Source organism: Thermomonas mangrovi, from assembly GCF_028201335.1.
GTDB lineage: Bacteria > Pseudomonadota > Gammaproteobacteria > Xanthomonadales > Xanthomonadaceae > Thermomonas > Thermomonas mangrovi.
The window spans coordinates 166,624-222,944 of record NZ_JAPEVV010000007.1 but is presented as its reverse complement, the minus strand read 5'-3'; the positions used below and the strand labels follow the sequence as shown (position 1 = coordinate 222,944).

Here is a 56,321-nt window from a genome sequence, read left to right as displayed (position 1 = left end):
GCCCTGCCCTGCACCGAACGCCTGCAGCCGCGCTATGAACGCGCGCTGGAGGACGTCGGCGCGCTCGCGGTGACCCTGCAGGACGCGCACCTCGATGCCGCCGACGAGCAGGCGATCTTCGAGCCGGGCGTCGGCGAGATTCCGTTGTGGGACGAGATGACCCTGACCGCGCTGTTCGATGCCGAGGCCGACGGTCTGGCGCTGCTCGCCGCGCTGGATGCCTTCGATCCCGAACTCGACTGGTCGCGCGCGCGCTTCGAGGTGGTCGAGGACCAGGACTGGGAACGCGCCTGGCTCGACCAGTTCCGGCCGATGCGCTTCGGTGCGCGCACCTGGATCGTGCCGTGGAACCACGAGGTCCCGGCCGAGGCCGGCAGCGACGCCGCGATCGTGCGACTCGACCCGGGCCTGGCGTTCGGCTCGGGGACCCACCCGACCACCGCGCTGTGCCTGCAGTGGCTGGACGCGCTGGCAAGCGCCGGCGAATTGCAGGGCCGCGCGGTGCTCGACTTCGGGTGCGGCAGCGGCATCCTCGCGCTGGCCGCGCTCAAGCTGGGCGCGGGCACCGCGACCGGCGTCGACAACGACCCGCAGGCCTTGCTGGCCACCGCCGACAACGCCGATCGCAACGGCGTCGCCATCGCCGCCTGGCTGCCAGCCGACGAACCCCCGGCGCGCTACCCGGTGGTGGTCGCGAACATCCTCGCGTCTGCGCTGGACGCGCTGGCCGAGACCCTCGCCCAGCGCACCGCGCCCGGTGGCCGGCTGGCGATGTCGGGCATCCTCGCCGGCCAGGAGGACGCGCTGCTGGCGCGCTATGCCGCGTGGTTCGACGAGCTCCGCGTCGCCCGCGAGGAGGACTGGGTGCGGATCGACGGCAGGCGCCGCGCGTGAGCAGCGACCCGAGCTTCCTGCGCAAGCCCGCGCCCGCGCGCCGTCGCGTCGGCGAGTGGATCGCGTTGGTCGTCCTCGGCCTGCTGCTGGCGGTGCAGCTGTTCCTCGCCCAACGCGCGCAACTCGCTGCGGATGCGCGCTGGCGCCCGCTGGTGCAGGCCATCTGCGACGTCGCCGGTTGCAGCGTGCCGGCATGGCGCGAGCCCGGCGCGTTCGCGATGCTCGCGCGCGACGTGATCGCGGTGCCCGGGCGCCCCGGCGTGCTGCGCGTGCAGGCCAGCATTCGCAACGACGCGCGCTGGCCGCAGCCCTGGCCCGCGCTGCGCCTTAGCCTGGCCGACGCCAGCGGGCGCGTGCTCGGTGCGCGCCGCTTCGCGCCCACCGACTACCTCGGTCGCGCGCCGGGCACGGCGACCCTGGCCCCCGGCCAGGCCGCGCAACTGGCGTTCGACATCGCCGAACCCGGCGCCGGCGTGGTCGCGTTCGACTTCCGCTTCGAATGACGTGCGCCACGTCGCAAGCGCGACAAGGTGAATGCGCCAGCGGCCTGACACGCGCCGCAGCATCGCGCTAGACTGCCGGCCCGCACCGATGACCCGGCTCGATGCGGTTCCGCGCCACAGGGGTCCTGCTTGAACATCTCCGCCGACCGCCACGACGCCCAGCGCGCGCCCTTGCGCGACCACGTCGCCAATTCCGTGCGCCGCTACCTGCACGACCTGGACGGCTGCGAGACCGACGACCTCTACGAGATCGCGCTGCGCGAACTGGAGATCCCGCTGTTCGCCGAAGTCCTGCGGCATTGCGAGGGCAACCAGAGCCGCGCCGCGGCGATGCTGGGCATCCACCGCGCCACCCTGCGCAAGAAGCTGCGCGACTACGGGATGGGCTGAGCCCGGGAGGCCGCCGGCCGCGGCCTATAATGGCGGCTTCCCCACCGCTGCATCCCTTCCCATGACCGCTGCCGCCCCCGCCAGCGGCGCATTCGCCGGCCGTCCGGTGACCGTGCGCCGCGCCCTGCTGTCCGTGTCCGACAAGACCGGCCTGCTCGACCTCGCCACCGCCCTGCACGCGCGCGGTGTCGAACTGCTCTCGACCGGCGGCACCGCGAAGGCATTGCGCGATGCCGGCCTTGCGGTGAAGGACGTCAGCGAGGTCACCGGCTTCCCGGAAATGATGGATGGCCGAGTCAAGACCCTGCATCCGCTGGTGCACGGCGGCTTGCTGGGCCGCGCCGGCATCGACGACTCGGTGATGGCCGCGCATGGCATCGGCGCCATCGACCTGCTGGTGCTGAACCTGTATCCGTTCGAGGCCGTCACGGCGCGCGCCGACTGCACGCTGGCCGACGCGGTGGAGAACATCGACATCGGCGGCCCGGCGATGCTGCGCAGCGCGGCGAAGAACTTCGCCCGCGTCGCGGTGGCCACCGATCCGTCGCAGTACGCGGGCCTGCTGGCCGAGCTCGATGCGCACGACGGCGCGCTGTCCGCGCAGACCCGCTTCGCCCTGTCGGTCGCGGCGTTCAATCGCGTCGCGCAGTACGACGCCGCGATCAGCCACTACCTCTCGGCGATCACCGATGCGTCCACCGCAGTGCCGGTGCGCGCGATGTTCCCGGCACAGGCGAACGGCAACTTCGTCAAGGTGATGGACCTGCGCTACGGCGAAAACCCGCACCAGCAGGCCGCGTTCTACCGCGACCTCTGGCCCGCGCCCGGCTCGCTGGCGACGCTGGAACAGCTGCAGGGCAAGGAGCTCAGCTACAACAACATCGCCGACAGCGACGCCGCGTGGGAATGCGTGCGCCAGTTCGACGCGCCGGCCTGCGTGATCGTCAAGCACGCCAATCCCTGCGGCGTGGCGGTGGGCAGCGGCTGCCTTGATGCCTACGAGCGCGCCTACGCCACCGATCCGACCAGCGCATTCGGCGGGATCCTGGCGTTCAACACGCCGCTCGACGGCGCGACCTGCAAGGCGATCCTCGATCGCCAGTTCGTCGAAGTGCTGATCGCGCCGGATTATGATGACGCCGCGCTGGCCTATGCGAAGAGGAAGGCCAACGTGCGCGTGCTGCGCATCCCGCTGGCGCCGCCGTCGCCCGGTTTCATCGACACCAAGCGCATCAACTCCGGGATGTTGATGCAGACCGCCGACGACCGCGTGGTCTCGCGCGACGAACTGAAGGTGGTGACGCAGCGCGCGCCGACCGAGGCGCAATTCGCCGACCTGCTGTTCGCGTGGAAGGTGGCGAAGTTCGTGAAGTCCAACGCCATCGTGTATGCGAAGGACCAGCAGACCATCGGCGTCGGCGCCGGGCAGATGAGCCGCGTGTATTCGGCGCGCATCGCCGGCATCAAGGCGACCGACGCGGGGCTGGTGGTGCCGGGTTCGGTGATGGCCAGCGACGCATTCTTCCCGTTCCGCGACGGCATCGACGCCGCGGCCGACGCCGGCATCCAGGCGGTGATCCAGCCGGGCGGCTCGATGCGCGATGCCGAGGTGATCGCCGCCGCGGACGAGCACGGCATCGCGATGGTATTCACCGGCGTGCGGCATTTCAGGCATTGAGCAATTCCTCCCTCTCCCCTCGCGGGAGAGGGAAGCGCGCGCAGCGCGCAGGGAGAGGGGTCGCTTGAACGGAACATTCCCTCTCCCGCCCTTCGGGCACCCTCTCCCACAAGGGGAGAGGGAATGACAGGCAATCATTCGGCAGGTGGATGCATCATGAAACTCCTCGTCATCGGTTCCGGCGGTCGCGAGCACGCGCTGGCGTGGAAGCTGGCGCAGTCGCCGCGCGTCTCCGAAGTCCTGGTGGCACCGGGCAACGCCGGCACCGCGACCGAGCCGAAGTGCCGCAACGTCGCGGTCAAGGCCACCGACATCGACGGCCTGCTGCGGCTGGCGCAGGACGAAGGCGTGGCGCTGACCGTGGTCGGCCCCGAGCAGCCGCTGGTGGCCGGCGTGGTGGATGCGTTCCGCGCGCAGGGCCGTCGCATCTTCGGGCCCACCGCCGCGGCCGCGCAGCTGGAAGGCAGCAAGGCCTACGCCAAGGACTTCCTGCAACGACACGGCATCCCCACCGCGTTCTACGCCGTGCACACCGACGTCGACGCCGCGCTGACCTACGTCCGCGACAAGGGCGCGCCGATCGTGGTCAAGGCCGATGGCCTGGCCGCGGGCAAGGGCGTGATCGTGGCGATGAGCCTGCAGGAGGCCGAGGACGCCGTGCGCGACATGCTCTCGGGCAACGCGTTCGGCGACGCCGGCGCGCGCGTGGTGATCGAGGAATTCCTGGACGGCGAGGAAGCCAGCTTCATCTCGATGGTCGACGGCCGGACCGCGCTGCCGATGGCCACCAGCCAGGACCACAAGCGCGTGGGCGATGGCGACACCGGCCCCAACACCGGCGGCATGGGCGCGTACTCGCCTGCGCCTGTGGTGACGCCCGAGGTACACGCGCGCGTCATGCGCGAGGTGGTGAACCCGACCGTGCAGGGCATGATCGCCGACGGCGTACCGTTCACCGGCTTCCTCTACGCCGGGCTGATGATCGACGCCAGCGGCGCGCCGAAGGTGATCGAGTTCAACGTGCGCTTCGGCGACCCGGAGACCCAGCCGGTGATGCTGCGCCTGCAGTCCGACCTGGTCGACCTCGTGGACGCCGCGATCGACGGCAAGCTCGACCGGATCGACGCGCACTGGGATCCGCGGCCTTCTCTCGGCGTGGTGATGGCCTCGGCGCCGTATCCGGACACGCCGGTGACCGGCGACGTGATCTCCGGCCTCGACGCGGTACCGGCCGATGCCAAGGTCTTCCACGCCGGCACCGCGCTGGATGCGCATGGCCAGGTCATCGCCACCGGCGGGCGCGTGCTGTGCGCCTGCGCGCTCGGCGACAGCGTGGCCGATGCGCAACAGCGGGCCTACGCGGGCGTCGCCGCGATCCACTGGACGCACGAGTTCCACCGCCGCGACATCGGCTGGCGGGCGATCGCGCGGGAACGCGCGGCGGGCTGAGCCTCAGCCCGCGCTGCCCGTCGCCGGCACCAGCACGCGCGACGCCCCATGCGGGGCGCCGCGCAGGTACTGCGGCGAAGCCGCGGCCTGCGCACCGAGCACGGCCGCGGCATGCCAGGGCCAGCGCGGATCCCACAGCAGCGCGCGGGCCAGCGCCACCGCGTCGGCCCGGCCGTCGGCCAGCACCGCCTCGGCCTGTGCGGGTTCGGTAATCAGGCCCACCGCGACCACCGGCATCGCGACCTCGCGCTTGATCGCCTCGGCGAAATGCAGCTGGTAACCGGGACCGATCGCGATCTGTTGCGCCGGGTGCAGTCCGCCGCTGGACACGTGGATGAAATGGCAGCCGCGCGCGTCCAGGGCGCGCGCCAGCACGAGGCTCTGCGCCAAGTCCCAGCCGCCCTCCACCCAGTCGCTGGCGGAGATGCGGATGCCCACCGACATGCTGGGGGGCACCGCGGCCTTGACCGCGTCGAACACCGCCAGCACCAGCCGCATGCGGTTCTCCAGCGAACCGCCGTAATCGTCGTCGCGCTGGTTGCTGAGCGGCGACAGGAACTGGTGCAGCAGGTAGCCATGCGCCGCATGCACCTCGATCAGGTCCAGGCCAAGGCGCGCCGCGCGACGGGCGGCCTCGGCGAAGGCGGCGACGACGGCATCGATGCCAGCCTGGTCGAGCGCGCGCGGCAACGGGCTGGCCGCGTTGTAGGGAATCGCCGACGGCGCGACCACCTCCCAGCCGCGCGGATCGCCATCCTGGATTGCGCCACCGCCGGCTTCCCACGGCTTGAGCGTGGACGCCTTGCGCCCCGCATGCGCCAGCTGCACGCCGACCGGCATCGGCGACCAGCGCCGCACCGAGGCCAGCGCCCGCGCGAACGCGGCTTCGGTGGCGTCGTCGTACAGACCAAGGTCGGCCCAGCTGATCCGGCCGGCGGGATCGACGGCGGTGGCTTCGGTGATCAGCAGGCCGGCGCCGGATTGCGACAGCGTGCCCCAGTGCTGCACATGCCAGTCGTTGGCCTCGCCGTCGACCGACGAGTACTGGCACATCGGCGCGACCACGATGCGGTTCGACAGCTGCAATGGGCCCAGCGCCAGCGGGGCGAACAGGTGGCTCATGCGGATCCTCCAGGCAAGGCCGGCATCATCGGTGCCGGGGGCACGCGCGATCAACGCCACCGGCGCAACGCTGTCGCCCGCCGGGTTCAGCGCGGCGGCAGCGCGTCCAGCGCCTTGAGCACCTGCTCCGCGAGCAGAGGCTGCGCGGCTGCGACCGGGTGCAGGTTGTCGGCCTGGAACCAGCGCCGCTCGGTGCCCAGCGGGGCCAGGAAATGCGGCACCAGGCCGGTGCCCAGGCGCTGGCTGATCAGCACGTAGCTGCGCTGGAAGTCGGTGGCGTAGCGGCCGAAGTTGGGCGGCAGCTGCAGCCCGACCAGCAGCACCCGCGCGCCGGCCGCCTGCGCGGTGCCGATCATCCAGCCCAGGTTCGCGCCCAGTTGCGCCAGCGGCAGGCCGCGCAGGCCGTCGTTGGCGCCCAGTTCGATGACCACGATGTCCGGCCGCACCCGCCGCACTTCCGCGGCGATCCGGCTGCGCCCGCCGGCGGAGGTCTCGCCGGAGAGGCTGGCGTTGTGGAAGGCGTAGCGCGCCGATTTCGCGTCGGCCAGCGGCACCCAGCCCTGGTCCGCGCGCAGGCCGTAGGCGGCCGACAATGAATCGCCCATCACCAGGACCTTCAGCTCACGCGCATGCGCCGCCGGTGCCGCTAGCATCGCCAGCATGACGCCCAGCCACAGCCCCCACGACCGCACCCTCGATCCCATCGCGTCCGTCCTTCCCGGTCAGCAGGCCGACGACGCTAGCACGCCTGCGCGCGGCAGCCTGCGAACGCGCGACGTCGGCAAGACCGTGCCGTTGCCGGACGGCGCGCTGACCATCCTCGACGGGATCAGCCTGGACATCGCCGCCGGCGAACGGGTGGCGATCGTCGGCGAGTCCGGCTCCGGCAAGACCACCCTGCTCTCGCTGCTGGCCGGCCTGGACGTGCCCAGCCATGGCGAGGCCTGGCTCGATGGCCGCCCGATCCACGCCGCCGACGAGGACGCGCGCGCGGCCCTGCGCGCGCAGGCGGTCGGCTTCGTGTTCCAGAACTTCCAGCTGATGCCGGCAATGAGCGCGCTCGACAACGTGGCGCTACCGCTGGAACTGCGCGGCGAGGCCGGCGGCGCGATCGCACGCAGCCTGCTGGAACGGGTCGGGCTGGGCCAGCGCCTGCACCACCTGCCGCGCCAGCTGTCCGGCGGCGAGCAACAGCGCGTGGCCATCGCCCGCGCGTTCGCGACCCGGCCACGGATCCTGTTCGCCGACGAACCGACCGGCAACCTGGACCGCAAGACCGGGCTCGCCATCGAGGATCTGCTGTTCGGCATGGACGATGCGCGCCAGACCACGGTGGTGGTGGTGACCCACGACGAGCGCCTGGCCGCGCGCTGCGACCGCCAGTTGCGGCTCGACGCCGGGCGCCTGCTCCCGTGACCGCGCGCGGGATGTGGCGGATGGCCGGGCGCCAGGCCTGGGCCGGCTGGCGCAATGGCGAATTCGGCGTGCTGATGGCGGCGCTGTTCGTCGCCGTGCTGGCGCTGGCCGGGGTCGGCAGCATCGCCCAGCGCACCACCGACGCCTTGGCCGAACAGAGCCGGCGCCTGGTCGGCGGCGATGCCGCGTTCACCAGCGACGACCGCGCGATCGACGCCGCGCTGGCCGACGCCCGCACGCTGGGCCTGCGCGCGTACCGCAGCGTGGAGCTGTCGAGCATGGTCGGCAGCGGCAACGCCGCGCCGCAACTGGGCACGCTGAAGGCGCTGGCCGACGACGCCCCGCTGCTGGGCGCGTACCGCGTGCGCACCGCCAGCGGCGTGCAGACGCTGCCGCGCCCCGCCGCCGGCACCCTGTGGCTGAGCGCCAGCGGCGCCGAACGCATGCGTACCCCGCTCGGCGGCATCGTCGAAGTCGGCGGCCGCCCGCTGCGGCTGGCCGGCATCGTGGTCGAGGAACCCGATCGCCCGCTCAACGGCGTGGAACTCGGGCCGCGGGTGATCCTGCCGCTGGCCGAGGTCGAGGCCGGCGGCCTGCTCGGTCCCGGCGCGCGCGCGTCGTGGCGGGTCGCAGTGGCCGGCGCGCCGGCGGCGATCGCGCGCTGGGTGAAGGCGCGCGAGGCCGACCGCAGCCCGGGCGCGCGGGTGGAAACCGGCGACGACCTGAGCCCGCAGTTGCGGGCCGCGCTGGACCGCGCGCAACGCTTCCTGTCGGTGTCGCTGGTGCTGACCGCCGCGCTGGCCGCGGTGGCGATCGGCATGGCCGCGCGCCAGCACGCCGAACGCCATCGCCAGGTCGCCGCCACCCTGCGCGCGCTGGGCGCCGGGCAACGCGCGATCGTCGGCCTGTACGTCGGCCAGCTCGCGCTGCTCGGCGGCATCGCGATCCTGCTCGCGCTGGCCGCGGCCGGCGTGCTGCAACACCTCGCCGGCGGTTGGATCGCGCGCCAACTCGGCACCACCCTGCCCGCGGCGACCGCGTGGCCGCTGCTGAAGGGCGCGCTGGTCGGGCTGTGGATCCTGCTCACGTTCGCGCTGCCGCCGCTGCTCGCACTGCGCCGGGTCAGCGCGCTGGCGGTGTTGCGCAGCGACCTGCGCACGCCCTCGCCGCCGGCGCTGGCGTTGTTCGCGCTGGCGATGGTCGGCCTGCTCGCGCTGTTCTGGCAGGCCGCGGGCAATGCGCAGGCCGCGGGCATCCTGCTCGGCGGCCTGCTGGCCACCACCCTGGTGCTCGGCATCGCCGGCTGGGCGCTGGCCGCGCTGGTCGCGCGCGCCGGGCGCGGCGGCAGCGGCATCGTCCGCTATGCGCTGCTCAACCTGTCGCGACGCCGGCGCCTGACCATCGCGCAGGTGGTCGCGCTGGGCACCAGCCTGATGGCGCTGCTGCTGTTGCTGCTGGTGCGCACCGACGTGTGGGAACAGTGGCAGGCCACCGTGCGCGGCGATGCGCCGAACCGCTTCGTGATCAACGTGCAGCCGGACCAGCGCACGAGCTTCGACGCGGTGCTGCGCCAGCTGTCGCTGTCGCCGGCCGGGTTCTCGCCGCTGATCCGCGCGCGCTACATCGGCCCCAGCGCGCAGCAGCGCGGACGCCCGGCGCCGCAGGGCCGCGGCGAGCGCCTCGCCGACCGCGAGTTCAACCTGTCCACCGCCGACGCCCTGCCCGCCGGCAACACGCTGAAGGCCGGCGCGTTCTGGAACCCGCGCTCCGCGCGCAACGAGTTCTCGGTGGAGACCAAGTTCGCCGAACAGCTGCGCTGGCGGCTCGGCGACACCATCGCGTTCGACGTCGCCGGCCAGCGCATCGAGGGCCGCATCACCAGCCTGCGCGACGTGCGCTGGGAGAGCTTCACCCCCAACTTCTTCGTGCTGGCCTCGCCCGACCTCGCGCGCGACCTGCCTGCCACCTACATCACCGCGGTCAAGGTGCCGGTCGGCGACACCCGCCTCGCCAGCGCGCTGGCGCAGGCGGTGCCGAACGCCAACGTGATCGACATCGACGCGATCACCGGCGAGATCCGGCGCATCGGCGACCAGGCGGCGATGGTGATCCAGGTGGTGTTCTGGTTCGCCTTCCTGTCCGGCTGCCTGGTGTTCGTGGCGGCGGTGGCGGCGACCCGCCGCGAGCGCATCACCGAGCTCGGCGTGCTGCGCACGCTGGGCGCCAGCAGCGCGCAACTGCGCAATGCGCAGCTGGTCGAGTTCGGGGCGATCGGCGCGATCGCCGGCGGCATCGCGGCGGTGGCGGCGGCCGGCATCGGCACCCTGTTCGCGCAACGCGTGCTGGACCTGCCGCCGACCTGGAGCGGGACCACGCTGGCGACCGGCGCGCTGGTCGGCACCGCGGCGGCGATGCTGGCCGGCTGGCTGAGCATGCGCCGGCACCTGCACGCGACCGTGCGCGAGACCCTCGGCGCAGCCGGCTGAGCCGGCTCAGCGGTCCAGGCGCGCGAACCCGAACAACCCCGCGAGCGGATGGCGCCTGCCCTGCAGGCCCATCCGCAGCAGGCGCGCGCCGATCGCCGAGTAGGTGATGCCGTTGCCGCCGTAGGCCATCGCGAACAGCACGCGCGGGCCCCATTGCGGGGTCGCGCCGAAGAACGGCAGGCCGTCCTCGGTCTCGGCAAAGGTGCCGGCCCAGCTGAAAGTGGGCTCGGCATCCAGCTGCGGCAACAACTTCGCGATGCGCTTGCGCAGGCGCTTGACCTTGGCCGGCACGCGGCGGTCGCGGCGCGCGGGGATGTCGTGCGCATCGTCTTCGCCGCCGACCACCAGCCGGCCGTCGCCAGTGCCGCGCAGGTAGAGGTAGGGCCGCGCGCTTTCCCACAGCAGGGTGTGGGCCCACGGGCCGAGCGCGCCGCCAGGCAGCGGATCGGTGACGTAGGCGTAACTGCTCGCGTTGCGCGCCACCTTGCGCGCCAGCCAATGCTGGTTGGCATAGCCGGCGGCCAGCACCACGTGCCCGGCGCGCAGCGTCGCGCCATCGCCGGTGCGCAGCCGCACGCCGCGAGTGCCGGCCTCCATCGTCTCGACGGTGCTGCGGTCGAAGATGCGCACGTCCTGCCGCGACAGCCGTTCCAGCAGGCGATGCGCGAAGCGGTACGGATCCACCCGCGCGCCGGTGCGGCTGAGGATCGCGCCCGGCGCGTCGATGCCGTAGCCCGCCTGCAACGCCTCGCGCGGCAGCCATTCGACCGGCAGTCCGTGCCGCGCCCGCAGCGCGCATTCGTCCTCCAGCGTGCCGCGATGCCACGGCCGGCTGGCGTAGTACAGGCTGTCGCAGCGCGAGAAATCGACGTCGCCCAGCGCGCGCGCCAGGCCGTCCAGCGCATCGATCGCCTGCGCGCAGGCACGGTAGGCCAGCGCGGCATCGGCCTCGCCATAGCGCTTGGCGAGATCGCCGAGGTGCGTGTCGATTTCGTATTGCAGCATCGCGGTGCTCGCGGCGGTGCTGCCCCAGCCGATGTCGCGCTGCTCGACCACCACCACGTCGATGCCGTGCGCCGCCAGTTCGCAGGCGATCAGCGCGCCGGTGATGCCGCCGCCGACCACCGCGACCTCGCAGGCGGCATCCGCCTCCAGCCGCGGAAAGGCCTGCATCAGTCCGTTCTTCACGGCCCAGTACGGATACCCGCTCTTAAGATCCATCGCCGCATCGCCGCCATCGAGGATGCGCAGGGTTCCACCCGGCGCGTGCAGGCGGCATCAACAACGAGGACCCCATGGCCACCGACACCATCTACGACGCCCTACGCGAGAGCCACGAACGCCAGCGCAGCCTGTGCCGCAAGCTGGTCCGCGCCAAGCCCGGCACCCAGGACCGCATTTCGATCTTCAAGCAGTTGCACGTCGAGCTGGAGGCGCACGCCGCCGCCGAGGAGCGCTTCCTCTACGCGCCGGCGCTGATGGACGACGCCGGCCTGAAGTCCTCGCGGCACGCGCTGCACGAGCACCACGAGATCGAGGAGCTGGTGGAAGACCTGCACAAGGCCGATGCCGAGGGCGGACAGTGGCTGGCGGTGGCGCGCAAGCTCTCGGAGAAGGTGCACCACCACCTGCGCGAGGAAGAGAAGAAGTTCTTCCAGGTCACCGGCAAGATCCTCAGCGACACCGCCAAGCAGCAGGCCGCGCGCAAGTACCGCCGCGACTACGCGCGCATGCTGGAGAAGCTGTCGGCCTGAGCCGGCTCAGACGTTGGCGGCCTCGGCCGGCAGGTCGGTCGCCAGCGGCGCCGCGCCCGCGCCGGGGATCGGCTGCACCGGCGGCATGCCGAGGGTGAACGCGGTCATCGACAGCGAGCCCAGCGCGTAGCCATCGACCAGCACGTCGGTCGCAGTCCCGGCCTCGGCGGCCAGTCCGGCGAGGTAGAGCAGCGGCAGGAAATGCTCGTCGGTCGGCACCGCCAAGCGGTAGTCGCGATGCCCCGCCAGCGACGAGATGTCCTGCGGGCGTTCGCGCATCAGCGCACGCGCGTCCTCGTCGAAGCGCCGCGCCCAGTCGAAGCCGGCATCCGGCTGCCGCCAGTCGATCGCGCGCAGGTTGTGCACCACGTTGCCGCTGCCGACCACCAGCACGCCGCGCGCGCGCAGCGCGGCCAGCTTCGCGCCCAGTCGCAGGTGCCAGTCCAGCGGCTTGCGCGCATCCAGCGACAGCTGCACCACCGGGATGTCGGCGTCGGGGAAGGCATGCACCAGCACGCCCCAGGTGCCGTGGTCCAGGCCCCAGCCATCGCGGTCGGCGCCGACCGCGTCCGGCGACACCGCATCCGCCACTTCCTCGGCCAGCGCCGGCAACCCGGGCGCGGGGTACTGCACCTCGAACAGCGCCGGCGGGAAGCCGTAGAAATCGTGGATGGTGCGCGGCCGCGGCATCGCGGTGACCGCCAAGCCATCGACATGCCAGTGCGCCGACACCGCCAGGATCGCGCGCGGGCGCGGCACCGCCGCCCCGAACGCGCGCCAGGCCCCGGTGTAGCGGTTGCGGTCCAGCGCGTTCATCGGGCTGCCATGGCCGAGGAAGGCGGCGGGCATCAGCGGCGTGGCGGTCATGGCCGGTCCTCGCGGGGGTGAGCCTGCACTGTAGGGATGCCCCGGCGCCGGCACGAGGGCGGCGGGTGGAACGATGCATCCCCGTCGCGCGGGGCGCGTCAGCCCAGCAACCAGCGCGTCCAGGTCGCGGCGATGCCCGCGCGCCACAGGATCGCGACCGCCACCAGGTTCAGCACCACGGTCAGCCAGAACGCCTGCTGGAAGGACTGCTTCGACGTCTTGTGCTTCACCACCTGCTGCGCAATCAGGCCGCCCGGCCAACCGCCCAGCAGGTCCAAGGTGTGCAGGGTGCTTTCCGGCGTGCGCCGCCAGCGCGGCCTGCCCGCCACTTCCTTATCGATGCTGTACGCCAGGTACGACGCCGCGCTCAGCAGCAGGTAGCCCAGGCCGATCACCGCAGGCAAGGTGCCGACCACCATCAGCCCGACCACAGCCGCCAGGAACAACGTGCCGATCGCGACCCGGGGGATGCGCCTCGGCGGCCTGCGCGGGCGCATGTCGCGCTCGGGTGCCGGCGCCGGGGTCAGGATGCGCTGCCCGGCGAACCGGACCTCGGTGGCGTTCAAGCGCCCGCGCGCGTCGGGCACCGCGGCATAGGAAATGAGATCGCCCTCCGCGGGCCGACGCCCGGACACCTGGAACGCCTTGATGTGCACGAAGGCGCGCGTGCCGCCATCGTGCGGGGTGACGAAGCCGAAGCCCTTCTCGTCATTCCACTGGCTGATCCGTCCCGCGTATCGCATCGCGCCCCCGTCCGTCGCCGCGTTCATGCGCGCAGGATCTTCCCCAGCGCCCGGCCCTTCCCCAATTCGTCCAACAGCTTGTCCAGCTGGCGGATCTGGCGCATCAGCGGGTCGGCCACGTCCTCCACCCGCACCCCGCAGACCGTGCCGGTGACCAGGTGCGCGTTGGGGTTGAACGCCGGCGCTTGCGCGAAGAATGCCCGCAGGTCCACATCGCCCTGCTCCAGCGCGCGCAGGTCCGCGGCGGTGTAGCCGGTCAGCCACTGGATGACGGCATCCAGCTCGTCCTGGCTGCGGCCCTTGGCGACGACCTTCTTCAGGTAGACCGGGTAGAGCTTGGCCCAGTGGAGGGCGAAGACTTTTTCGAGCTGCATGGGGTGCCTGCGGGCGTGGCGGGGTCTTGTGTTGTGAGTCGCGACATTGACGAACTAGGGCTGCGGTCGCGGTAGATCACTTGAATTTTGGCTGCGGCCGCGCAGTGACTCGTACAGCTGACCTGGTCCGAGCAGGATGTCGCGCAGCCCATCTTGAATTCGGGGCGAGTTGAGCGCCTGGCTGCTCATCGTCGTATGCGCGTCCAGCGCATCGATGATGGCATCGAGCAATGCCTGCCTCAGATCTGGGGAATTGGCGAACTGTTCCTTGCTGTTGCTGGCAGCCTGCTCGACCAGCATCGCGTTCTCCAACAGCTTGCCTTTCAAAACACCATTCACGTAAACAAGCTGGTCGTCGTCCGTGAGCTGGCCCTCGAACAATCCGTTCACCCTCTCGATGATTTCCGAGAGGTAGGCCTGTTGCTTCTCCTGCACATGCCCGCTGCCGGCTGCATCAATCGGTGGAAGTTTCAGGGCTTCACCTGCGCCCAGGTACAACGCCTGGTTACCGCCAGTACGCAACGTGTGGTGAGTCAACACGATCGCGGACAGATCCACCTGTTCGCGCTCTCGTCCGAACTCCAGCAACGGCAACAGGCGCTTGTAGAAGATGAAGCGCTTCTCGATGTCGGTATTCCCGTAATCGAACATTTGCGAAAGAAATGCGTAAAGACGCACATAGGCGCCGAGATCACTCTTGAATAGCACCAGTGCGTCAATGGCCTCCTTCGCCGCCTTGATCGCACCGTCGTCATTCGCAGCCTCTGCGGACGCCTTGGCCTGCTGGGACGCGCGATAGCGCTTCAGCAAGCGATCGGCAACGGGTGCGATGGCGGCACTGAGTTGGGCTTGCGTACCGGTCGGATCCGTCTCCACCTTGGCGACGCGATCCACTTCGAAACTGTCGTAATGACCGCTGGCATCGAGCTTGGCGCGCAAGTCATAGATCAGATGCGGATCGGTGGTGGCTTCCAGTGCAGCGGTTTCGTAATACGTCTGGAACGCCTTCAGGACCTCTGCCGGATCATTGGCGAAGTCCAGGATGTAGGTAGTGTCCTTGCCGGGGTACGCACGGTTGAGTCGGGACAGCGTCTGGACCGCTTGGATGCCACCGAGCAGCTTGTCCACGTACATGCCGCACAGCAGCGGCTGGTCGAAGCCGGTCTGGAACTTGTTGGCCACCAGCAACAGGTGGAATTCCGGCTTGGCGAACGCCTCCCGGATGTCACCCTTGAGCGTCGGGTTGAGCAACTTGCTGGTCTCGGTGACTCCCTCCGGGTAGCTCTCGGGATCATTGACCTCGCCTGAGAACGCCACCAGCACACCGAGGGGATAGCCCTGGCGCTCGATGTAGCCTCGGATCGCCTTTTGCCAGCGCACCGCTTCCTTGCGCGACCCCACCACCACCATGGCCTTGGCCTTGCCATCCAGCAGCGGCTGCACGTTCTCGCGATAGTGCTCCACCACGATCTGCACCTTGGCTGCGATGTTGTAGGCGTGCAAGCGCACCCACTGCATGATGCCTTTCATCGCTGCGGATCGCTCCACAGCCGTTTGGTCGAACTCCTGTCCTTGATGCGCCAAGCGAAACGCTAGGTCATATGGCGTGTAGTTGCGCAGCACATCGAGAATGAAACCTTCCTCGATGGCCTGACGCATCGAATACACATGAAATGGCTGTGGCAAGCCATCCGCGCCGGGCCGGCCGAACAGCTCCAGGGTCTTGGCCTTGGGCGTGGCGGTAAAGGCCAGGTAAGTCAGTCCTTCGTTCGCGCCCGCGCGTGCCGCCATGCCAGCCGCCAACAGCGCCTCAGTATCGAGCTCGCCGCCATCCTGCAGCTCTGCCCATTCCTGCGCGCTCAGCAACTGCTTGAGCTTGGCGGCGGACTCGCCGGTCTGCGAACTATGCGCCTCGTCGGCGATGACCGCAAAGCGCTTGCCCTCCGTCGCTGCCAGTTCCTGCACGGCTTGCAATGCGAACGGGAAGGTCTGGATGGTGCAGACGATGATCTTCTTGCCATCCTTCAACGCTTGCCCCAATTCCGCGCTCTTGCTGCCGGAGCCCCCGGTGATGGATGCCACCACGCCAGTAGTGCGTTCGAAATCGAAGATCGCCTCCTGCAACTGCGCATCCAGCACGTTGCGATCGGATACCACCAACACGCTGTCGAACAGCTTGCGGTTACCGGCATCGTGCAGATCGGCCAGGAAATGCGCGCTCCAGGCGATGGAGTTGGTCTTGCCGGAGCCGGCGGAGTGCTGGATCAGGTAGCGCTGCCCTGCCCCATTCGCAAGGACGTCCGCCACCAGCATGCGGGTGGCATCGAGCTGGTGGTAGCGCGGGAAGATCACGCTGGTCAGTTGCTTGCGGTCGTCGCGCTTGCCGATCAGATAACGGCCCAGGATTTCCAGCCAGCTGTCACGCGCCCAGACCTGTTCCCATAGGTAGCTGGTCGCGAAGCCGTCGGGATTCGGCGCATTGCCCGCGCCACCCGCGTTGCCGCGATTGAACGGCAGGAAACGCGTCGCTGCGCCTTGCAAGCGCGTGGTCATCATCACTTCGGCCTGGCTCACCGCAAAGTGCACCAGCGCCCCGCCCGGGAATCCCAGCAACGGCTCCGCACGCCCGCCCTTCGGCTGTGGAGGACGGTCGAAGCGGTACTGGTCCACCGCATCGCCCACGGATTGGGTGAAATCGGATTTGAGCTCGGCCGTGGCCACGGCAATGCCGTTGACGAACAGCACCAGGTCAACGCTGTCCTGCGTGTTGTTCAGCGAATGGTGGACCTGCCGCACCACCCGAAGTCGGTTGGCCGCGTAGTGCTGCTCGATCACCGGATTCATTGCCAGCGCAGGCTTGAACTGCACCACCGAAAGTGGCGCCTTCAGCCCCACCATTTCGACGCCACGGCGCAGCACATCCAGAGTGCCGCGCTCGTCCAGACTCTTGCGCATCCGCGAGGCCACGCGCTCGCCGAGCTGCGAGCCATGCGTCTTGATCAGCGCCTGCCAGCTGGCCGGTTGCGTCTGTTCGATCCATGCCAGCAGGTCCGGCAAGAACAGCGAATGTTCGCGGTCGTAGCGCGCGGCATCATCCTCTGCGTAAAGCCAGCCGTTGGCGGCAAGGTGCTCGCAGATCTCACGTTCGAAGTGGTGTTCGCGGTGCAGATTCATGCGAGTGCTGCCCCCGCAGCGGGAATATCGTCCGTGAACAGTCGCACGTAGGGTTCGTAGCGGAACCTGCGATTGCGTGCGAAACCCGTCATCTCCACCAGGATGCCCAGTTCCACCAGGCGGGCAACCAGCACGTTGGCAGCGGCATATGTCGTCCCAATCAGCGCCTGGACTTCGGCCACGGTCACGATGGGTCGGTTGAACAGGCTCTCCAGCACGCGATGCCCATTGCCGGCCGCGCGACCCAGCCCATCGGTAATCGCCGTCCGATGCTGCTCCCGCAGCAACTGGATGCGTCGCGCGGTATCCGAGGCCTCGCCTGCGACCTCGATGACGCCACGCAGGAAGAACGCCAGCCACGCCTCCCAATCGCCATGGTCGCGCACCGCCTGCAAGTGATCGTAGTAGGACTGGCGATGCTGGCGGAAGTAGTGCGAGAGGTAGAGCACCGGCTTGTGCAACACGCCGCACTCGGTCAGGAGGAACGTGATCAGGAGCCGTCCCACTCGCCCATTGCCATCCAGGAACGGGTGGATCGTTTCGAACTGCACGTGCGCCAAGGCGATTTTCACCAAGGGCGGCAAGCCGTCATCGCAATGGAGGAACGTCTCCAGATCGCCCAACGCTTGCGGCACCTCTTCGTGCGGCGGTGGAACGAAGCTGGCAGTCGCCAGCGTGCAGCCGCCCGGACCGATCCAATTCTGGCTGCGGCGCAGCTCGCCCGGTTGCAAGCGACCGCCGCGCACGCCCTGCATCAGTTGTTCGTGGATTTCCCGAATCAGGCGCACCGAGACCGGCAGCTCCGCCAACCGGGCCAGGCCGTGCTTCATCGCACGCACGTAATTGACCACCTCATCCACGTCACGCGGCATGGTCTCGTCGAAGAGGTTGGCCTCGGCGGCCAGCAAGTCCTGCAGGGAGCTCTGGGTGCCCTCGATCTGGCTGGAGAGCACCGCCTCCTTGCGCACGTACATGAAGACGAACAGATCCGGATTGGGCAGGGTCAATACGGACCCATCCAGCCTGCCCAGCGCGCGGTCCGCCTGCGAGAGCAAGCCCGGCAGGTCGCCGGACAGGGCGACCGGAGGATCCGGTGGCAATGGCGCCGGGATGAACGCCCGGTAGCCGGTCGGTTGGCGTAGGTAGCGACCGGCACGGATGGAGGCGATCTGCTGGGTCATGCGCAATCCCCGGTTGCGCATGGCTCCGAAGGATGTCCATGCGATAGGCTGCGTTGACTATAGGCGGGGTTCTGGCCTGTATTCAAGCCAGCGCAGCGCAAGGAGCGTGCGATTGCCTTCCTTACAGCCGAGGGGTGATCAGGTTGGTCAGGATGCCTTGCCCCATCTCCAGCGCCTTGCGCCCGGCCTTGGCCAACCGGCTTGGCGGCTCCGGCAGCAACGGCAAATTGGCATGGCAGCCGGTCTTGAACGTGAAATGCCGGTCCATGAACCATAACTCGGCCGCGATGGCCTCCTCGCTGGCGCCCACGCCATGCAGGCGCACGTAGCGCTCCAGGGCCAGCGCTGCAAGGTCCTCGCCGTTGATCTCGCTCTGGCGGGCGCTATCGCCCTGCCAGTGCACCATCACCCGACCGATCTCTTCACCCCACTCGGTTTCATCCACGGGCAGGATCAGCGTGCCATCGGACAGGCTGCGGGCGCACCACAGGCCGTCATGCCGCTCATGCGCGTATAGCGGCGACAAGTTCGCGAGGAAGGCAACCACTGATCCGCTCTTGCTGTCCCGGGCCGATGCCAGGCTGAGCAGGAAGGCCTGCAGGCGCGGCGACAGGGTGACGCGCTCGGTCTTGTTGAAGGAGATCGTGGTCTGTCGCCCGTTGGCCCGATAGCCGGTCACGGCCAGGTTGGGTTCGCGCCGCGCCAGCCGGTGCAGGAAGTCCGCGACGGGGACGAAGCCCTTGTGCGGCGCGCTGCGTTCGCCGTGCATGTACACGACAGGCACGCCCTCGCGGGTGGTGATGCGGGGCGAAACGATTTCTTCAGGCGCGACGGTGCGGTACTCGATGTCGGGCAGGTGGCCTGACTGGATGAAGTCGGCGATGAAGCTCATGCGGCTAGCGCATCGACTTGGCCGCGCACGTCGATCTTGCCGGTGACGGCGGCGGCGATCAGGGCGCTGCGACGCTCGCGCAAAAGCGTCACAGCCGTTTCAGCTGCTTCCCGCATCGTAGGGAAAACTCCCAACTGAGAGTCCAGATGCCGAGCAATCTCGCGCTGCTCTTCCAGTGGCGGCAACACCACTGCGAGATCTCCTAGAACTCCCATACCGATATTTTGCTGGGTCCCGAAACTCCAGTTGAGCGCAACTGCCTCCTGAAAATTCTTGGACCGCAAATAGTTGAGGACGTAGTACGGGTCGGCCATTTGAGTATTGCAGCGAATTGCCGCCAATGGAGACCAGATATTGAAGTCTGTTCGTCCCTCAACAATCGCCGTTACACCCGTTGTGGCGCCCGACTTGACCATATAGATGTCATGGAGCTGCGGCTTGTACTTTTGCGAGTACCGCACATCATCTTCATGGGAGATGTAGGCCCGCACTTTTTCAAAGTTGATAGCGCCACCACTAACAGCCTCAGCAGACACAAATGGAACGCCTTCCTCAAGGAATTGCGGCGTCTCGTGGGGTCCGTCCGTGATCGGCGTCGAAACAATCGCCTTAAGCGGACGGACCTCCCAATGCGCCGGCACCTCCCCCAGCCACGCAATGCCGGAGCCCTTCATCGGCACGTCGGGATCAAGGCCGCGGGTGACGGCGTGCGAGATGGTGGCCTGGCGCTTCTCGGCCAGCAGGGCCAGCAGGGTTTCCTGTTCGGCGATCAGGGCGTCGATCTTTGCGGTTTCGCGGTCGAGGAAACCCGCAATTGACACTTGCTCGTCGTCCGGCGGCAAAGGAATCAGGAAGCTCTTGAACTGGTCCTGCCCCAAATTTTGCATGCTTGAACTAGCACCAGAGCATGCGATCTCGACTTGGCATCGATAGGCCTGACTCAAGGTCCAGTAGTGCACAAATGCTGGTGAACATGACTGAAAATGCACCTGCCAGAGACGGTCAGGAAGATAGATGTTGGGCTTGCTTTCCTTGACCAAGCCCGCCGCTCCGACTAGCGACGGCGTGTTCATGCGGCTGACAATCATCGCGTCCTTCTTCACAGGACAAGCGACGCGGTTCAGGTCTTCCTCCACTACCGCTTTGTTTTCCTCAGGGCGAAACGTCCCGTCATAGACGCAACTTGTCTTCAGCACGCCAATGGACTGATCTTCAGCCGGGGTATCGGCGGCGTTGACGCTCACCCCGGAATCGATGGACCTAATCACTGTCTTGACCTTGTTGACATTCCAGTGACCCGGCACCTCCCCTAGCCAGTCCACCCGGCTGTCCTTGTACTCCGCATACCCCGGCAAACTCATTCCGCCAACTCCCCCAGCATCCGCATGATCCGCGCCGACACCTCCTTCAGCTCCGCATCGATCACCTCCAGCGGCCGCGGCGGCACGAACACATAAAAGTGCCGGTTGAACGGAATCTCGTAGCCCACCTTCGACTTCGCCTCGTCGATCCACGCATCCGGCGCATGCGGCAGCACTTCGCGCTTGAAGTAATCGTCGATGTCCTGCCCCAGCGGCACGTTCTCGGTATCGCGCAGGCTGCTGTCCGGCTGCGGCTGGCCCTTCTGCTTGCCCTTCTGGCCCAGCACGATGTTGCCGGCGTCATCGCGCAGCGGGCGCTCCACGGTGATCGTGGTGTAGCCGAAGGCCTCGTTCTTGAAACGCCGCGACAGCGGGACGCGCCTGGCCTTGCCGCCAGCGGGCGCGTCCGGCGCCACTTGGCCTTCGCGCACGATGTGACGGGCGATTTCCTTGCCGTCGGCATCGAACAGGGTGATCAGGTCGGCCTCGGCGAAGTCGCCGAACAGCCGCGTCACCTCGGCGATATGCGCCTCGCCCATTTCCTTGCGCTTGCTGCCCAGCGACTTGCGCATCTTCTGCCAGAAACTGCTGGCGTCGATCAGCTGCACGCTGCCGCGCCGCCACTGCGGCTTCTTGTTGCTGACGATCCAGACATACGTGCTGATGCCGGTGTTGTAGAACATGTCGGTGGGCAGGCCGATGATGGCCTCCACCAGGTCGTTCTCCAGCAGGTAGCGGCGGATCTCGCTCTCGCCGCTGCCCGCGCCGCCGGTGAACAGTGGCGACCCGTTGAGGACGATGCCGAAGCGGCTGCCGCCCTTGCCATCCACCACCGGCGCCATCTTCGACACCAGGTGCAGCAGGAACAGCATGGAACCGTCCGATACGCGGGGCAGGCCCGGCCCGAAACGGCCATCGAAGCCTTTCTGTTCGTGTTCGGCGCGCACCTGCTTTTCGACTTTCTTCCACTCCACCCCGAACGGCGGATTGGACAGCATGTAGTCGAACTTGCGCTGGGCGTGGCCGTCCTCGCTCAGGGTATTGCCGGGCACGATGTTCTCCACCGGCTGGCCACGGATCAGCATGTCCGCCTTGCAGATGGCGTAGGACTCGTTGTTGAGCTCCTGCCCCGACAGGGTGAGGCGCGCGGCGGGGTTGTGCGCCAGCAGGTGTTCGGCCGCGACAGAGAGCATGCCGCCGGTGCCTGCCGTGGGGTCGTACACGGTGCGGACCACGGCGTTGCCGGGGGTCAGCACGTCGTCGTCCTCGATGAAAATGAGGTTGACCATGAGGCGGATCACCTCACGCGGGGTGAAGTGCTCGCCGGCGGTTTCGTTCGACAGTTCCGCGAACTTGCGGATCAGCTCCTCGAACACATGGCCCATCTGCGCGTTGTCCACGCGATCCGGGTGCAGGTCGATGTTGGCGAACTTCTCGGCGACCAGGTACAGCAGACCGTCCTTGGCCAGCCGCTCGACCTGGGTGTGGAAGTCGAAACGCTCGAAGATGTCCCGCGCCTCCGGCGAGAAGCCGTCCAGGTAGGCATAGAGGTTTTGCTTGACGTGATCCTGGTCGCCCAGCACCGCCCGCAGGTCCATCGGACAGGTGTTGTAGAAGCCGACTTTCGTGATGCGTAGCAGGAACGGTGCGGGGTTGACGCCCGCCGCCTGCTTCTTGCCGACCTCCGCCAGGACCTTCTGCTTGGTCGGGGCCAGCACGCTGTCCATGCGGCGCAGCACGGTGAACGGCAGGATTACCTTGCCGTAGTCGGATTGCTTGAAGTTGCCCCGCAACAGGTCGGCCACGGACCAGATGAAGGAGGACAAGGCAGCCTGGTTCATGCGGGGGCGCGATCCGGATAGCAGGTTGGGGCCACCATCATAGTCACGCGGGTCGCGCAGGCCGAGACCGCCGCGCCATCGCCGTCCGCTATCCTCCCCGCATCCAGACGGGGGACCGCATGTCCGGCCACAGCCAGTTCAACCTGCTCCGGCAGCGCCGCTTCCTGCCCTATTTCGTGGTGCAGGCGCTGGGGTCCTTCAACGACAACGTGTACCGGCAGGCGATCATCGGGCTGCTGGCGTTCATGGCGGTGTCCAGCGACGAGAAGGCGCTGTACGCGAACCTGGCGCCGGCGATCTTCATCCTGCCCTACTTCCTGTTCTCGGCCACCGCGGGGCAGGTGGCGGAGCGGCTGGAGAAGCAGAAGCTCATCGTGGTCACCACCACGATGGAGATCGCGATCATGTCGGTGGCGGCGCTGGGCTTCGTGCTGCAGAGCATGCCGATCCTGCTGGTCGCGCTGTTCGGCACCGGGTTGCAATCCACGCTGTTCGGGCCGGTGAAGTATTCGATCCTGCCCTCGGTGCTGAAGCCCGAGGAGCTGACCGGCGGCAACGGCCTGGTGGAGATGGGCACGTCGATCGCGATCCTGGTGGGGATGATCTTCGGCGGGCTGATCTTCCAGCTGGCAGGCGAGCGCGGGCCGTACGTCGCGGCGGCGTCGATCATCCTGCTGGCGATCGCCGGCAACACGGTGGCGCGACGCATCCCGAAGGTGGACGCAGGCGATCCCGCGCTGAAGGTGGACTGGAACATCGCGCGCGAGTCGTGGCGGATCTGGCAGCTGACCCGCAAGCAGCTGGCGGTGCGCAACGCGGTGCTGGGGGTGAGCTGGTTCTGGTTCGTCGGCACGGTGCTGACCGCGCAGTTGCCGGTCTACGCCGAGGCCAACCTGGGCGGCACGCAGAGCCTGTACATCCTGGCGCTGGCGCTGTTCTCGGTGGGCGTGGGCGTGGGTTCGGTGTCCTGCGAGAAGCTGTCCGGGCGGGTGGTGGAGATCGGCCTGGTGCCGCTGGGCGCGTTCGGCGTCAGCGCGTTCCTGCTCGACCTGTACTTCGCGCGGCCGGGGCATGCGCTGGCGCACGGGCACACGGTGATGGAATTCGTGGCGATGCCGGGCAGCTGGCGGATCATGCTGGACCTCACCGGCATCGGCCTGTTCACCGGCTTCTTCGTGGTGCCGCTGTTCGCGCTGATCCAGAGCCGCACGGCGCGCAACGAGCTGGCGCGGGTGATCGCCGGCATGAACATCCAGAACGCCATGTTCATCGTGGCCGCGGCGCTGATCGGGATCGCGCTGCAGCGGGTGTTCGGCTGGAGCATCCCGCAGGTGTTCCTGGCGCTGGCGGTGGCGAACACGCTGGTGGCGATCTACATCTTCACCATCGTCCCCGAATTCCTGATGCGCTTCCTCAGCTGGCTGCTGGTGCGCACGCTGTACCGGCTGAAGCTGCACGGCATCGAGCGGCACGTCCCCGACGAGGGCGCGGCGCTGCTGGTGTGCAACCACGTCAGCTACATGGACGCGCTGATCCTGTCGGCCAGCATCCCGCGGCCTGCGCGCTTCGTCATGTACTACCGGATCTTCAACATCCCGGTGATGCGCTGGATCTTCCGCACCGCGAAAGCGATCCCGATCGCCGGCGCGCGCGAGGACCCGGCGGTGATGCAGGCGGCGTTCGACGCGGTGGATGCCGCGCTGGCCGAGGGCGAGCTGGTCTGCATCTTCCCCGAGGGCGCGCTGACCAAGGATGGCGACATCGCGCCGTTCAAGTCCGGGGTGGAGAAGATCCTGGAACGCGCGGCCGCGCGCGGCCAGGTGGTGCCGGTGGTGCCGATGGCCCTGCGCAACATGTGGGGCAGCATGTGGAGCCGGCGGGTCAACGCCCGCGCCGGCGGCCTGCTGGACCGGATGCGGGTACCGCACCGCCTGCGCGCGCGCATCGAGGTGATGGCCGGCGAGCCGGTGGACGGCCGCGTCGCCACCGCCGAGCTGCTGGAAGCCCGCGTCCGCGCCCTGCGCGGCGAGGCGGCGTAGTCGCTCGCTTGCTCGCAATGCCCTTCCCTCTCCCCTTTTGGGAGAGGGTGGCGCGTAGCGCCGGGAGAGGGGTCATGGCTGGCCGGCGTACAGTGAAGACCTGATCGTGTCGAGCACGGCCGGCAGATCCCTGAGGACCTCATCATTCCAGAATCGGCGCACCCGGAACCCTTGCGCCTGGAGCCATGCAGTGCGCGTCGCATCCTCCGCTTGCCTCTGCGCGTGCTGCCTGCCATCCACTTCGATGACCAGTTGCCGATCGAAGCAGATGAAATCGACGATGTAGGCGCCCATCGGCTGTTGTCGCTTGAACTTGAAGCCACAGAGCCGGCGGGCCCGCAGGTGGTGCCAGAGCCTGCGCTCGGCGTCAGTGGGGGCGGAACGCATGGCTTTCGCGTATCGAAGCGGCATTCCCCTCTCCCGGCGCTGCGCGCCACCCTCTCCCACAAGGGGAGAGGGAGAACATCGCGATGCGCACGCATATCAACTTCCCGGCGCTGCGCGCCACCCTCTCCCACAAGGGGAGAGGGAGAACATCGCGATGCGCACGCACATCCATTCCCCGGCGCTGCGCGCCACCCTCTCCCACAAAGGGAGAGGGAGAACATCGCGATGCGCACGCACATCAACTTCCCGGCGCTCCGCGCCACCCTCTCCCACAAGGGGAGAGCGAGAACATCGCGATGCGCACGCACATCAACTTCCCGGCGCTGCGCGCCACCCTCCCCCGCAAGGGGAGAGGGAGAGCATCGCGGTGCACGCGTACATCAATCTCCCGGCGCTGCGCGCCACCTGCTCCAACAAGGGCATCGCGTTGCGGGAACAGGATCGATCCGTGCGGGTCGCGCTGCGATCGGGGAAACACCCACCATCGCCGGCGGTATCGCCGTACATCCCCAGGGGCTGCGAAGCGTGGGCATGCATGCGCGCGCGTCGAGGTGTTGGACGGCCGCGTCGCCACCGCCGAATTGCTGGAAGCCCGCGTCCGCGCCCTGCGCGGCGAGGCGGCGTAGTCGCTAGCGCACCCAGCCGGCGATCACGAACAGCGCGATCGCCGCGAGCCACAGCACCAGGATGCGCCAGGCCAGGGCCATGGCGTCGCGCAGTTCCGGCATCTCGCCGAACACTTCGGCGATGGCGGTGGTCGGGGTGAGGCCGGACTCCGCGTAGTCGGCGACTTCCTCGGCGATGTCGCAGCGCACGCTGGCGCGCGCGGCGTGGCCCAGCACGCGGGTGTGCAGGCCGAGCGCGCCGGGTTCGCGCCAGGCGCCGACCACGCTGTCGAAGTTGCCGACCAGCGCCAGCGCCAGGGTCACCAGCTGCGCCACCGGCCATTCCAGCACCGCCAGCCAGGCGCGTGCGCCGCTCGCGGTGTCGGGCGGCAGGTCGGCCACGGCCTCGTCCACCGCCAGCGCGGACAGGCGGTACAGCAGCGCCCCGAACGGGCCCAGCAGCAGGAACCAGAACAGCACCGCGAACCAGCGGCGCAGGGCGCTGCGGAACACCGCCTCGACCAGCGACGGCCCGTCCATCCGCACTGGTTCGCCGACCGGCCACAGCCGCGTCGCGGCCTCGCGGCGGGCGTGGGCATCGGGCGCGTCGATGATCGCGGCGACGTCGCGGTCGAGGTCGCGAGGACCCCAGCACCAGGCCAAGACGGCGATGTCGAACAGCAGGCCGACGAAGCCGAGCAACGGCCGGTCCAGCGCGACCTGCAACAGGCCCGCCGCGAGCAGCGGCACCGCCAGCGCCAGCGCGATGCCGACGCGCCCGCGCCACAGGCTGCCCTCCGGGAACTGCGCGTTGAGCCAGCGCAGCCAGTTGCGGAACCAGCCGAACTGGCGCAGGCCGGCCGCCAGCGACGGCGCGAGGTGGCCGATGGCCAGCGCGGCGAGGACGGCGATCAGGGAAGCGGCCATGGCCGCAGTCTAGCCGCCGGCGCGCAGGGCGTCGCGCGCGTCCAGCCACGCGCGGATGACGTGGCGGGCAATCGAGATCGGCGACGACAGGACGATACCCTCGCCCTCCGGCGCGGCGTCGCCCCAGTCGTTGGCGAGGCCTGCGCGGACCGCCTCGATGTCGAACCAGCGCGCGTCCTCCAGCTCGTCGCCGGCGGCGACCGCGGGGTCTTCCGCGTCGGCCAGGAAGCCGAGCATCAGCGAGCCCGGGAACGGCCACGGCTGCGAGGCGAGGTAGCGCGCGCTGCCGGGGCGCACGCGCACGCCGGTTTCCTCGCGCACCTCGCGGGCCACGGTCTGCTCCAGGGTTTCGCCGGGTTCGACGAAGCCGGCGATGATCGACCAGCGGCGCGCGGGCCAGCTGGCCTGGCGGCCGAGCAGCAGGCGGTCGCCATCGCCCACCGCGACGATCACCGCCTGGTCGGTGCGCGGGTAGTGCTCGCTGCCGCAGGCCGTGCAACGGCCCAACCAGCCGGCGCGTTCGAAGCGCAGTGCGCCGCCGCAGGCGCCGCAGTGGCGATGCCGCTGGTGCCAGTGCTGCAGCGCGCGGGCCTGCGCGAATGCGGTGGCCTCCGACGCCGGCCAGCTCGCGGCAGCGCGGCGCAGGTCGATCCGGCGCGGCGTGTCGAGCGCGAGGGTGGCGGCCTCGGCGTAGCACCAGGCATGGCCGCTTGGGTCCAGCCCGAGGAAGGTCGCGACGCCGGGCCCGCCGCCGACATCGGCCCCGGTCACCCGCAGCGGTTGCAGGTCGTCGTCGGCCAGCGCCTTGCCGTCGGCATCCAGCACCACCAGCCGGGCGCCGGGCCACAGCGTGGCCAGCGCATCCGGGTCGTCGCGCAGGTGGTCGGCGCGGTCGAGCGCGCCATCGACGAAGGTGAACGGCGAGGCGGCGCTCACGCGGCCCCGCGCGTCATCGGCCACGCCCTGCCGCGCCGGCATCGCTCAGACCGTGAAGCTGCTGCCGCAGCCGCAGGTGGTCTTGGCGTTCGGGTTGCGGATCACGAACTGCGCGCCGGTCAGCGACTCGGTGTAATCGACGGTCGCGTCCATCAGGTACTGCAGGCTGAGCGGATCGACCAGCAGGGTCACGCCGTCGGTGACGATGGCGAGGTCGTCCTCGTTCTGGCCCTCGTCGAACTCGAAGCCGTACTGGAAGCCGGAGCATCCGCCGCCCTGGATGTACACGCGCAGCTTGAGCGCGGCATTGCCCTCTTCGGCGATCAGCTCGCGGACCTTGGCAGCGGCGGCGGCGGTGAATTGCAGGGGCGCGGCAGGCGGCATCGGGGCGCCTGCGGACGGCGCGGAAGTCTGGATGTCCATGCGCACAGGATGGGGCGCGCGGCCCGGGCATTCAACCGCGCGGGGTCAGGGCGCGGGTCCGGCGGCGGTGGCCTCGCCCCAGGTGAAGCCCTGCTCCAGCGGCGCGCCGGCGGCCGGCACCAGCCGCGCGATCACCCGCACCGGCTTCACCCCGGGCGGCAGGACGATGTCGCCCTCGACCTGCTGGAAGTACTTGAACGAGTACTCCACCCCGGGCGCGGCCTGATGCTGGCGCAGGGTGCCCCAGTCCAGCCGGCGCATGCGCCCGCCGTCGCTGGCCTCCACCGACAGGGTCAGGCGGCCACGGTTGACCGCGCCGCGGTTCAGGTTCTGGGTGAGGGTGGCGACGAAATGCCAGAGCTGCGGGTCGCGTTGCGCGGACAGCTTGAGCGCGTGCACGCCCAGGCCGTGGCGCTGCCCGGTCGCGCCGACGAAGCGCTCGTAGAAGGCGATGTCGGCGCGCAGGCCGGCGATTTCCTCGTCGCGCTCGGCGAGCGTGCCCTGCAGGTCGGCGTTGGCCTGCCGGCTGATCTGGTCGGAGCGCGACAGCGTGGCCACTTCCTGCTCCAGCGCCTCGATCCGCGCCTGCTGCTCGGCGATGCGCTCGCGCGCGTTGCCCGGCTGCGGCGCGAAGGTGCGCCACGCGCCCCAGCCGCCCAGCAGCACCGCGCCCAGCACCAGCAGCCACAAGGCCATCCGCGGATGGCCGCTGTCGCGCATCTTGGCGGGCGGGTGCTCGATCGACATCGCCCGGATAAGGCCGCGCTTTTCAGCCTGCGTCAAGCCGCACCGCCGTATAGACTCGGGCCGCATGCGCCGCTGCCGGCGCGGGGAGCGTCGCCGCGATGGACCAAGCCCACCTGTTCGCCATCGGCGTGCTGCTGGCGTGGCTCGCCGGCATCCGCGTGTACCTCACCGTGTTCGGGGTCGGCATCGCCGGGTTCTTCGGCTGGCTGCCGCTGCCGGAGGCGCTGCAGGCCACGCAGTCGCCGTGGGTGCTCGGGGTGTCCGGCGCGCTGGCCGCGGCGGAGTTCTTCGCCGACAAGATCCCGGGCGTGGACTCGGTCTGGGACCTGCTGCACACCCTGCTGCGGATCCCTGCCGGCGCGTTCCTGGCCGCCGCCGCGATGTCGCCCGACGGCCAGCTCGGGGCCGGGATGCTGGCGACCGGCGCCGGGGTCGCGCTGACCTCGCACCTGGTGAAGGCCGGCTCGCGCGCCCTGCTCAACACCTCGCCGGAGCCGGTCAGCAACTGGACCGCCTCGGTCACCGAGGACGTCGCCGTGGTCGGCGGCCTGGCCCTGGCGTTCAGCCATCCGTGGATCGCGCTGGCGCTGGTGGTGGCGATCAGCGTCGCCTTCGCGCTGGGTGTGTGGTGGCTGTGGCGCAAGCTGTTCCGGCGCGCGCCGAGGCCCGGGGCCGGTTGAACCTGCGCCCGGTGACCGCACCCGGCCGGTTTTTCCGTCAGAATCATGGTGATGGATGCCCTCAGCGGAAGGCGTCCACGGGGGGATCGATGGGCATGTCCGCCATCCATGCCGGCAGCGCCGGGCAGACGACGCGCTTGCGCTTGCGCAGCGCCGGCGTCGATGGCCGTCTCCGCGGCCTTCGCGCATTCCCGTCGCGCCCGGCGGCCGGGGGATCGCCGGGCCCGCGCGCCATGCCGCACGGAAAGGAACCGACGCGCATCCATGCGGTCGCAACCCCGGCCGGTGTGCTGCAGGCGACGCGCCGGTTCCCGTGCCGCCGACGCCGGTGGCAACCTGCCGACGGGCCGCACCGCCCACCGGCACGCACGCCGCGACATCCCGCCTCCAGGAGCCACCGTCCATGCAGTCCGCCACCAGCCCCGTCGACACCGCCGATCCCTACCGGGTCCTGATCGTCGAGGACGACCGCAGCCAGGCGCTGTTCGCCGAGGCCATCCTGCGCGGCGCGGGCATGCGCCCGGAAGTCATCGCGCAGCCGGAACAGGTGATGGCGGCGATGGAGCGCTTCGACCCGGACCTGGTCCTGATGGACCTGCACCTGCCGGGCATCAGCGGGACCGTGCTCACCACCCGCATCCGCGAGCATCCCCGCTTCGAACAGGTGCCGGTGGTGTTCCTGACCGGCGACCAGGACCCGGAACGCCAGCTCGAGGTGCTCGAACTCGGCGCCGACGACTACATCCTCAAGCCGGTCCGCCCGCGCCACCTCATCGCGGCCGTGCAGAGCCGGGTCCGCCGCGCGCGCGCGGCGGCGAGCCGGACGGTGGTGGCCGCCGAACCCGAGCGGCATCCGGTGACCGGGCTGTTCACCCGCCCGGCGCTGATGCAGAAGCTGGCCGCATCGCTCCCGGACGGGCGCGGCGGCGTGCTGCTGGTCGAGATCGGCAATGCCGCGGCCCTGCGCAACCGCTTCGGCTACGCAGGCTTCGAGTCGCTGATGAACGAAGCGGGCAGGCACCTGGGCAGCGTGGCTGATCCGCATCCCGCCGCGCGCCTCAGCGACAACGCCTTCCTGGTCCTGGCCCCGGATGGCGAAGCCCGGACGCTCGCCGCGCTCGCGCGCGGGGTGCGCGACGGGATCGGCTACCGCGACTTCCGCGCCGACGACGAGACCCTGCGCCTGCGGGCCACGGTGGGGCATGCGTCGCTCGCGCATGCCTTCGCCGACACCGGCGCGGTCCTCGCCGCGGCGGAGGATGCCGCCCGCGATGCGCGCACCGACCCGGTCGGCGTCGCCGCCTACGTGCCTCCGGCCACCCCCGAGGAGGGAGGCGGCGTGCTCGCCGACCTGCGCGCGGCGCTGGCCGGCGACGGCCTGCAACTGGCCTTCCAGCCCGTGGTGGCGGTGGCCGGCGGCGACCAGGCCCAGTTCCAGGTCCTGCTCCGGCTGCGCGACCGCACCGGCCAGGAACGCCTGGCCGGCGAATTCCTGCCGGTGGCGGAAGGCGCGGGCCTGTTGCCGAAGATCGATCGCTGGGTGCTGGAGCAGGCGCTGGGCCTGCTGCAGCGGCGGCGTGCGGAGAGCCGGCCGGTGCGCCTGTTCATCTCGCAGGCGCCGCGGACCCTTGCCCAGGATGGGTACACCGCGGAGCTCACGCGCCTGCTGCAGGCCAGCAGCATCGACGGCACCTCGCTGGTGATCGACATCCGCCTGGAGGATGCGCTGGTCCATGGCCTGCTGCTGCGCCAGGTCTGCGAGGAGCTGGTGCCGGCCGGCGTGCAGTTCTGCCTCAGCCAGTACCGGCATGGCGCCGATGCCGAGTTGCTGCTGCAGCAACTGCCGCTGGGCTATGTCCGCCTGTCGGCCGATTTCGCGCGGCTGTCCGGGCAGCAGGCGCTGCGCGACGAGATGCGTGAAGCGATCGACCGCGCCCATCGGCTTGGGCTGCAGGTGATCGGGCAGGCGGTCGAGGACCCGCAGGCCGCGGCCGCGCTGTGGATGGGCGGTATCGATTTCATCCAGGGCAATCTGGTACAACGGGCCGAACAGGGGCTCGAATTCGACTTCCAGCACGCCACCTTGTGACCCCCGACGAAGACCGCGGATTCACCCTGCTGACCGCCCGCTGGCTGGCGCTCGGCGCGGCTGCGGGCGCGACCCTGGCCCTGGTCGTCGACCTCACCGGGATCGAAGGCCCCTGGCAACTGCTGGCGCTCATCCTTGCCCTGCTCGCGCTGTTCGCCACCACCGCCCTCGCGTTCGCCGTCCACCAGCGCGAGGCGGTGCTGCGCGAGCAGAGCGACCGCAGCAAGCGCGGCGAGGCCGAGGTCAGCGCCTTGCAGCAGGAGATCAGCCGGCACACCCGGCTCGAGGAAGAACTGACCCGCGCCAAGCAGGCGGCCGAATCCGCGGTGATGGCCAAGGGCGAGTTCCTGGCGACCATGAGCCACGAGATCCGCACGCCGTTGAACGGCATCGTGCCGATGCTCGACCTGCTGCTGCACTCGCGGATGGCCCCCGACCAGCAGGAACTGGTCAAGACCGCGTCGGCCTCCGCGCAGCAGTTGTTGCGCATCGTCGACGACATCCTGGACTACTCCAAGCTGGAGGCCGATCGCCTCGACCTGGAGACCACCACCTTCAACCTGCGCGAGGTGGCGGAGAGCGTCATCACGCTGATGGAGCGCCCGGCGGAGGCCAAGGGCCTGCGCTTGCAGCTGCACATCGACCAGGGCGTGCGCCTGCCGGTGCGCGGCGACCCGGTCAGGCTGCGCCAGGTGCTCAGCAACCTGATCAGCAACGCGGTGAAGTTCACCGAGCGCGGGGGCGTCTCGCTGGCGATCCGCCGGCTTGGCGAGAGCGCGGCGCAGCACCAGCTGCGGTTCGAGGTGAAGGACACCGGGATCGGCATCGATGCGCGTGCGCAGGACCGGCTGTTCCAGGCCTTCAGCCAAGCCGATGCCTCGACCACGCGGCTGTACGGCGGCACCGGCCTCGGGCTGGCGATCTGCAGGCGGATCGTGACCCTGATGGGCGGGCGCATCGGCGTCGACTCCGAACCCGGCCGCGGCTCCACCTTCTGGTTCGAGGTGCCGCTGCTCAAGGTGCAGGGCGACATGCCCTCGCAACCCACCGAACTGCATGGCGGCCGCGTGCTGCTGATCACCACCGACCAGCGCCTGCGCATGCGCCTCACCCTGCTTCTGCCCAACTGGGGCCTGCGGGTGACCACGGTCGAGAACACCCACGATGCGCTGGAGCGGCTGCGCCAGGCGCATGCGCAGGGCGACCCGTGGTCTTACTCAGTGGTGCTGGCGGACCTGTCCAGCCTGCGCAACACCGCGCTGGCCCTGGCCCGCAACCTCGAGCGCAAGAACCAGTATGGCGAAGCCCGCCTGGTTTACCTGCGCGGGGAGGACACCACCTCGCAGGACCTGCCGCAGGGCGCACAGGTGATCCCGCGCAACGCCCCCGATGCCGACCTGCGCTCGGTGCTGGCCGCATCCGGCGTGTCCTGGGCAAGCCATGCGCCGGAGTCGGTGGCCCCGCCGCGTCGCGAAGCGCCGGACCCAACGCGGAAGGCGCGGATCCTGCTGGTCGAGGACAACCCGGTGAACCTGATGGTCGCCCAGCGCCTGCTGCAGGTGCTCGGCGCCGAGTGCGACACCGCCGGCAATGGCGAGGTGGCGCTGCAGAAGATCGAGGCGGCGCAGTACGACCTGGTGCTGATGGATTGCCAGATGCCGGTGCTGGACGGGTATGGCGCCACCCGCCGCTGGCGCGAGATCGAACAGGCCCGGCGCGCGACCCACCGACTGCCGATCGTGGCGATGACCGCCAATGCGATGGCCGGCGATCGCCAGAAGTGCCTGGACGCCGGCATGGACGACTACCTGCCCAAGCCGGTCACCAAGGGCGAGCTGGAACGCTGCATCGAACGCTGGCGCGGCGCCAGCCTCGCGGTGCCGGAAACCCTGCCGCCGCTCGAGGAGACCGCGGTGCGCAGCCCCCCCGTACTGGACGACAGCGTGCTGGACGAATTGCGTGAAGTCCTAGGCGACGAGGTCGACAAGATCGTGCAGGTCTACCTCGAGGACGCACCGCGGCTGATCGCGCAGCTCGAGCGCGCCGCCGTCGGCAACGATCCGATCGCCCTGCGCGTGGCGGCGCACACCCTGAAGTCGTCCAGCGCCAACGTGGGTGCGCGCACGTTGTCGGATGCCGCGCGCGACCTGGAGCATGGCGCCCGCGACGGCACGTTGGGGCAGCCGGAAGCCCTGGTGGCGCGGATCGTGACCGAATTCGCGCAGGTCCGCCGCGCGTTGCAGGACAAGGCCCCGCTCGCGCGCTGAGCGGGCGCGCCGGCTCAGTCGTCCAGTTGCTGGGCGAGGTAGTTCGCCTCACCGATGCGCTGGATCAGCGACAGCTGGGTCTCCAGCCAGTCGATGTGCTCTTCCTCGGAGTCGAGGATGTCGGCGAACAGCTTGCGGCTGACGTAATCGCCGACGGTTTCGCAATGCGCGATGGCCTCGCGCAGCAGCGGGACGGCCTCCAGTTCCAGCGCCAGATCGCATTCCAGCAATTCGCGCGGGTCCTCGCCGATGCGCAGCTTGCCCAGCGCCTGGAAGTTCGGCAAGCCGTCGAGGAACAGGATGCGCTCGGCCAGCGCATCGGCATGCTTCATCTCGTCGATCGACTCGTGGTACTCGTGGTCGGCGAGCTCCTTGAGCCCCCAGTTCTTCAGCATCTTGGCGTGCAGGAAGTACTGGTTGATGGCGGTCAGTTCGTTGTAGAGCGCCTTGTTGAGGAATTCGATGACCTTGGCGTCGCCCTTCATGGCGGCCTCTCGCGATGGACAGGCGGGCACTGTAGCGCGTGATGCGCCACGCCTCAGCGAACGGGAATCGTCCTCATCGGCCGCGATGGCTCACGCCGCGCGCGGGAGCACCGGCAGGGGCAGCGCGATGCGCTGGCGGGTTTCCTCGAGGAGCTCGCCGGCCAACGCCAGGCAACTCCCGCAGTTCGCGCCGGCACCCGTGCGCATGGTCAGCTCGGCCACGCTGGCGCAACCGGCTTCGGCGGCTTCGCGGATCTGGCGGTCGGTCACGCCATTGCAGATGCAGACGTACATGGGCGGTCGGTCCGTGGACTGGACGCCATCACATCGCAAACGAGAATGATTGTCAATCGTGCAAACGCGGGCCGTTGCCGGCGGGTCAGCCCCGGTAGCGGCAGCCCGAGGTGCAGGTCTCGTGCACCACCACTTCCGACAGCAGCGGCAGCGCCGGCTTGAGGCGGGTCCAGATCCACTTCGCCAGGCGTTCGCTGGTCGGGTTCTCCAGCCCTTCGACCTCGTTGAGGTAATGGTGGTCCAGCTGCTCGTAGAGCGGCTTGAACGCGGCCTTGAGGTCGGCGAAGTCCATGATCCAGCCGGTTTCGACGCCCGGTTCGCCGGAGACGTGGATCTCGACCCGGAACGAATGCCCGTGCAGCCGCGCGCACTTGTGCCCGGCCGGCACGTTCGGCAGCCGATGCGCGGCCTCGAGAGTGAAGACCTTGAAGATGTCCATGCGGGCGACCCTGCGGCGCAAACGAAAAACCCGCCGTGCGGCGGGTTCGCGGGTATGGGTGGACTCGAATTCCATCCAGAACACCCTGATTCAAAAGGATTTTCTGCAATTAGAATTTTGAGTTACCGTCAGACCTACCGTCACACCGACAACCCTTCGGCGCGCCTGCCCGCGAATACGACCATTGTCCCACGCTTTCCGACCACTGCAAACGGCTAGAAAAGCGAGCACCTCCTCTCCTCGCACAGGTGCAGTCGAGATTTGGGATGGCGTGGAAGGCGAATATGGAAAAAATTTAGTCAGCAAAGGGGGGCTTTACGCCCGCCCCCCATCCTAGGTTCGTCGCACGAGGGGCTGACAGTTAGACCAGCCCTCTCGCCACCATGCTCTGGCTATTGCGACCACCGACGATGACATGGTCGAGCAGCCGCACTTCGACCAGCGCCAGCGCCTGCTTCAGCCGGACAGTGAGAGCCCGATCCGCGGCCGACGCCTCCAGTTCCCCGGACGGGTGGTTGTGCGCCACCAAGACAGCCGCCGCGTTGAACCTAAGTGCTGCTCGTACGACTTCGCGCGGGTGGACTTCCGCCCCATCGATCGTGCCCTGAAAGAGCTCGACGTACTCGATCAGGCGATGTCGGGTATCCAGCATTACCGCAGCGAACACCTCCCGTTCCAGGTGGCCGAGCTTGTCCCGGAAGAACGCGCAGGCCACAGACGGGTCCTTGAACGAGGTGCCCCGCACCATCCGCGCATCCACGATCTGTTGTGCCGCCGCCAGCACCTGCTCGGGTTCGGCAGGTGCATAGCGGGTTTTCTCGCGGACGAAAAGTCTGGTCGCTAGGGTCATGGCCTTGTCTGCTCACCGCCATTTGGTGCTTGGACTACGCCGTCGGCGGCGGTCGTCGTTTCCGTCCCGTTGTCGTCCTGAGCCGCCGGCAGGCTCGCCGTGCCATGTGTGTCGGATGCGCCGGACACGCTGTCTATGTCAGTGCCCGAGGGGGCTTGCAGCCCTGAGAGGAGAAGGTCGAGAAACTGGCCTGGCCCCGATGGGACAACAACCAGGTTGCCATTGAGGTAGCGAGCGAGCCCGTACAGCGCGATGCCGCACGTAGCGGCAATGCCAAGTCTCTTCAGCATGGTGATGCTCCTTGGGTTGAGTGATATGCGTCGCCTCACCTCCCGCCCTTCGTATCTGGGGATGGGTACGCTCGGCAGATCGCGGGTGTGGATCGAGTCGTTGTGTGCGACCAATCCCGGGAACGGACCGTCGCGTATGTCGAATGGGCGCTACGGGGCGCCGTTAATTACAGCGCCCTCCAGAAGTCGCTCCCCGGCACTAGGCCGGGCGTATAGCGCAGACGAGAATCGGCGTCAGGCGACCAGCTTGACCAACTCGTCCCACGCGCGCTGCTTGAAACGCGCGCCATGGCCGAACCAGGCGGCTTCCCGGCGATGGTCATCGCTGCGGGCACGCCGGTGGTGGTCGACGTACTCGGTGACCCCGTTGAGCAAGCCCCAAGCCGTGCCGCGGCTGGAGGCCAGCCGGGAACCGAGGCCGCTGCCGTCATACAGCGCGCGCACCGAGCGCACGGCCTGCTCGTTGACCACCGGTGCCTTGCCAGGCTGGCCTGCATACACGAGCACCCGGCGCAGCAGCCCATCCACCGAATCCGGATCCACCGGACAGGCCACCAGGTCCTTCATCTTGGCAACGAAGCTCGCCCAGGGTGCGACGGTGACGCCGAGCTGCTGCTTGACCGCCTCGGCGTTGAACGCGGACCGGTGCGGCACCTTGAACGCGCCACGGTTGTCGCCCACGGCGATCTGCAGGGTGTTGTTGCACACGACTCTGACCGAGGTGAACTGGGCCGTCGTGGCCAAGGTCCCATCGCAGGATGTGGCCAGCAGCAGGTATCCATTGACCTCGTCCCTGCCCTTGAGCGTTGCGCCCTGACCGGTACGAGCCAGCGCCCAGAATTTCTTGCCCTCCCGGAGCACACCGGCCGTCTCCAGCTCAAAGCCGGCGTGCTCGGTCAGGTCACGATAGAACTCGAGGATCTCGCCCGGTTGGACGACCTGGAACCGTTTGGACACCACTGCCAGCGGACGCTTGGTGTCCGAGCGGTAGAGGACCTTTTGTTCCGGGAAGGAATGGATCGCGCCAACCGTCGGTCCGCCGGTGACGAAGCGGACATCGGACTGCTCGATGGTCCAGTCCATGCCCGCGCTCTGACGCCACTGTTCGATCGACTGGCCAGCGGCCAGCTTGTTGCCCAGGCCATGCCAGGGGCGTTCCCCGACATAGGCCATCGACTCAACGAGATGCATATGCGTGCTCCGATTGGATGGGGTCAAAAAGCGAAGGGCCCGGTTTGCACCGGGCCCTTCTGGGGGGAATTCGTGTTGCGTGGCGTTACCGCCGCGCTGCAGGTGCGTCGGTGGTTGCATACCTTCTCGGGCGCACGTCAGTCCTGCTCGTATGCTTCTTCGCAGCTTGGGCAGACCAGGACACGCGTGTCGAATTCGCCGAAGTACCGAAGGCCGATGAGGATTCCCCCAATCACCAGCCCGGCGCCCATGAAGATCGCGCCGACGATGGTGATAAGCGCGATGCACCACCAGCTCAGCCACCAGGGGTGAAGCTCTTCTTCGATGCCCATGATCCCCACATACCCACATTCCAGGCAGGTTTCCTTGCGGCGGGTGTGAACGTCGAACTGGTTGAGCTTGTCGAGGATCGGCTGTGCGATTGTTTGGACACCCCCACCCTGCGGGGCATCGGTCTCTTCCTGCATGCCTGACACCTGCACCTCCTGATCGTGTTGATTGACGCCACCTCGGTCCGTTGACGGCCACTGCCACCTCGGCCCGTTCTGCATGGCATGACTTCAAGCCGGCTTGCTTACATGCAATTGCGATCAAAGGCTGGGTCGGGTGATTGGGCACAGGCCTCCCGCCTGGCTTGCTCCTCTTCGTCCTTGAGGCGCTGCTGCTCCTCGAACGCAGCCTGCTGGCGCGCTTGGGCTGCCTGGAGGATGTCCTGGGGCACGTTCCGGTACACGCTTCCCGGATCCTCCAGCTGACCCATCGCCTCCAGTGCCAGTTGCTGGTGCGCTTGGGTGGCGGCAGGTGCCTCGATGCCGCGTGCCTTGAGCGACTCAAGGAGCGCGCCCTCGCGGTAGCTGCCCGCACCGCCCTGGTCCCGAACCTCCTGCAGGGACTGCAGGATCCGCGGGCCGTTGACCTCGTTGTCCGCCTCGAGGTTGAGTTGGTTCAACAGGCCCAGTGCACCGAACGCCAGCGGTCCCAGCCCACTGCGGTCGTACCGGACCTCGTAGTTCGCATTGGCGTCCTCGACGGGAGACACCTCGTACTCGAAGTCATGGGTCCAGTTGCGGTTGATGCCCTTGACCGTGACCACCAGGTTCGACTCGCAGGTGTAGGTATCGAGTGACTCGTTGCGTCCGGTGGTCCGGATCGAGGTGAAGTCGTAGGTCAGCCGCGCCGCGATAGCGGATCCCAGCAGGGCATGCGTCTCCGGGGAGAGCGACATCTCCTGCGTCATCGCCTGGGCGATGCGCTGCTCGGCGATCTTCTTCAGGTCGGACTGGACGGCATCGGAGCCACATTCGGGCGTGCCGCTGGCGCAGGCGGCTACTTTCGGCCAAAACCGGACCTGTGATCTAGAACGCCAGCCGTGCGTTCAGGGTCTGGCTCATGCTCCCGAAAATGCCTTGCGGAATGTTTCGGAGGCGTAGACACGCCCAACCGGCCGACATATCCAGCAGACGCGAAGGAAAGTTGCGGGCGGTCGTTTGCTCTTCGTCACCTCACCGTCCGGCGCCAAGTAAGCCGCAGTTGCATGCCAGCTGCCGCAGGACTAACGTGCGGGCGTACCCGTTCCATGCCACAACCGAGGGAGGTCTCCATGCTGCAGGCATACTTCGACGATCGCGTCCCGGGGCACCAGCGGCTCTGGCGGGTGTTCTGGCTGGAGGGCGTGCTGGCGAGCCACGTACTGTTCCTCGCCCTGCTGGCGGCCTACCAGTACGGCACGTCCATGCTGCTGGTGGCCGCGGTGGCGGCATTCCTCGGCTACACCGCGTGGATCATGCGCCGGATCTGGTTGAACGCACCCAACGTGGAGCGCCCGGAACTGGGCACCATGGCGCGCGTGCTGACGATCGGCTGGACCATCAACGCGGTGACCGTGTGCACGTTCCTGGCCCTGGCCAAGCTTGGCGGGCAGCCGCTGCAATTCCTGCAGTGAGGCGATGGCAGCGGGCGATGCAGCCCGCTTGACCTGAGACAAGGCGACAGGCGGTCCGGCTGCGGACAATTTTCGGCAGTTCACCAATGCCGGAGATGTCATGCGCACCCCCATTTCCCTGGCCCTTGCCATGGCGCTTGCAGGCCTGACCGCAGCGCCGCCTGCGCTTGCCGCCGAAACGCCGCAGGCAAAGACAGCCAAGCCCGCCAAGCCATGGGCACTAAACCTGCGATATCGCCACGAACGCGTCGATGACGACGCTTTCGCCCGTCAGGCGGAGGCCGATACCCTGCGCCTGCGAGCCACCTTCAACCATCGCTTCTCGCCACGCCTGACCGCGCAGGTGGAGGCCGAGGGCGTGGCCGAGCTCGGTGATCGCTTCAACTCGACCGCCAATGGCCAAACGATGTATCCGGTGGTGCCCGATGCGCGAGCGCTGGAACTCAACCAGGCCTGGCTGGATTGGTCCGGCGACACCGCCGGGGTCCGCGTGGGCCGGCAGGCGCTGGTCCTCGACAACGCACGTTTCATCGGCAATGTGGCGTGGCGGCAGAACATGCAGACCTTCGACGCGGCACAGCTGCGCTGGAAGCCGAACAAGGCCATCGAGGTCCAGGCGATCTACCTGGATCGGGTGCACCGGGTGAATGGCGACGGGGCCCGCGACCCGCTGGCGCGCGAGCGCCGCCTGAAGGCACCGCTGCTTCGCGTCTCTCACACGGTGCCGGGTGGCAACCTGGTGGGCTACGGCTACTGGGTCGAGGATCGCGACGTAGCCAGCGCGTCCACCCGTACGTTGGGCCTGCGTTGGAATGCCAGCCGTGCCTTGTCGAAGGACTGGAAAGGCGGACTGGCGCTCGAACGTGCGCAGCAGGTGCCTTGGGCGAATGCCACCGGCGGCTCCACCGCGTACATGCTGGTGGAGCCACGGCTCGAGCGTGGCCCGCTCATCCTGAAAGCCGGCTGGGAGCGCTTGGGCGCGGGACGCGGCCGCGCCTTCCAGACGCCGCTGGCGACCCTGCACGCCTTCAACGGCTGGGCCGACAAGTTCCTGGTCACGCCCGTCAACGGACTGCGCGACACGTATGTGTCGGCGCAACGCGGGATCGAACTCGGCGGCCGCAAGGGAAAGTGGGAAGTGGCCTACCACGACTTCCGCGCCGACCGCGGCGGCAGCGGCTACGGACGCGAGCTGGATGCCTCCCTCGGCGTGACCCTGCTGCCGGGATTAGACGTGCTGGCCAAGCTGGCCGACTACGACAGCGACGGCTTCGCCCGCGATACCCGCAAGCTATGGCTGCAGGTGGAATGGTCGCTCTGACGGAACCGCGCCACGGCCTGGCCGGCCTGCATCCGGGCAACTTCGCGCTGGTCATGGCCACCGCGATCCTGGCCCAGAACCTGCGAGTGCAGGGCTTGCCGCGCCTGGCCATCGCCCTGGCTGCGTTCGCGGCGATTGCCTACGTGTTGTTGCTGGTGCTCAGCCTGCTGCGGGTTTTCCTGGCACCGCGCGCGGTCGGCCAGGACCTGCTGGATCCAGCGCTGGTGTTCGGCTTCTTCACCCTGGTCGCGGCCACCGACCTGCTCGGCGTGCTGGCGATGCAGGCCGGGCTACCACTGCTGGCGAAGGCACTGTGGGCGTTCGCCTTCCTGGCCTGGTGCCTGCTGCTCTACCTGGCGTTCGCCGTCCTCACCTTCCTGACCCACGAACGCAACGTCAACATCGTCCATGGCGGCTGGCTGATCGCGATCGTCGGCACCCAGTCGCTGGTCGTGCTGGGCGCGTTGCTGGTACCGGAACTGGGCGAAGCCGGTCGCTACATGCAGGTGGAAATCCACATGCTGTGGGGGTTGGGGCTGTGCCTGTACGCGATCTTCGTGACCTTGTTCTGCCATCGCATCTTCTTCCTGCAACTGACCCCGGACGATATCGGTCCATTGCTGTGGGTGGTGATGGGTGCCGCCGCGATCTCCGCCAACGCCGGGACCGCGCTCGCCTCGATCGAGGCCCCGCTGTCGTTCCTGGCAACGCAGCGGCCGTTCGTGGACGGCATCACCCTGATGCTGTGGGCATGGGCGACCTGGTGGATCCCGCTGCTGGTGCTGTTCGGGGTGTGGAAGCACGTGGTGAACCGGCGCCCGCTGCGCTACCAGCCGGTGATGTGGAGCCTGGTGTTCCCGCTGGGGATGTACGCGCTGGCAAGCGCCAGGCTGGGGCTGGCCACCGACATGCCGGCGCTGGGCTGGATCTCGACCGGGATGACCGCGGCGGCGGCGCTGGCATGGTCGCTGACCCTGCTGGGCCTGGCCCGGCATCTCGCCGGGCAATGGCAGGCGCGAGGCGCACGCGGGTGAGCCGACATGGCAACGGCCACGCTTGACCCGCGTCAATGCCGGATCCGCCGGCCGCGGATTACACTGCCCCTGCAGCTCGCGCTGCACTCCGAGTCGCATGGCCTTCGCCACCCCGGCATGGCCCGCGACCGTGGCGGCTCCGCCGCCACCCGGTGCCACTGGAAACGGTGTCGCCGCCCGCGCTTGGACAGGAGCACAACATGATGACCCTGGAGGACCGGTTCGGCCGGCGCTTCCCGTACTTGCGGCTCTCTATCATCGAGGCCTGCAACTTCCGTTGCACGTACTGCCTGCCGGATGGCTTCCATGCGCAAGCCGGGCGCCCGCAACCGCTGTCGCGCGAGGAAATCGCGCGGCTGCTGCGCGGTTTCGCGGCGGTCGGCCTGCGCAAGCTGCGGCTGACCGGCGGAGAGCCCAGCCTGCGCCGCGACCTGCCGGAGATCATCGCCTCTGCGGCGGCGGTCGGCGGCATCGACAGCATTGCCCTGACCACCAACGGCACCCTGCTCGACCGCCGGGTGGCGCGCTGGCGCGAGGCCGGGCTGACCCACCTCAACGTCAGCGTGGATGCGCTGGACCGCGCACGCTTCCGCGCCATCACCGGCCACGACCGCCTCGACGAGATCCTGCGCGGCGTCGAACTGGCGCAAGGCCTCGGCTTCAAGGCGGTCAAGCTCAACGCGGTGCTGCTGAAGGGCCTCAACGACGACCAGTTGCCCGCGTGGCTGGATTTCCTGCGCGAGCGCGACGTCAGCGTGCGTTTCATCGAACTGATGCGCACCGGCGACAACGCGGCGTATTTCCAGCATCACCACCTGCGCGCCGAATCGCTGGAAACGCAGCTGCAGGACGCCGGCTGGGCCCTGTTGCCGCGCGCGGCCGATGCCGGGCCGGCGCGCGAATACGCGCATCCCGGCTATGCAGGGCGGATCGGGGTCATCGCGCCGTATTCGAAGGACTTCTGCGCCGGCTGCAACCGCCTGCGGGTGACCCACACCGGCGACCTGCGCCTGTGCCTGTTCGGCGAGGCCGGCATCCCGCTGCGCGCGTGGCTGCAGGACGACGCCGACCGCGACCGCCTGGTCGCCGCACTGCGCGCGCAGCTCGGCCTGAAGGCGATCGGGCATCGCCTGGTCGAAGGCGAAACCGGGCTGACCTCCAACCTCTCCACCATCGGCGGCTGAATGGACGCAACCTCCCCTGCTGCTGGCTTCCACATGGCCGACGTCCGCCGCAAGCGCCCTACCCTGCGGCGCGCGGTGGCGGTCGGCGAACTGCATGCTGGGCCGGTCGGCTTCGCCGCGCTGGCCGGCAAGACCCTACCCAAGGGAGATGCACTGGCGATGGCCGAAGTGGCCGGCCTGCAGGGCGCCAAGAACGCCGCGCAGCTCATGCCGCTGTGCCATCCGCTGTCGCTGGAATACGTGGACGTGCGCTGCGTGCCGGTGCCCGAACGCCACGCGATCCGCGTGTACTGCGAAACCTCGCTGACCGCCAAGACCGGCGTCGAGATGGAGGCGCTGGCCGGCGCCAGCGCGGCGCTGCTGACCCTGTACGACCTGACCAAGCCGGTGGAACCGGCGCTGGCCATCGAGGCGGTGCGCCTGCTGTTCAAGGAAGGCGGCAAGAAGGGCCTGTGGATCCACCCGTCCGGCATGGACGAGGCCGAGCGCGCGTATTACCGCCCGCGCGGCGATGCGCGGCTGGACGGCGAAACCGTCGCCGTGGTCACCCTCAGCGACCGCGCCGCCGCCGGCGTGTACGAAGACCGGAGCGGCGCGCTGCTGGAGCAACGCCTGCAGTCGATGGGGGCGAACGTGCGCCGGCGCCTGCTGGCCGACGGCATCGAACCGCTGGCGGATGCCCTGCGCGAGGAAGCCGCGCTCGGTACCCCGCTGGTGCTGTGCACCGGCGGCACCGGCTTCGGCCCGCGCGACCTCGCGCCCGAGGCCCTCGCCAGCGTCGCCACCCGCGATGCGCCGGGCCTGGCCGAACTGTTCCGCAACGCCAGCAGCGCGCACACCCCGCTGGCGTGGCTGAGCCGCAACCGCTGCGCGCTGGTCGGCGACGGCACCCTGGTGGTCCTGCTGCCGGGCAGCCCGAAGGCGGTGGCGCAGGGCCTGGACATCCTCGGCCCACTGCTGCCGCATGCGCTGGCGATGATGCGCGGGCTGCCGCACGCATGAGCACGATGCTGTCGATGGACGACGCGCTGGCGCGGGTCCGCGCCTGCTGCGCGCCCCTGCCGGCCGAGCGCGTGGCGCTGGCCGATGCCGGCGGCCGGGTGCTGGCGACCGCGGTGGACGCACCGCGCGACCTGCCCCCGTTCGCGAATTCGGCGATGGACGGGTTCGCCCTGCGCTGGCGCGAGGGCCTCGCTGCCGGAACGGCGTTGCCGGTACTGGCCGAACAGGCCGCCGGCGACGGCATCGCCGGGCAGTCCGAGGGCGCCTGCAGCATCATGACCGGCGCGCGCGTCCCGGACGGGCTGGACACGGTGCTGCCGGTCGAGGACTGCACGGTGGTGTCGCGCGACGACGACGGACGCCCGACCGCCATCGTGTTGAACACGCTCCCGCGCCACGGCCAGCACTTGCGCCATGCCGGCGAAGACGTGGCCGCCGGCCAGCGCGTGCTGGAGGCCGGCGCGCGGCTGGACGAGGAAGCGCTGCTGGTGCTGCGCGGGATCGGGATCGGCCAGGTCGAGGTGCGCCGCCGGCCGCGGCTGGCGCTGGCCTGCACCGGCCGCGAACTGGTCGATGCCGATGGCGCCGAACTCGCGCCCGGGCAGATCACCAATACCAACGGACCGTACCTGGAACGCCTGTTCGCCGAGGCCGGCGCCGAGGTGGTCGAACGGGTCACCCTGCCCGACGAACCCGCGGCCTTCGCGACGTGGCTGGGGCGCTGGCTGGAGGCCGGGATCGAGATCATCGCCACCACCGGCGCGGTGTCGATGGGCCGCTACGATTTCGTGCCCGAGGTGCTGGCCGCGGCCGGCGCCGAACAGCATTTCCACAAGCTGAAGATGCGCCCCGGCAAGCCGCTGCTGTTCGCCACTGCGGGCCGCGGCACCCTGGTGTTCGGCCTCCCGGGCAACCCGGTCTCGTGCACGGTGGGCGCGCGTTTCTTCGTCGATGCGGCGCTGCGCGCAATGGCTGGCCGTGCGCCGGAAACGCCGCTTCTGCTGCCGCTGGCCGCCGGCGCGCGCAAGAAGCCGGGCTTCCGCATGGTCCAGAAGGCAGCGCTGGCGCTGGACGCCGATGGCCGCCTGCAGGTGCGCCTGCTGCCCGGCCAGGAAAGCTTCAAGACCGCGCCGCTGCTGGAAGCGCGCGCCTGGGCGCTGCTGCCCGAGGAGGCCCACAACCTGCCCGCCGGCACGCCGGTGCCGGTGTATCCGCTGCGCCCCGGCGGCACCCCGTTCGATGGACTGCGCCAATGAAACTCACCGTGCAACTGTTCGGCCGCTTCCGCGAGTTCAGCGCGGCCCCCGAGATCGCGCTGGAACTGCCCGGCGTCGCCACCGTGGCCGAGTTCCGTGCCGCCTTCGATGCGTGGGCGGGTGCGCACTGGCCGGGCTACACGCCGGGCCTGCTGAAGGCTTCGGCGATCGCCACCGAATCCACCCTGCTGCGCGCCGACAGCGCGCTGCCCGCGGATGGCCGGCTGGCGCTGCTGCCGCCGGTGAGCGGGGGCTGAGCATGGACGCGAACCTGCAACGGCACGCGCACGACGATGCGCGCATCGCCTGCCACGTGGTGGACATCGCGGACGGCCGGCTGGATCCGGCGGCGGCGATCGACTTCGTGTCCGACCATGCCCACGGCGGCATCGACGTGTTCATTGGCCGCGTGCGCGCGTCCAGCCACGGGCGCGCGTGCGTCGCCATCCACTACGACATGTTCGCGCCGCTGGCGCTGACCGTGTTCCGCGACACCGCCGCGGCGGCGATCGCCCGCTTCGGCCCGAAGGCGAAGTGCTACGTCGCCCATGCCCGCGGCAAACTGGCGGTCGGCGACCTGGCGGTGGTCATCGCGTTCGGCACCCCGCACCGCGACGAGGCCTTCCGCGGCTGCCGCGAGGTGATCGAGGCGGTCAAGCACCAGGCCCCGATCTGGAAGCAGGAACACTTCATCGACGGCCACAGCGAATGGAGCGAGGGTTGCTCCCTGTGCGGCCACGAAGCCTCCGCCGCCGGTGCGGATGCCGGAATGCACCAGAAGGCACATCATGGACACGCGCACGGCTGATGCTTGCATCGGTGTAGTCCTGGCCGGCGGCCGCAGCCGGCGCATGGGGCGTGACAAGGCGCTGCTTGAATGGCGGGGCAAAACCTTTATGGACCATGCGATTGCGCGTTTCCATGACGCCGGCATCGCCTCCGTGGTGGTCAGCGGGGTGCGTCCTGGACACGCCGGAATCGCCGACGTTCGACTCGACACCGGCCCGCTGGCGGGGCTGCTAGCGGTTGCCGAAGCCCACCCAGGTGCATGGCTGGTGGTGGTGCCGGTGGACATGCCACTGCTGCCGGCGACTTGGCTGTCGCGACTGGCGGAACAGCGCGCGGCTGCGCCTGCATTGCACTACCCGGGGGCACCTCTCCCGCTGGCCTTCGTGGCCGATCCTGCGACGATCGCCAGCCTGCGCGCGCGCCTGCTGGACCCGGCTGCACCACGTTCGCTGCATGCTTGGTTGGCGCACATCGGAGCATCCACGCCTTCGCCACCCCCGGGGCCGGCCGATGCGCTGCACAACCTGAATACCCCGGCCGACTGGGAGGCACTGCACCCGTGAAACTGCAACTGGATGGCCACCATCTGCGCCTGCGGCTTGACGAGGCCGAGTTGACCCAGCTCGCCACGGATGGCCAGCTGGCGGAGTGCTGGCCCGGCATCGATGGTGACGAGGCTCATTGCCGGTTGCGCCTCGATGCCGGCGCGACCGAACCGGCCTGCGCCGGCAACTTCACGGACCTGGAAGTGGTGCTGCCGCGAGCCGGGTTCCTGGCATTTGCCGCCGAACGCCCCCGCCGCGACGGATTCAACTTCCAGGCGGGCACAGTCGTGGTGTCCGTGGAAATCGATGTCCGAGACAGTCGCCGCGCCAAGGCGCACACTCTTGGCCAGGGCGACCATGGGCGTGGTTGATTCACGTCAAGGACAGCCCCTCGGCGTCCTACCAAACTGCCGCTGCCACCGGACCGGACCCATCACATGAGCTACTTCCTCGATCGGCTGAACTTCCTCAAGCCCGCCCCCGAGTCCTTCTCCGATGGCCATGGCGCCACCCGGGACGATGACCGCAGCTGGGAAGACAGCTACCGCCAGCGTTGGCAGTACGACAAGATCGTGCGCTCCACCCACGGCGTGAACTGCACCGGCTCCTGCAGCTGGAAGGTCTACGTCAAGAACGGGCTGGTCACCTGGGAAACCCAGCAGACCGATTACCCGCGTACCCGCCCCGACCTGCCCAACCACGAACCGCGTGGCTGCCCGCGTGGCGCCAGCTATTCCTGGTACCTGTACAGCGCGAACCGGGTGAAGTACCCGCTGATCCGCAGCGCGCTGCTCAAGCTGTGGCGCGAGGCGCGCAAGGACAAGGCACCGGTCGACGCCTGGGCCAGCATCGTCAGCGACGACGCCAAGGCGAAGAGCTACAAGACCAAGCGCGGCATGGGCGGCTTCGTGCGCTCCAGCTGGGACGAAGTCAACGAAATCATCGCCGCCTCCAACCTGCACACGGTCAAGCGCTGGGGCCCGGACCGGGTGGTCGGCTTCTCGCCGATCCCCGCGATGTCGATGGTCAGCTACGCCGCCGGCGCGCGCTACCTGTCGCTGCTTGGGGGCGCCTGCCTCAGCTTCTACGACTGGTACTGCGACCTGCCGCCGTCCTCGCCGCAGGTGTGGGGCGAGCAGACCGACGTGCCCGAATCGGCCGACTGGTACAACAGCCGCTACATCATCGCGTGGGGCTCCAACGTCCCGCAGACGCGCACGCCGGACGCGCACTTCTTCACCGAAGCCCGTTACAACGGCACCAAGACGGTGGCGATCACCCCGGACTACTCCGAGGTCGCCAAGCTCACCGACCACTGGCTGCATCCCAAGCAGGGCACCGACGCGGCGCTGGCCTTCGCCTTCGGCCACGTGATCCTGAAGCAGTTCCACGTCGACAATCCCTCGCAGTACTTCACCGACTACTGCCGCCAGTACAGCGACATGCCGCTGCTGGTGCGCCTGCAGAAGCGCGACGACGGCCGACTGGTGCCGGAGCGTTACCTGCGCGCCGCCGACCTCGGCGGCCTCGGCGAAACCAACAACCCCGAGTGGAAGACCCTGGCCTACGACGACGCCACCGGCGCGATCACCGTGCCGAACGGATCGGTCGGCTTCCGCTGGGGCGAGAAGGGCAAGTGGAACATCGAGGAGAAGGACAGCGCCGGCCGCGACACCCGCCTGCGGCTGAGCCTGAAGGACCACGCGGACGCCATCGAGGCGGTCAGCTTCCCTTACTTCGGCGGCATCGAGAACGATTACTGGACCGAGTCCAAGTTCGACGAGGTGCTGGAGCGCAACATCCCCATCAAGCGCCTGCAGCTGGCCGATGGGCAGGAGTGGGCAGTGGCCAGCGTGTACGACCTGCTGCTGGCGCAGTACGGCGTGGATCGCGGCTTCGGCGGCGGCAACGTTGCCAGCAGCTTCGACGACAACGTGCCCGGCACCCCGGCCTGGCAGGAGCGCATCACGGGCGTGCCGCGCGCGGAGGTGATCCGCATCGCCCACGAATTCGCGCGCACCGCCGACAAGACCCGTGGCCGCAGCATGATCATCGTCGGCGCGGCGATGAACCACTGGTTCCACAACGACATGAACTACCGCGGGTTGATCAACATGCTCGTGATGTGCGGCTGCGTCGGCCAGAGCGGCGGCGGCTGGGCGCACTACGTGGGCCAGGAGAAGTTGCGCCCGCAGTCCGGCTGGGCGCCGCTGGCGTTCGCCACCGACTGGAGCAAGCCGCCGCGGCAGATGAACGGCACCTCGTTCTTCTACTTCAACTCGAGCCAGTACCGCTACGAGAAACTGGGCGTCGACGAAATCCTGTCGCCGCTGGCCGACAAGTCCAAACACACCGGCTCGCTGGCCGACTACAACCTGCGCGCGGTGCGGATGGGCTGGCTGCCGTCGATCCCGCAGCTCAACAGCAATCCGATGCAGGTGGTGCGCGAGGCCGAACAGGCCGGCGTGGCGCCGGTGGATTACGCGGTCGGCAAGCTCAAGGACGGTAGCCTGGATTTCGCCTTCGCCGATCCCGACGCGCCGGAGAACTATCCGCGCAACCTGTTCATCTGGCGCTCGAACCTGCTGGGCAGTTCCGGCAAGGGCCACGAGTACATGCTCAAGCACCTGCTGGGTACCCGCCACGGCCTGCAGGGCAAGGACCTGGGCGAACGCGGCGCGGCCAGGCCCGAGGAAGTGAAGTGGCGCGACGAGGCGCCGGAGGGCAAGCTCGACCTGCTGGTGACGCTGGACTTCCGCATGTGCACCACCGCGCTGTACAGCGACATCGTGCTGCCCACCGCGACCTGGTACGAGAAGAACGACCTCAACACCTCGGACATGCACCCGTTCATCCACCCGCTTTCGAAGGCGGTGGACCCGGCGTGGGAAGCGCGCAGCGACTGGGACATCTTCAAGGGCATCGCACGCACCGTGAGCCGGCTTGCCCCTGGCGTGCTGGGTGTGGAGAAGGACCTGGTGCTGGTCCCCACCCTGCACGACACCCCGGGCGAGATCGCCATGCCCTACGGCGTGACCGACTGGAAGAAGGGCGAGTGCGAACTGATCCCCGGCAAGACCGCACCGAGCATGGTGGTGGTCGAGCGCGACTATCCGAACCTGTACAAGAAGTTCACCTCGCTCGGCCCGCTGCTCGATTCCCAGGGCAACGGCGGCAAGGGCATGAACTGGGATACCAAGCACGAGATCGAGTTCCTCGGCAGGCTCAACCATGAAGTGACCGAGGCCGGCGTCAGCCACGGCCGCCCGCAGCTGGACACCGCGATCGACTGCGCCGAGGCGATCATGCACCTCGCCCCGGAGACCAACGGCCATGTCGCGGTGAAGGCGTGGAAGTCGCTGGAAGGCTTCACCGGCCGCAACCACACCCACCTGGCCGAGGGCAAGGAGCACGAGGCGATCCGCTTCCGCGACATCCAGGCGCAGCCGCGCAAGATCATCAGCTCGCCGATCTGGTCGGGCCTGGAGGACGAGAACGTCAGCTACAACGCCGGCTACACCAACGTCCACGAACTGATCCCGTGGCGCACCCTGACCGGCCGCCAGCAGTTCTACCAGGACCACGAGTGGATGCGCGATTTCGGCGAGGGCTTCATGGGCTACCGCCCGCCGGTGGACACCAAGACGATCAAGCCGATCCACGGCAAGAAGCCGAACGGCAACAAGGAGATCGTGCTGAACTGGATCACCCCGCACCAGAAATGGGGGATCCACAGCACCTACAGCGACAACCTGATCATGCAGACGCTGTCGCGCGGCGGGCCGATCGTGTGGCTCTCGGAGGACGACGCGAAGAGCGCCGGCATCGAGGACAACGACTGGATCGAACTGTTCAACGTCAACGGTGCGATCGCTGCCCGCGCGGTGGTCAGCCAGCGCATGATGAACGGCATTGCGATGATGTACCACGCACAGGAACGCATCCTCAACACGCCGGGCTCGGAGATCACCGGCACCCGCGGTGGCATCCACAACTCGGTGACCCGCGTGGTGGTCAAGCCCACCCACATGATCGGCGGCTACGCGCAACTCGCCTACGGCTTCAACTACTACGGCACCGTCGGCACCAACCGCGACGAGCTGGTGATCGTGCGCAAGATGGACAAGGTCGACTGGCTCGACGGTGAACCCGTGCCGGCCAATGCCAAGGAGGTGGTGTGATGAAAGTCCGTGCCCAGATCGCGATGGTCCTCAACCTGGACAAGTGCATCGGCTGCCACACCTGCTCGATCACCTGCAAGAACGTGTGGACCAGCCGCGAAGGCGTCGAGTACGCCTGGTTCAACAACGTCGAGACCAAGCCCGGCATCGGCTATCCCAAGGAATGGGAGAACCAGCGCAAGTGGAACGGTGGCTGGGTGCGCGACCGCAGCGGCAAGGTCACCCTGAAGGCTGGTGGCCGCCTGCGCCTGCTCGCCAAGATCTTCGCCAACCCCGACCTGCCGCAGATCGACGACTACTACGAGCCGTTCGAGTTCGACTACCAGCACCTGCACCAGGCGCCGGAAGGCAAGCACCAGCCGACTGCGCGTCCGCGCTCGCTGCTTACCGGCGAGCGCATGCAGAAGATCCACTGGGGCCCGAACTGGGAGGAAATCCTCGGCACCGAGTTCGCCAAGCGCAGCAAGGACAGCAACTTCGACGGCGTGCAGCGCGAGATCTACGGCGCGTTCGAGAAGACCTTCATGATGTACCTGCCGCGGCTGTGCGAGCACTGCCTGAACCCGGCGTGCGTCGCTTCCTGCCCGTCCGGCGCGATCTACAAGCGCGAGGAGGACGGCATCGTCCTGATCGACCAGGACAAGTGCCGCGGCTGGCGCATGTGCGTCTCCGCCTGCCCGTACAAGAAGATCTACTACAACTGGAAGTCGGGCAAATCCGAGAAGTGCATCTTCTGCTACCCGCGCATCGAGATGGGCGAGCCGACGGTGTGCTCGGAAACCTGCGTGGGCCGCATCCGCTACCTCGGGGTGATGCTGTACGACGCCGACCGCATCCAGGAAGCCGCTTCGGTGCCGTCCGAGAAGGACCTGTACCAGGCCCACCTCGACATCTTCCTGGACCCCAACGACCCGAAGGTGATCGCGGCCGCGCGCGCGGAAGGCATCCCCGATAGCTGGCTGGACGCCGCCGTGGCATCGCCGGTGTACAAGCTGGCGATCGACTGGAAGCTGGCGCTGCCGCTGCACCCCGAATACCGCACGTTGCCGATGGTCTGGTACGTGCCGCCGCTGTCGCCGATCCAGTCGGCCGCGGATGCCGGGCGCATCGGCAAGAACGGCGAGATCCCCGACGTGAAATCGCTGCGGATCCCGGTGCGCTACCTGGCCAACCTGCTGACCGCCGGCGATGAGGCCCCGGTGGTGCGCGCGATGGAACGCATGCTCGCCATGCGTGCCTGGCGCCGCGCGATGCACGTGGACGGCGTGGAAGACCTGGACGTGCTGCACCAGGCCGGACTGACCCTGCACCAGGCCGAGGAGATGTACCGCTACCTCGCCATCGCCAACTACGAGGACCGCTTCGTGATCCCGACGGCGCACCGCGAATACGCCAACGATGCGTTCGGCGAACGCGGCGGCTGCGGCTTCACCTTCGGCGACGGTTGCTCGCCGTCGAGCCCCGCGGAAGCGCTGTTCGGCGGGCGCTCGACCCAGACCTACCACGTGCCGCCGGCGCGCCAGTTGCCGGTCCGGGAAAAAGCATGAAGCTGCTCAAGCTGATCGCGGTGTTGCTGGACTATCCGCAGGACGACCTGTGGGCGCACGCCGATGAATTGCGCGAGGCCTGCGCCGACCCGGCGTTGTCGCCGGCGCGGCGGGTCGCGCTGCGCGGTTTCGTCGACGACCTCGTCGCGCAGGAGCCGATGGCGGCACAGGAGCGCTGGCTGGGCCTGTTCGACCGCGGCCGGGCGATGAGCCTGCTGCTGTTCGAGCATATCCATGGCGAATCGCGCGACCGCGGGCAGGCGATGGTGGACCTGCTGGCGACCTACCGCGGCCACGGCTTCGAGCTGGGCGTGAAGCAGTTGCCCGACTACCTGCCGGTGGTGCTGGAGTACCTGTCGCTGCGGCCGGTGGAGGAAGTGCGCGACTGGCTGTCGCATGTCGCGCACATCCTGGAACTGCTGGCGGCGCGCGCGCAGGAACGTGGCAGCCCTTACGCCGTCCTGCTCGAAACCCTGGTCGAAACCGCCGCCGGCAAGCTCGACCTCGCCGCCCTGCGGACGCGGGTGGCGAGCGAGGAACGCGACGACACGCCCGAGGCCATCGACCGGGTCTGGGAAGAAGAAGCGGTGCGCTTCGGGGCCGAAGCCCCGGGCGAAGAGTGCAACCCCCCGACCCGACTGCCGTCGGGCGCGAAGCGGATCGAACCCACGGTGACGCCATGAACTACGTCGATACCCTCCTGTTCCAGTTCTATCCCTACCTCGCGCTGGCGGTGTTCGCGATCGGTTGCTGGGCCCGTTTCGACCATGCCGCCTACACCTGGCGCAGCGGCTCCAGCCAGCTGCTCTCCGGCAAGTGGATGCGGCTGGGCAGCAACTGGTTCCACATCGGCATCCTGGCCATCCTCGGTGGCCACCTGGTCGGCCTGCTGACCCCGCACGCCCTGTACGAGCACTTCATCACCGCGCCGCAGAAACAGCTGGTGGCGATGGTAGTGGGCGGCATCTTCGGGGTGATCTGCTTCATCGGCCTGACCATCCTGCTTGCGCGCCGGCTGTTCAACCCGCGCATCCGCGCCACCTCCAGCGGCCGCGACATCCTGATCCTGGTGCTGCTTTACATCCAGCTGATCCTCGGGCTGTTCTCGATCTCCGTCTCCGCCGGGCACATGGACGGCGGCCAGATGATCAGGCTCGGCGAGTGGGCGCAGCACATCGTCACCTTCCGTGGCGGCGCCGCCGAGTACATCGCCGACGCGCACTGGATCTTCAAGACCCATGTGGTCCTGGGCATGACCCTGATCCTGCTGACCCCGTTCACCCGCCTGGTGCACGTCTGGTCGATCCCGGTCGGTTACCTGACCCGCCCGTACCAGGTGGTGCGCAAGCGCCAGCGTCCGCTGCAGTACCCGGCGCGCTGAGCCATGTCCAGTCGCGCAATCCCGATCGTGATGGATGCCGGGCCGCTGTCGGACGCAGCGGCCAAGGCCAACGCCGAGGCGCACGGGCATGCCCACGACGACGACCCCAGCCAGCCGCTGGCCGGGCCGGCGCCGGTGTTCGTGCGGGTCGGCGACACCCCGATCGACGAAGCCGAGATCGCCCGCGAGATGCAGTTCCACCGCGCCGACGATCCGCACGAGGCGCGCCAGGCCGCGGCGACCACCCTGGTCGTCCGCGAACTGGTGCGGCTCGAATGCGAACGCCTGCAGCTGGCGGTCGAGCCGCTCGATGGCGAGACCGAAGACGAAGCCCGGGTGCGTGCGCTGATCGATGCCGAAGTGCCCTTGCCGGCCACCGACGACGCCGCGCTGCGCCAGTACTTCGAGGCCAACCGCACGCGCCTGCACCACCCCGACGCGATCCGCGTGCGCCATATCCTGCTGGCGGCGGCGCCCGCCGACATCGCCGCGCGGCAGCGTGCGCAACAGCTGGGCGAGGAACTGATCGGCGCGTTGCGCGCGGAGCCGGACCGCTTCATCGAGTTCGCGATGCGTCATTCCGCCTGCCCGTCGCGCGACCAGGGCGGCGAGCTGGGCTGGATCGAACGTGGCGACACCGTGCCCGAATTCGATCGCCAGCTGTTCATGCTCAAACCCGGGTTCGCTGGCCTGACCGTGGAGACCCGCTACGGCCACCACGTGGTCGAGGTGCTGGAGCGCGTCGACGGCGAGCCGCTGTCGTTCGAGGACGCACGCGCGCGCATCGCCGCGTACATGGAGACGCAGGCGCAGCAGAACGCGCTGCACCAGTACCTGCACATCCTGGCGCAACGCTACGGCGTGGAAGGCATCGCGCTCGGCGACTGAGCGATGGGCGCGGCCTTCCTGCAGGCACTGCGTGCCTGCCTCGGCGATGCCAACGTGCTGGTCGATGGCGACCTCGACGCCTACGCAGTGGACTGGCGGAGGCGTTACCGCGGCCGCCCGCTGGCAGTGGCGCGTCCTGCCGGCACGGCAGAAGTCGCCGCGGTGGTGCGGTTGTGCGCCGCGCATGCGGTGCCGATCGTGCCCCAGGGCGGCAATACCGGTCTGGTCGGCGGTGGCGTGCCGGACGCGAGCGGCACCCAACTGCTGCTGAGCCTGGCGCGCATGCATCGGGTGCGCGCGATCGATGCCGACAACCTCACCGCCACCGTCGAGGCCGGCTGCGTGCTGCAGTCGCTGCACGACGCGGCGGAGGCGCATGGCCTGCTGTTCCCGCTGCGGCTGGGCTCGCAGGGCAGCTGCACACTCGGCGGCAACCTGTCCAGCAATGCCGGCGGCACCCAGGTGCTGCGCTACGGCAACGCGCGCGACCTGTGCCTCGGCCTGGAAGTGGTGACCGCGGCCGGCGAGGTCTGGGACGGCCTGTCCGGGCTGCGCAAGGACAACAGCGGCTACGACCTGCGCGACCTGTTCATCGGCAGCGAGGGCACGCTGGGCATCATCACCGCCGCGACCATGAAGCTGTATCCGCGCCCGGGGGCCACGCTGACCGCACTCGCCGCCTGCCCCGGGATCGACGCCGCGATCGGCCTGCTGCGCCTCGCCCGCGCGCGCCTGGACGCCGGCCTCACCGGCTTCGAAGTGATGGGCGAGTTCGCCCTGCGCTTGCAGGCGCGGCATTTCCCGCAGCTGCGCAACCCGCTGCCGGCGGCACCGTGGACGGTGCTGATGGAACTCGCCGCCAACCGCGACGATGAAGCGCAAGCGCAACTCGAGGGCCTGCTCGGCGAGGCGTCGGTGCGTTGCCTGGCGGCCGATGCGGTGGTCGCGGCCAATGCGGCGCAGGCGCGCGAACTCTGGCAGTTGCGCGAGGCGATCCCGCTGGCGCAGGCCCGCGAGGGCCTGAACATCAAGCACGACATCGCCCTGCCGGTCTCGGCGATCCCCGGCTTCCTGGGCGACATGGACGCGTCCCTGCGCGCGTTGGTGCCTGGCCTGCAACTAGTCGTGTTCGGCCACCTCGGCGACGGCAACCTGCACTACAACCTGCAGACACCCGACGGCATGCCGGCCGCCGAGTTCCTGCAACGCCATGAAACCACCCTGACCCGCCACGTGCATGACGCGGTGCTCGGGCGCGGCGGTTCGTTCGCGGCGGAGCACGGCATCGGCGCGTTGAAGGCCGCCGAACTGGCGGTGCGCAAGTCGCCAGTGGCGCTGGCGATGATGCGCGCGCTCAAGCAGGCACTCGACCCGCAGGGGCTGCTGAACCCCGGGCGCGTGCTCCCCTCGTGATCACCGGATGCCTCGACCTTGACATGGATCAAGCGCGTCCCCTACCGCAATTGATGAACGTCAATTCAGCAATGCCAGGCCACGCCCATCATGGCCGCCACGCATTCCCCATCATCCCCTTTGCCGGAGGCTCCATGTCCGCCACCACACCCGCAGCCACGAAGGCATCCGCCACCTGGCTCACCCGCTGGGAACCCGAGGACCAGGCGTTCTGGGAGGGCGGCGGCTCCGCCGTCGCGTGGCGTACCCTCGCCCTCACCACGGTCAACCTCACCCTCGCCTTCGCCGCCTGGTTCCTGGTCTCGGCGCTGGTGGTGCGGCTGCCGCAGATCGGCTACACCTTCACGCCCAGCCAGCTGTTCTGGCTGACCGCGATGCCCGGCCTGGCCGGGGGCACCCTGCGCCTGGTGCACATGTTCCTGACTCCGATGGTCGGCACCCGCCACGTGGTGAGCCTGTCCACGCTGTCCCTGCTGGTGCCGCTGGTCGGCTGGTTCTTCGCGGTGCAGGACCCGAACGTGCCGTACTGGGTGCTGCTGCTGCTCTCGTTCTTCGCCGGGCTCGGCGGCGGCAACTTCTCCTCGTTCATGCCGTCCACCAGCCTGTTCTTCCCGAAGCGGCTGCTGGGCACCGCGCTGGCCATCCAGGCCGGCATCGGCAACCTCGGCGTGTCGATCGTGCAGTTCGTGACGCCGTGGATCATCGGCGTGGCGCTGCTCGGCGGCGCCGCGTTCATGGGCGACAGCCAGACCTTGGTCAAGAACGGCGTCGAGAGCCAGGTCCACCTGCAGAATGCCGCGGCGGTGTTCATCCCGTTCGTGGTGGTGTTCGGCATCACCGCATGGCTGCTGCTGAAGTCGGTGCCGGTCAAGGCCAACTTCGCAGAGCAATTCGACATCTTCAAGTCCAGGCACAACTGGTCGATGACCTCGCTGTACATGATGACCTTCGGCGGATTCTCCGGCCTGGCCGCGACGTTCCCGTTGCTCATCAAGCAGGGCTTCGGCGGCTTCGAAGGCGCGCCGGATCCGCTCAAGTACGCGTTCTGGGGGCCGCTGGTCGGC

54 protein-coding genes and 1 riboswitch (2 of these 55 only partly in view) are annotated in these 56,321 nt (G+C 68.9%); of the genes, 30 read left to right on the top strand and 24 right to left on the bottom strand.

Features of this window, described 5'->3' with window-relative positions; all coding sequences use genetic code 11:
- From prmA to purD, 5 genes are all read left to right on the top strand, one after another.
- Positions 1-894 carry the 3' portion of a 50S ribosomal protein L11 methyltransferase gene (gene prmA, locus ON759_RS11400; protein WP_271680509.1) on the top strand. 18 nt of this gene lie to the left of the window's left edge, so only the last 894 of its 912 coding nucleotides appear in the window; its start codon lies off the left edge, out of view; its stop codon occupies positions 892-894.
- On the top strand, positions 891-1,397 hold the full coding sequence (locus ON759_RS11395; RefSeq protein WP_271680508.1) for a DUF3426 domain-containing protein: 507 nt from the start codon (positions 891-893) through the stop codon (positions 1,395-1,397). Before prmA ends, ON759_RS11395 begins: the two co-directional genes overlap by 4 nt.
- Before the next feature lie 129 nt (positions 1,398-1,526).
- Positions 1,527-1,787, top strand: coding sequence for a DNA-binding transcriptional regulator Fis (gene fis, locus ON759_RS11390; protein ID WP_271680507.1), 261 nt, complete (start codon positions 1,527-1,529; stop codon positions 1,785-1,787).
- A gap of 61 nt (positions 1,788-1,848) precedes the next feature.
- Complete coding sequence (gene purH, locus ON759_RS11385) at positions 1,849-3,465, top strand: bifunctional phosphoribosylaminoimidazolecarboxamide formyltransferase/IMP cyclohydrolase (protein ID WP_271680506.1); 1,617 nt, start codon at positions 1,849-1,851, stop codon at positions 3,463-3,465.
- Between the two features lie 156 nt (positions 3,466-3,621).
- Positions 3,622-4,914 (top strand): phosphoribosylamine--glycine ligase, encoded by a 1,293-nt coding sequence (purD, locus tag ON759_RS11380; RefSeq protein WP_271680505.1) that lies wholly within the window; start codon positions 3,622-3,624, stop codon positions 4,912-4,914.
- Between the two features lie 3 nt (positions 4,915-4,917).
- On the opposite strand, the gene ON759_RS11375 is transcribed toward purD, so the two are convergent.
- Entirely contained in the window at positions 4,918-6,036 is a 1,119-nt protein-coding gene (locus ON759_RS11375) for an NADH:flavin oxidoreductase/NADH oxidase (protein ID WP_271680504.1), read from the bottom strand.
- An 86-nt stretch (positions 6,037-6,122) separates the two neighbouring features.
- A complete protein-coding gene (locus ON759_RS11370) occupies positions 6,123-6,698 on the bottom strand; it encodes an arylesterase (protein ID WP_271680503.1) in 576 nt (191 codons plus the stop codon).
- Between ON759_RS11370 and ON759_RS11365 the strand changes: the two genes are divergently transcribed.
- Together ON759_RS11365 and ON759_RS11360 are read left to right on the top strand one after the other, a co-directional pair.
- Positions 6,697-7,452 carry an ABC transporter ATP-binding protein gene (locus ON759_RS11365; RefSeq protein ID WP_271680502.1) on the top strand — a complete coding sequence of 252 codons (756 nt, stop codon included), beginning with the start codon at positions 6,697-6,699 and terminating at the stop codon, positions 7,450-7,452. The two genes, ON759_RS11370 and ON759_RS11365, sit on opposite strands and share 2 nt — an antisense overlap.
- A 20-nt stretch (positions 7,453-7,472) precedes the next feature.
- Positions 7,473-9,938, top strand: a complete 2,466-nt coding sequence (locus tag ON759_RS11360; protein ID WP_271680501.1) for an ABC transporter permease — start codon at positions 7,473-7,475, stop codon at positions 9,936-9,938.
- A gap of 6 nt (positions 9,939-9,944) precedes the next feature.
- Here ON759_RS11360 and ON759_RS11355 read toward each other — a convergent pair whose 3' ends face one another.
- Positions 9,945-11,159, bottom strand: a complete 1,215-nt coding sequence (locus ON759_RS11355) for an NAD(P)/FAD-dependent oxidoreductase (RefSeq protein ID WP_271680500.1) — start codon at positions 11,157-11,159, stop codon at positions 9,945-9,947.
- A gap of 74 nt (positions 11,160-11,233) precedes the next feature.
- Here ON759_RS11355 and ON759_RS11350 point away from each other — a divergent pair, with 74 nt between their 5' ends.
- Positions 11,234-11,692 carry a hemerythrin domain-containing protein gene (locus ON759_RS11350; protein WP_271680499.1) on the top strand — a complete coding sequence of 153 codons (459 nt, stop codon included), beginning with the start codon at positions 11,234-11,236 and terminating at the stop codon, positions 11,690-11,692.
- A gap of 6 nt (positions 11,693-11,698) precedes the next feature.
- On the opposite strand, the gene ygiD is transcribed toward ON759_RS11350, so the two are convergent.
- The 8 genes from ygiD to ON759_RS11310 form a co-directional block, all read right to left on the bottom strand.
- Complete coding sequence (gene ygiD / locus ON759_RS11345; protein ID WP_271680498.1) at positions 11,699-12,559, bottom strand: 4,5-DOPA-extradiol-dioxygenase; 861 nt, start codon at positions 12,557-12,559, stop codon at positions 11,699-11,701.
- Positions 12,560-12,657: 98 nt separating this feature from the next.
- Positions 12,658-13,329 carry a cold shock and DUF1294 domain-containing protein gene (locus ON759_RS11340; RefSeq protein WP_271680497.1) on the bottom strand — a complete coding sequence of 224 codons (672 nt, stop codon included), beginning with the start codon at positions 13,327-13,329 and terminating at the stop codon, positions 12,658-12,660.
- On the bottom strand, positions 13,326-13,676 hold the full coding sequence (locus ON759_RS11335) for a DUF2200 domain-containing protein (RefSeq protein ID WP_271680496.1): 351 nt from the start codon (positions 13,674-13,676) through the stop codon (positions 13,326-13,328). Before ON759_RS11335 ends, ON759_RS11340 begins: the two co-directional genes overlap by 4 nt.
- Positions 13,677-13,730: 54 nt before the next feature.
- Positions 13,731-16,850 carry a type I restriction endonuclease subunit R gene (locus tag ON759_RS11330; RefSeq protein ID WP_271680495.1) on the bottom strand — a complete coding sequence of 1,040 codons (3,120 nt, stop codon included), beginning with the start codon at positions 16,848-16,850 and terminating at the stop codon, positions 13,731-13,733.
- The gene (locus tag ON759_RS11325; RefSeq protein WP_271680494.1) at positions 16,847-18,031 is read right to left on the bottom strand and encodes a Fic family protein; all 1,185 of its coding nucleotides are present in this window, start codon (positions 18,029-18,031) and stop codon (positions 16,847-16,849) included. The genes ON759_RS11330 and ON759_RS11325 overlap by 4 nt, the downstream gene beginning before the upstream one ends.
- Positions 18,032-18,152: 121 nt before the next feature.
- The gene (locus ON759_RS11320) at positions 18,153-18,923 is read right to left on the bottom strand and encodes a hypothetical protein (RefSeq protein ID WP_271680493.1); all 771 of its coding nucleotides are present in this window, start codon (positions 18,921-18,923) and stop codon (positions 18,153-18,155) included.
- A complete protein-coding gene (locus ON759_RS11315) occupies positions 18,920-20,284 on the bottom strand; it encodes a restriction endonuclease subunit S (RefSeq protein ID WP_271680492.1) in 1,365 nt (454 codons plus the stop codon). Before ON759_RS11315 ends, ON759_RS11320 begins: the two co-directional genes overlap by 4 nt.
- Complete coding sequence (locus tag ON759_RS11310) at positions 20,281-22,125, bottom strand: HsdM family class I SAM-dependent methyltransferase (protein ID WP_271680491.1); 1,845 nt, start codon at positions 22,123-22,125, stop codon at positions 20,281-20,283. Before ON759_RS11310 ends, ON759_RS11315 begins: the two co-directional genes overlap by 4 nt.
- A gap of 119 nt (positions 22,126-22,244) precedes the next feature.
- Between ON759_RS11310 and ON759_RS11305 the strand changes: the two genes are divergently transcribed.
- Positions 22,245-24,164, top strand: coding sequence for an MFS transporter (locus ON759_RS11305; protein WP_271680490.1), 1,920 nt, complete (start codon positions 22,245-22,247; stop codon positions 24,162-24,164).
- Between the two features lie 72 nt (positions 24,165-24,236).
- Here ON759_RS11305 and ON759_RS11300 read toward each other — a convergent pair whose 3' ends face one another.
- The 5 genes from ON759_RS11300 to ON759_RS11280 all read right to left on the bottom strand — a co-directional run bounded on the left by ON759_RS11300 (position 24,237) and on the right by ON759_RS11280 (position 28,189).
- Complete coding sequence (locus ON759_RS11300) at positions 24,237-24,575, bottom strand: endonuclease domain-containing protein (protein ID WP_271680489.1); 339 nt, start codon at positions 24,573-24,575, stop codon at positions 24,237-24,239.
- A gap of 605 nt (positions 24,576-25,180) precedes the next feature.
- Positions 25,181-26,083: a hypothetical protein gene (locus ON759_RS11295; RefSeq protein ID WP_271680488.1), complete on the bottom strand. Its 903-nt coding sequence runs from the start codon at positions 26,081-26,083 to the stop codon at positions 25,181-25,183.
- A gap of 9 nt (positions 26,084-26,092) precedes the next feature.
- Complete coding sequence (nudC, locus tag ON759_RS11290; RefSeq protein WP_271680487.1) at positions 26,093-27,019, bottom strand: NAD(+) diphosphatase; 927 nt, start codon at positions 27,017-27,019, stop codon at positions 26,093-26,095.
- Positions 27,020-27,064: 45 nt separating this feature from the next.
- Positions 27,065-27,442: an iron-sulfur cluster insertion protein ErpA gene (gene erpA, locus ON759_RS11285; protein ID WP_271680486.1), complete on the bottom strand. Its 378-nt coding sequence runs from the start codon at positions 27,440-27,442 to the stop codon at positions 27,065-27,067.
- Positions 27,443-27,487: 45 nt separating this feature from the next.
- Positions 27,488-28,189 (bottom strand): DUF6776 family protein, encoded by a 702-nt coding sequence (locus ON759_RS11280; RefSeq protein WP_271680485.1) that lies wholly within the window; start codon positions 28,187-28,189, stop codon positions 27,488-27,490.
- Between the two features lie 98 nt (positions 28,190-28,287).
- On the opposite strand from ON759_RS11280, the gene ON759_RS11275 reads away from it, so the two are divergent.
- From ON759_RS11275 to ON759_RS11265, 3 genes are all read left to right on the top strand, one after another.
- Entirely contained in the window at positions 28,288-28,869 is a 582-nt protein-coding gene (locus ON759_RS11275) for a DUF4126 domain-containing protein (protein ID WP_271680484.1), read from the top strand.
- Between the two features lie 403 nt (positions 28,870-29,272).
- Complete coding sequence (locus ON759_RS11270; protein WP_271680483.1) at positions 29,273-30,958, top strand: EAL domain-containing protein; 1,686 nt, start codon at positions 29,273-29,275, stop codon at positions 30,956-30,958.
- Between the two features lie 44 nt (positions 30,959-31,002).
- Positions 31,003-33,225, top strand: a complete 2,223-nt coding sequence (locus tag ON759_RS11265) for an ATP-binding protein (RefSeq protein ID WP_271680580.1) — start codon at positions 31,003-31,005, stop codon at positions 33,223-33,225.
- A 14-nt stretch (positions 33,226-33,239) separates the two neighbouring features.
- Here ON759_RS11265 and bfr read toward each other — a convergent pair whose 3' ends face one another.
- The 3 genes from bfr to queD form a co-directional block, all read right to left on the bottom strand.
- Positions 33,240-33,710, bottom strand: coding sequence for a bacterioferritin (gene bfr, locus ON759_RS11260; protein WP_271680482.1), 471 nt, complete (start codon positions 33,708-33,710; stop codon positions 33,240-33,242).
- Positions 33,711-33,800: 90 nt separating this feature from the next.
- Complete coding sequence (locus ON759_RS11255) at positions 33,801-34,004, bottom strand: (2Fe-2S)-binding protein (RefSeq protein ID WP_271680481.1); 204 nt, start codon at positions 34,002-34,004, stop codon at positions 33,801-33,803.
- A gap of 85 nt (positions 34,005-34,089) precedes the next feature.
- Positions 34,090-34,443, bottom strand: coding sequence for a 6-carboxytetrahydropterin synthase QueD (queD, locus tag ON759_RS11250; RefSeq protein ID WP_271680480.1), 354 nt, complete (start codon positions 34,441-34,443; stop codon positions 34,090-34,092).
- Here queD and ON759_RS11245 point away from each other — a divergent pair.
- Positions 34,442-34,564, top strand: a complete 123-nt coding sequence (locus ON759_RS11245; protein ID WP_271680479.1) for a hypothetical protein — start codon at positions 34,442-34,444, stop codon at positions 34,562-34,564. The genes queD and ON759_RS11245 overlap by 2 nt on opposite strands.
- A 240-nt stretch (positions 34,565-34,804) precedes the next feature.
- Here the strand turns inward: ON759_RS11245 and ON759_RS11240 are convergent, their stop codons facing one another.
- The 5 genes from ON759_RS11240 to ON759_RS11220 form a co-directional block, all read right to left on the bottom strand.
- Positions 34,805-35,293: a JAB domain-containing protein gene (locus tag ON759_RS11240; protein WP_271680478.1), complete on the bottom strand. Its 489-nt coding sequence runs from the start codon at positions 35,291-35,293 to the stop codon at positions 34,805-34,807.
- Positions 35,290-35,583, bottom strand: coding sequence for a hypothetical protein (locus tag ON759_RS11235; protein WP_271680477.1), 294 nt, complete (start codon positions 35,581-35,583; stop codon positions 35,290-35,292). Before ON759_RS11235 ends, ON759_RS11240 begins: the two co-directional genes overlap by 4 nt.
- Before the next feature lie 234 nt (positions 35,584-35,817).
- Positions 35,818-36,774: a DUF932 domain-containing protein gene (locus tag ON759_RS11230; RefSeq protein WP_271680476.1), complete on the bottom strand. Its 957-nt coding sequence runs from the start codon at positions 36,772-36,774 to the stop codon at positions 35,818-35,820.
- 137 nt (positions 36,775-36,911) lie between these two features.
- Positions 36,912-37,241 carry a hypothetical protein gene (locus ON759_RS11225; protein WP_271680475.1) on the bottom strand — a complete coding sequence of 110 codons (330 nt, stop codon included), beginning with the start codon at positions 37,239-37,241 and terminating at the stop codon, positions 36,912-36,914.
- Between the two features lie 107 nt (positions 37,242-37,348).
- Complete coding sequence (locus tag ON759_RS11220; protein ID WP_271680474.1) at positions 37,349-38,011, bottom strand: hypothetical protein; 663 nt, start codon at positions 38,009-38,011, stop codon at positions 37,349-37,351.
- A gap of 363 nt (positions 38,012-38,374) precedes the next feature.
- Here ON759_RS11220 and ON759_RS11215 point away from each other — a divergent pair, with 363 nt between their 5' ends.
- The 17 genes from ON759_RS11215 to ON759_RS11135 all read left to right on the top strand — a co-directional run.
- Entirely contained in the window at positions 38,375-38,716 is a 342-nt protein-coding gene (locus tag ON759_RS11215; RefSeq protein WP_271680473.1) for a hypothetical protein, read from the top strand.
- Positions 38,717-38,846: 130 nt separating this feature from the next.
- Positions 38,847-40,037 carry an alginate export family protein gene (locus ON759_RS11210; RefSeq protein WP_271680472.1) on the top strand — a complete coding sequence of 397 codons (1,191 nt, stop codon included), beginning with the start codon at positions 38,847-38,849 and terminating at the stop codon, positions 40,035-40,037.
- Complete coding sequence (locus tag ON759_RS11205; protein ID WP_271680471.1) at positions 40,025-41,071, top strand: tellurite resistance/C4-dicarboxylate transporter family protein; 1,047 nt, start codon at positions 40,025-40,027, stop codon at positions 41,069-41,071. The genes ON759_RS11210 and ON759_RS11205 overlap by 13 nt, the downstream gene beginning before the upstream one ends.
- Before the next feature lie 74 nt (positions 41,072-41,145).
- Positions 41,146-41,281, top strand: a riboswitch (molybdenum cofactor riboswitch).
- Entirely contained in the window at positions 41,272-42,255 is a 984-nt protein-coding gene (gene moaA / locus ON759_RS11200) for a GTP 3',8-cyclase MoaA (RefSeq protein WP_271680470.1), read from the top strand. (Overlaps the previous riboswitch by 10 nt.)
- A 33-nt stretch (positions 42,256-42,288) precedes the next feature.
- Positions 42,289-43,257: a bifunctional molybdenum cofactor biosynthesis protein MoaC/MoaB gene (gene moaCB / locus ON759_RS11195; RefSeq protein WP_271680469.1), complete on the top strand. Its 969-nt coding sequence runs from the start codon at positions 42,289-42,291 to the stop codon at positions 43,255-43,257.
- Positions 43,254-44,513: a molybdopterin molybdotransferase MoeA gene (locus ON759_RS11190; RefSeq protein WP_271680468.1), complete on the top strand. Its 1,260-nt coding sequence runs from the start codon at positions 43,254-43,256 to the stop codon at positions 44,511-44,513. Before moaCB ends, ON759_RS11190 begins: the two co-directional genes overlap by 4 nt.
- The gene (locus ON759_RS11185; RefSeq protein WP_271680467.1) at positions 44,510-44,770 is read left to right on the top strand and encodes a MoaD/ThiS family protein; all 261 of its coding nucleotides are present in this window, start codon (positions 44,510-44,512) and stop codon (positions 44,768-44,770) included. The genes ON759_RS11190 and ON759_RS11185 overlap by 4 nt, the downstream gene beginning before the upstream one ends.
- Before the next feature lie 2 nt (positions 44,771-44,772).
- Complete coding sequence (locus ON759_RS11180; RefSeq protein ID WP_271680466.1) at positions 44,773-45,321, top strand: molybdenum cofactor biosynthesis protein MoaE; 549 nt, start codon at positions 44,773-44,775, stop codon at positions 45,319-45,321.
- Positions 45,302-45,865, top strand: a complete 564-nt coding sequence (gene mobA / locus ON759_RS11175) for a molybdenum cofactor guanylyltransferase (protein ID WP_271680465.1) — start codon at positions 45,302-45,304, stop codon at positions 45,863-45,865. The genes ON759_RS11180 and mobA overlap by 20 nt, the downstream gene beginning before the upstream one ends.
- Positions 45,862-46,218 carry a hypothetical protein gene (locus tag ON759_RS11170; RefSeq protein ID WP_271680464.1) on the top strand — a complete coding sequence of 119 codons (357 nt, stop codon included), beginning with the start codon at positions 45,862-45,864 and terminating at the stop codon, positions 46,216-46,218. Before mobA ends, ON759_RS11170 begins: the two co-directional genes overlap by 4 nt.
- A 66-nt stretch (positions 46,219-46,284) precedes the next feature.
- Positions 46,285-50,028, top strand: a complete 3,744-nt coding sequence (locus ON759_RS11165) for a nitrate reductase subunit alpha (protein ID WP_271680463.1) — start codon at positions 46,285-46,287, stop codon at positions 50,026-50,028.
- The gene (narH, locus tag ON759_RS11160) at positions 50,028-51,575 is read left to right on the top strand and encodes a nitrate reductase subunit beta (RefSeq protein ID WP_271680462.1); all 1,548 of its coding nucleotides are present in this window, start codon (positions 50,028-50,030) and stop codon (positions 51,573-51,575) included. The genes ON759_RS11165 and narH overlap by 1 nt, the downstream gene beginning before the upstream one ends.
- The gene (gene narJ, locus ON759_RS11155; RefSeq protein WP_271680461.1) at positions 51,572-52,258 is read left to right on the top strand and encodes a nitrate reductase molybdenum cofactor assembly chaperone; all 687 of its coding nucleotides are present in this window, start codon (positions 51,572-51,574) and stop codon (positions 52,256-52,258) included. Before narH ends, narJ begins: the two co-directional genes overlap by 4 nt.
- Positions 52,255-52,956 carry a respiratory nitrate reductase subunit gamma gene (gene narI / locus ON759_RS11150; protein WP_271680460.1) on the top strand — a complete coding sequence of 234 codons (702 nt, stop codon included), beginning with the start codon at positions 52,255-52,257 and terminating at the stop codon, positions 52,954-52,956. Before narJ ends, narI begins: the two co-directional genes overlap by 4 nt.
- Before the next feature lie 3 nt (positions 52,957-52,959).
- Complete coding sequence (locus tag ON759_RS11145) at positions 52,960-53,844, top strand: peptidylprolyl isomerase (protein WP_271680459.1); 885 nt, start codon at positions 52,960-52,962, stop codon at positions 53,842-53,844.
- A 3-nt stretch (positions 53,845-53,847) separates the two neighbouring features.
- The gene (locus tag ON759_RS11140) at positions 53,848-55,257 is read left to right on the top strand and encodes an FAD-binding oxidoreductase (protein WP_271680458.1); all 1,410 of its coding nucleotides are present in this window, start codon (positions 53,848-53,850) and stop codon (positions 55,255-55,257) included.
- A gap of 134 nt (positions 55,258-55,391) precedes the next feature.
- Positions 55,392-56,321, top strand: the 5' portion of a protein-coding gene (locus tag ON759_RS11135; protein ID WP_271680457.1) for an MFS transporter. Its footprint extends 432 nt past the window's final position; the window shows 930 of its 1,362 coding nt (coding positions 1-930); the start codon lies at positions 55,392-55,394; its stop codon lies beyond the right edge, outside the window.

Bases quoted from the DNA above. Each gene is read 5' to 3' on its own strand.
- purH (WP_271680506.1), top strand. From the start codon at position 1,849: ATGACCGCTGCCGCCCCCGCCAGCGGCGCATTCGCCGGCCGTCCGGTG.
- purD (WP_271680505.1), top strand. From the start codon at position 3,622: ATGAAACTCCTCGTCATCGGTTCCGGCGGTCGCGAGCACGCGCTGGCG.
- ON759_RS11375 (WP_271680504.1), bottom strand. From the start codon at position 6,036: ATGAGCCACCTGTTCGCCCCGCTGGCGCTGGGCCCATTGCAGCTGTCG.
- ON759_RS11365 (WP_271680502.1), top strand. From the start codon at position 6,697: ATGACGCCCAGCCACAGCCCCCACGACCGCACCCTCGATCCCATCGCG.
- ON759_RS11370 (WP_271680503.1), bottom strand. From the start codon at position 6,698: ATGCTGGCGATGCTAGCGGCACCGGCGGCGCATGCGCGTGAGCTGAAG.
- ON759_RS11360 (WP_271680501.1), top strand. From the start codon at position 7,473: ATGGCCGGGCGCCAGGCCTGGGCCGGCTGGCGCAATGGCGAATTCGGC.
- ON759_RS11355 (WP_271680500.1), bottom strand. From the start codon at position 11,159: ATGGATCTTAAGAGCGGGTATCCGTACTGGGCCGTGAAGAACGGACTG.
- ON759_RS11350 (WP_271680499.1), top strand. From the start codon at position 11,234: ATGGCCACCGACACCATCTACGACGCCCTACGCGAGAGCCACGAACGC.
- ygiD (WP_271680498.1), bottom strand. From the start codon at position 12,559: ATGACCGCCACGCCGCTGATGCCCGCCGCCTTCCTCGGCCATGGCAGC.
- ON759_RS11340 (WP_271680497.1), bottom strand. From the start codon at position 13,329: ATGAACGCGGCGACGGACGGGGGCGCGATGCGATACGCGGGACGGATC.
- ON759_RS11335 (WP_271680496.1), bottom strand. From the start codon at position 13,676: ATGCAGCTCGAAAAAGTCTTCGCCCTCCACTGGGCCAAGCTCTACCCG.
- ON759_RS11330 (WP_271680495.1), bottom strand. From the start codon at position 16,850: ATGAATCTGCACCGCGAACACCACTTCGAACGTGAGATCTGCGAGCAC.
- ON759_RS11325 (WP_271680494.1), bottom strand. From the start codon at position 18,031: ATGACCCAGCAGATCGCCTCCATCCGTGCCGGTCGCTACCTACGCCAA.
- ON759_RS11320 (WP_271680493.1), bottom strand. From the start codon at position 18,923: ATGAGCTTCATCGCCGACTTCATCCAGTCAGGCCACCTGCCCGACATC.
- ON759_RS11315 (WP_271680492.1), bottom strand. From the start codon at position 20,284: ATGAGTTTGCCGGGGTATGCGGAGTACAAGGACAGCCGGGTGGACTGG.
- ON759_RS11310 (WP_271680491.1), bottom strand. From the start codon at position 22,125: ATGAACCAGGCTGCCTTGTCCTCCTTCATCTGGTCCGTGGCCGACCTG.
- ON759_RS11305 (WP_271680490.1), top strand. From the start codon at position 22,245: ATGTCCGGCCACAGCCAGTTCAACCTGCTCCGGCAGCGCCGCTTCCTG.
- ON759_RS11300 (WP_271680489.1), bottom strand. From the start codon at position 24,575: ATGCCGCTTCGATACGCGAAAGCCATGCGTTCCGCCCCCACTGACGCC.
- ON759_RS11295 (WP_271680488.1), bottom strand. From the start codon at position 26,083: ATGGCCGCTTCCCTGATCGCCGTCCTCGCCGCGCTGGCCATCGGCCAC.
- erpA (WP_271680486.1), bottom strand. From the start codon at position 27,442: ATGGACATCCAGACTTCCGCGCCGTCCGCAGGCGCCCCGATGCCGCCT.
- ON759_RS11280 (WP_271680485.1), bottom strand. From the start codon at position 28,189: ATGTCGATCGAGCACCCGCCCGCCAAGATGCGCGACAGCGGCCATCCG.
- ON759_RS11275 (WP_271680484.1), top strand. From the start codon at position 28,288: ATGGACCAAGCCCACCTGTTCGCCATCGGCGTGCTGCTGGCGTGGCTC.
- ON759_RS11270 (WP_271680483.1), top strand. From the start codon at position 29,273: ATGCAGTCCGCCACCAGCCCCGTCGACACCGCCGATCCCTACCGGGTC.
- bfr (WP_271680482.1), bottom strand. From the start codon at position 33,710: ATGAAGGGCGACGCCAAGGTCATCGAATTCCTCAACAAGGCGCTCTAC.
- ON759_RS11255 (WP_271680481.1), bottom strand. From the start codon at position 34,004: ATGTACGTCTGCATCTGCAATGGCGTGACCGACCGCCAGATCCGCGAA.
- ON759_RS11245 (WP_271680479.1), top strand. From the start codon at position 34,442: ATGCGGGCGACCCTGCGGCGCAAACGAAAAACCCGCCGTGCGGCGGGT.
- queD (WP_271680480.1), bottom strand. From the start codon at position 34,443: ATGGACATCTTCAAGGTCTTCACTCTCGAGGCCGCGCATCGGCTGCCG.
- ON759_RS11240 (WP_271680478.1), bottom strand. From the start codon at position 35,293: ATGACCCTAGCGACCAGACTTTTCGTCCGCGAGAAAACCCGCTATGCA.
- ON759_RS11235 (WP_271680477.1), bottom strand. From the start codon at position 35,583: ATGCTGAAGAGACTTGGCATTGCCGCTACGTGCGGCATCGCGCTGTAC.
- ON759_RS11230 (WP_271680476.1), bottom strand. From the start codon at position 36,774: ATGCATCTCGTTGAGTCGATGGCCTATGTCGGGGAACGCCCCTGGCAT.
- ON759_RS11225 (WP_271680475.1), bottom strand. From the start codon at position 37,241: ATGCAGGAAGAGACCGATGCCCCGCAGGGTGGGGGTGTCCAAACAATC.
- ON759_RS11220 (WP_271680474.1), bottom strand. From the start codon at position 38,011: ATGACGCAGGAGATGTCGCTCTCCCCGGAGACGCATGCCCTGCTGGGA.
- ON759_RS11215 (WP_271680473.1), top strand. From the start codon at position 38,375: ATGCTGCAGGCATACTTCGACGATCGCGTCCCGGGGCACCAGCGGCTC.
- ON759_RS11210 (WP_271680472.1), top strand. From the start codon at position 38,847: ATGGCGCTTGCAGGCCTGACCGCAGCGCCGCCTGCGCTTGCCGCCGAA.
- ON759_RS11205 (WP_271680471.1), top strand. From the start codon at position 40,025: ATGGTCGCTCTGACGGAACCGCGCCACGGCCTGGCCGGCCTGCATCCG.
- moaA (WP_271680470.1), top strand. From the start codon at position 41,272: ATGATGACCCTGGAGGACCGGTTCGGCCGGCGCTTCCCGTACTTGCGG.
- moaCB (WP_271680469.1), top strand. From the start codon at position 42,289: ATGGCCGACGTCCGCCGCAAGCGCCCTACCCTGCGGCGCGCGGTGGCG.
- ON759_RS11190 (WP_271680468.1), top strand. From the start codon at position 43,254: ATGAGCACGATGCTGTCGATGGACGACGCGCTGGCGCGGGTCCGCGCC.
- ON759_RS11185 (WP_271680467.1), top strand. From the start codon at position 44,510: ATGAAACTCACCGTGCAACTGTTCGGCCGCTTCCGCGAGTTCAGCGCG.
- ON759_RS11180 (WP_271680466.1), top strand. From the start codon at position 44,773: ATGGACGCGAACCTGCAACGGCACGCGCACGACGATGCGCGCATCGCC.
- mobA (WP_271680465.1), top strand. From the start codon at position 45,302: ATGGACACGCGCACGGCTGATGCTTGCATCGGTGTAGTCCTGGCCGGC.
- ON759_RS11165 (WP_271680463.1), top strand. From the start codon at position 46,285: ATGAGCTACTTCCTCGATCGGCTGAACTTCCTCAAGCCCGCCCCCGAG.
- narH (WP_271680462.1), top strand. From the start codon at position 50,028: ATGAAAGTCCGTGCCCAGATCGCGATGGTCCTCAACCTGGACAAGTGC.
- narJ (WP_271680461.1), top strand. From the start codon at position 51,572: ATGAAGCTGCTCAAGCTGATCGCGGTGTTGCTGGACTATCCGCAGGAC.
- narI (WP_271680460.1), top strand. From the start codon at position 52,255: ATGAACTACGTCGATACCCTCCTGTTCCAGTTCTATCCCTACCTCGCG.
- ON759_RS11145 (WP_271680459.1), top strand. From the start codon at position 52,960: ATGTCCAGTCGCGCAATCCCGATCGTGATGGATGCCGGGCCGCTGTCG.
- ON759_RS11140 (WP_271680458.1), top strand. From the start codon at position 53,848: ATGGGCGCGGCCTTCCTGCAGGCACTGCGTGCCTGCCTCGGCGATGCC.